This is a genomic window from Lysinibacillus sp. UGB7 (genome assembly GCF_049058285.1).
GTDB lineage: Bacteria > Bacillota > Bacilli > Bacillales_A > Planococcaceae > Lysinibacillus > Lysinibacillus sphaericus_B.
In genome coordinates, this window is sequence record NZ_JBMGUV010000004.1 from 1 (window position 1) to 57,671 (window position 57,671).

Annotated in this window: 55 protein-coding genes and 5 pseudogenes (1 of these 60 running past the window's edge); 17 read left to right on the plus strand and 43 right to left on the minus strand. The window is 36.3% G+C overall.

Annotated features, from left to right (window positions below; all coding sequences use genetic code 11):
* Positions 1-236: 236 nt before the first annotated feature.
* From deoC to mtaB, 4 genes are all read right to left on the minus strand, one after another.
* Positions 237-908, minus strand: a complete 672-nt coding sequence (gene deoC, locus ACOMCU_RS05275; protein ID WP_421049598.1) for a deoxyribose-phosphate aldolase — start codon at positions 906-908, stop codon at positions 237-239.
* A gap of 556 nt (positions 909-1,464) precedes the next feature.
* A complete protein-coding gene (locus ACOMCU_RS05280; RefSeq protein ID WP_421049599.1) occupies positions 1,465-1,902 on the minus strand; it encodes a transposase in 438 nt (145 codons plus the stop codon).
* Positions 1,881-2,816, minus strand: a complete 936-nt coding sequence (locus ACOMCU_RS05285; protein WP_421049600.1) for an IS4 family transposase — start codon at positions 2,814-2,816, stop codon at positions 1,881-1,883. The genes ACOMCU_RS05280 and ACOMCU_RS05285 overlap by 22 nt, the downstream gene beginning before the upstream one ends.
* Positions 2,817-3,201: 385 nt before the next feature.
* The gene (gene mtaB, locus ACOMCU_RS05290) at positions 3,202-4,551 is read right to left on the minus strand and encodes a tRNA (N(6)-L-threonylcarbamoyladenosine(37)-C(2))-methylthiotransferase MtaB (RefSeq protein WP_421049601.1); all 1,350 of its coding nucleotides are present in this window, start codon (positions 4,549-4,551) and stop codon (positions 3,202-3,204) included.
* A gap of 618 nt (positions 4,552-5,169) precedes the next feature.
* Here mtaB and ACOMCU_RS05295 point away from each other — a divergent pair.
* The gene (locus tag ACOMCU_RS05295) at positions 5,170-5,442 is read left to right on the plus strand and encodes a hypothetical protein (protein WP_421049602.1); all 273 of its coding nucleotides are present in this window, start codon (positions 5,170-5,172) and stop codon (positions 5,440-5,442) included.
* A gap of 156 nt (positions 5,443-5,598) precedes the next feature.
* On the opposite strand, the gene ACOMCU_RS05300 is transcribed toward ACOMCU_RS05295, so the two are convergent.
* The 3 genes and pseudogenes from ACOMCU_RS05300 to ACOMCU_RS05310 form a co-directional block, all read right to left on the minus strand.
* Positions 5,599-6,105: a GrpB family protein gene (locus tag ACOMCU_RS05300; RefSeq protein WP_421049603.1), complete on the minus strand. Its 507-nt coding sequence runs from the start codon at positions 6,103-6,105 to the stop codon at positions 5,599-5,601.
* Between the two features lie 122 nt (positions 6,106-6,227).
* A pseudogene (locus ACOMCU_RS05305) lies at positions 6,228-6,302 on the minus strand (DUF6262 family protein); the annotation flags it as partial.
* Positions 6,303-6,454: 152 nt separating this feature from the next.
* The gene (locus tag ACOMCU_RS05310; protein WP_421049604.1) at positions 6,455-6,748 is read right to left on the minus strand and encodes a hypothetical protein; all 294 of its coding nucleotides are present in this window, start codon (positions 6,746-6,748) and stop codon (positions 6,455-6,457) included.
* Between the two features lie 496 nt (positions 6,749-7,244).
* Here ACOMCU_RS05310 and ACOMCU_RS05315 point away from each other — a divergent pair, with 496 nt between their 5' ends.
* The gene (locus ACOMCU_RS05315) at positions 7,245-7,904 is read left to right on the plus strand and encodes a hypothetical protein (protein ID WP_421049605.1); all 660 of its coding nucleotides are present in this window, start codon (positions 7,245-7,247) and stop codon (positions 7,902-7,904) included.
* A 170-nt stretch (positions 7,905-8,074) separates the two neighbouring features.
* On the opposite strand, the pseudogene ACOMCU_RS05320 reads toward ACOMCU_RS05315, so the two are convergent.
* From ACOMCU_RS05320 to ACOMCU_RS05345, 6 genes and pseudogenes are all read right to left on the minus strand, one after another.
* Positions 8,075-8,248, minus strand: a pseudogene (locus ACOMCU_RS05320) (ASCH domain-containing protein); the annotation flags it as partial.
* Positions 8,249-8,287: 39 nt separating this feature from the next.
* A complete protein-coding gene (locus ACOMCU_RS05325) occupies positions 8,288-8,509 on the minus strand; it encodes a hypothetical protein (RefSeq protein WP_421049606.1) in 222 nt (73 codons plus the stop codon).
* A 482-nt stretch (positions 8,510-8,991) separates the two neighbouring features.
* The gene (locus tag ACOMCU_RS05330) at positions 8,992-9,792 is read right to left on the minus strand and encodes a CsxC family protein (RefSeq protein ID WP_421049607.1); all 801 of its coding nucleotides are present in this window, start codon (positions 9,790-9,792) and stop codon (positions 8,992-8,994) included.
* A gap of 147 nt (positions 9,793-9,939) precedes the next feature.
* Positions 9,940-11,142, minus strand: coding sequence for a BC_2427 family protein (locus tag ACOMCU_RS05335; protein ID WP_421049608.1), 1,203 nt, complete (start codon positions 11,140-11,142; stop codon positions 9,940-9,942).
* Between the two features lie 657 nt (positions 11,143-11,799).
* On the minus strand, positions 11,800-12,591 hold the full coding sequence (locus ACOMCU_RS05340) for a CsxC family protein (protein WP_421049609.1): 792 nt from the start codon (positions 12,589-12,591) through the stop codon (positions 11,800-11,802).
* Between the two features lie 282 nt (positions 12,592-12,873).
* A complete protein-coding gene (locus ACOMCU_RS05345) occupies positions 12,874-13,170 on the minus strand; it encodes a hypothetical protein (protein WP_010861210.1) in 297 nt (98 codons plus the stop codon).
* 63 nt (positions 13,171-13,233) lie between these two features.
* Here ACOMCU_RS05345 and ACOMCU_RS05350 point away from each other — a divergent pair, with 63 nt between their 5' ends.
* Positions 13,234-13,530: a hydrolase gene (locus ACOMCU_RS05350; protein ID WP_421049610.1), complete on the plus strand. Its 297-nt coding sequence runs from the start codon at positions 13,234-13,236 to the stop codon at positions 13,528-13,530.
* A 463-nt stretch (positions 13,531-13,993) separates the two neighbouring features.
* Positions 13,994-14,335, plus strand: a complete 342-nt coding sequence (locus ACOMCU_RS05355; protein WP_010861211.1) for a hypothetical protein — start codon at positions 13,994-13,996, stop codon at positions 14,333-14,335.
* Between the two features lie 824 nt (positions 14,336-15,159).
* On the opposite strand, the gene ACOMCU_RS05360 is transcribed toward ACOMCU_RS05355, so the two are convergent.
* From ACOMCU_RS05360 to ACOMCU_RS05400, 9 genes are all read right to left on the minus strand, one after another.
* The gene (locus ACOMCU_RS05360) at positions 15,160-15,897 is read right to left on the minus strand and encodes a 16S rRNA (uracil(1498)-N(3))-methyltransferase (RefSeq protein ID WP_421049611.1); all 738 of its coding nucleotides are present in this window, start codon (positions 15,895-15,897) and stop codon (positions 15,160-15,162) included.
* A 76-nt stretch (positions 15,898-15,973) separates the two neighbouring features.
* Positions 15,974-16,915: a 50S ribosomal protein L11 methyltransferase gene (prmA, locus tag ACOMCU_RS05365; RefSeq protein ID WP_010861213.1), complete on the minus strand. Its 942-nt coding sequence runs from the start codon at positions 16,913-16,915 to the stop codon at positions 15,974-15,976.
* Between the two features lie 21 nt (positions 16,916-16,936).
* The gene (gene dnaJ / locus ACOMCU_RS05370; protein ID WP_010861214.1) at positions 16,937-18,049 is read right to left on the minus strand and encodes a molecular chaperone DnaJ; all 1,113 of its coding nucleotides are present in this window, start codon (positions 18,047-18,049) and stop codon (positions 16,937-16,939) included.
* A gap of 251 nt (positions 18,050-18,300) precedes the next feature.
* Positions 18,301-20,142, minus strand: a complete 1,842-nt coding sequence (gene dnaK / locus ACOMCU_RS05375) for a molecular chaperone DnaK (RefSeq protein ID WP_010861215.1) — start codon at positions 20,140-20,142, stop codon at positions 18,301-18,303.
* 76 nt (positions 20,143-20,218) lie between these two features.
* Positions 20,219-20,788, minus strand: a complete 570-nt coding sequence (grpE, locus tag ACOMCU_RS05380) for a nucleotide exchange factor GrpE (protein ID WP_421049612.1) — start codon at positions 20,786-20,788, stop codon at positions 20,219-20,221.
* Between the two features lie 11 nt (positions 20,789-20,799).
* Complete coding sequence (gene hrcA / locus ACOMCU_RS05385) at positions 20,800-21,831, minus strand: heat-inducible transcriptional repressor HrcA (RefSeq protein WP_010861217.1); 1,032 nt, start codon at positions 21,829-21,831, stop codon at positions 20,800-20,802.
* Between the two features lie 89 nt (positions 21,832-21,920).
* Positions 21,921-23,066 carry a radical SAM family heme chaperone HemW gene (hemW, locus tag ACOMCU_RS05390; protein ID WP_421049613.1) on the minus strand — a complete coding sequence of 382 codons (1,146 nt, stop codon included), beginning with the start codon at positions 23,064-23,066 and terminating at the stop codon, positions 21,921-21,923.
* A gap of 288 nt (positions 23,067-23,354) precedes the next feature.
* Complete coding sequence (gene chrA / locus ACOMCU_RS05395; protein WP_421049614.1) at positions 23,355-24,515, minus strand: chromate efflux transporter; 1,161 nt, start codon at positions 24,513-24,515, stop codon at positions 23,355-23,357.
* Positions 24,516-24,641: 126 nt separating this feature from the next.
* Positions 24,642-25,508 (minus strand): DUF4179 domain-containing protein, encoded by an 867-nt coding sequence (locus ACOMCU_RS05400; RefSeq protein ID WP_421049615.1) that lies wholly within the window; start codon positions 25,506-25,508, stop codon positions 24,642-24,644.
* 387 nt (positions 25,509-25,895) lie between these two features.
* Here ACOMCU_RS05400 and ACOMCU_RS05405 point away from each other — a divergent pair, with 387 nt between their 5' ends.
* The 3 genes from ACOMCU_RS05405 (at position 25,896) to ACOMCU_RS05415 (ending at position 30,338) form a co-directional block, all read left to right on the plus strand.
* Positions 25,896-26,609, plus strand: coding sequence for a polysaccharide deacetylase family protein (locus ACOMCU_RS05405; protein WP_421049616.1), 714 nt, complete (start codon positions 25,896-25,898; stop codon positions 26,607-26,609).
* A 404-nt stretch (positions 26,610-27,013) separates the two neighbouring features.
* Complete coding sequence (locus ACOMCU_RS05410; RefSeq protein ID WP_010861222.1) at positions 27,014-28,657, plus strand: pyridoxal phosphate-dependent decarboxylase family protein; 1,644 nt, start codon at positions 27,014-27,016, stop codon at positions 28,655-28,657.
* A complete protein-coding gene (locus tag ACOMCU_RS05415; RefSeq protein ID WP_010861223.1) occupies positions 28,641-30,338 on the plus strand; it encodes a methyl-accepting chemotaxis protein in 1,698 nt (565 codons plus the stop codon). The genes ACOMCU_RS05410 and ACOMCU_RS05415 overlap by 17 nt, the downstream gene beginning before the upstream one ends.
* Positions 30,339-30,413: 75 nt before the next feature.
* On the opposite strand, the gene ACOMCU_RS05420 is transcribed toward ACOMCU_RS05415, so the two are convergent.
* The 8 genes from ACOMCU_RS05420 to ACOMCU_RS05455 all read right to left on the minus strand — a co-directional run bounded on the left by ACOMCU_RS05420 (position 30,414) and on the right by ACOMCU_RS05455 (position 36,878).
* Positions 30,414-31,367: an SDR family NAD(P)-dependent oxidoreductase gene (locus tag ACOMCU_RS05420; RefSeq protein ID WP_421049617.1), complete on the minus strand. Its 954-nt coding sequence runs from the start codon at positions 31,365-31,367 to the stop codon at positions 30,414-30,416.
* Positions 31,368-31,448: 81 nt separating this feature from the next.
* Entirely contained in the window at positions 31,449-32,021 is a 573-nt protein-coding gene (locus ACOMCU_RS05425; RefSeq protein ID WP_010861225.1) for a TetR/AcrR family transcriptional regulator, read from the minus strand.
* 211 nt (positions 32,022-32,232) lie between these two features.
* Positions 32,233-32,658, minus strand: coding sequence for a GatB/YqeY domain-containing protein (locus ACOMCU_RS05430; RefSeq protein ID WP_010861226.1), 426 nt, complete (start codon positions 32,656-32,658; stop codon positions 32,233-32,235).
* A 51-nt stretch (positions 32,659-32,709) separates the two neighbouring features.
* Positions 32,710-34,164, minus strand: a complete 1,455-nt coding sequence (locus tag ACOMCU_RS05435) for an Msr family ABC-F type ribosomal protection protein (protein WP_421049618.1) — start codon at positions 34,162-34,164, stop codon at positions 32,710-32,712.
* 237 nt (positions 34,165-34,401) lie between these two features.
* The gene (locus tag ACOMCU_RS05440; protein ID WP_421049619.1) at positions 34,402-34,749 is read right to left on the minus strand and encodes a hypothetical protein; all 348 of its coding nucleotides are present in this window, start codon (positions 34,747-34,749) and stop codon (positions 34,402-34,404) included.
* Between the two features lie 174 nt (positions 34,750-34,923).
* Positions 34,924-35,934, minus strand: a complete 1,011-nt coding sequence (locus ACOMCU_RS05445) for a DUF1835 domain-containing protein (RefSeq protein ID WP_421049691.1) — start codon at positions 35,932-35,934, stop codon at positions 34,924-34,926.
* A 163-nt stretch (positions 35,935-36,097) separates the two neighbouring features.
* The gene (locus tag ACOMCU_RS05450; protein ID WP_421049620.1) at positions 36,098-36,448 is read right to left on the minus strand and encodes a formate/nitrite transporter family protein; all 351 of its coding nucleotides are present in this window, start codon (positions 36,446-36,448) and stop codon (positions 36,098-36,100) included.
* Positions 36,387-36,878: a formate/nitrite transporter family protein gene (locus ACOMCU_RS05455; RefSeq protein WP_421049621.1), complete on the minus strand. Its 492-nt coding sequence runs from the start codon at positions 36,876-36,878 to the stop codon at positions 36,387-36,389. Before ACOMCU_RS05455 ends, ACOMCU_RS05450 begins: the two co-directional genes overlap by 62 nt.
* A 338-nt stretch (positions 36,879-37,216) precedes the next feature.
* Here ACOMCU_RS05455 and ACOMCU_RS05460 point away from each other — a divergent pair, with 338 nt between their 5' ends.
* On the plus strand, positions 37,217-38,212 hold the full coding sequence (locus tag ACOMCU_RS05460) for a PLP-dependent cysteine synthase family protein (RefSeq protein WP_010861231.1): 996 nt from the start codon (positions 37,217-37,219) through the stop codon (positions 38,210-38,212).
* A 48-nt stretch (positions 38,213-38,260) separates the two neighbouring features.
* Here ACOMCU_RS05460 and ACOMCU_RS05465 read toward each other — a convergent pair whose 3' ends face one another.
* From ACOMCU_RS05465 to ACOMCU_RS05475, 3 genes and pseudogenes are all read right to left on the minus strand, one after another.
* Positions 38,261-38,437 carry a hypothetical protein gene (locus ACOMCU_RS05465; protein ID WP_010861232.1) on the minus strand — a complete coding sequence of 59 codons (177 nt, stop codon included), beginning with the start codon at positions 38,435-38,437 and terminating at the stop codon, positions 38,261-38,263.
* A gap of 253 nt (positions 38,438-38,690) precedes the next feature.
* On the minus strand, positions 38,691-39,374 hold the full coding sequence (locus ACOMCU_RS05470; protein WP_010861233.1) for a hypothetical protein: 684 nt from the start codon (positions 39,372-39,374) through the stop codon (positions 38,691-38,693).
* Between the two features lie 122 nt (positions 39,375-39,496).
* Positions 39,497-39,619, minus strand: a pseudogene (locus ACOMCU_RS05475) (cupin domain-containing protein); the annotation flags it as partial.
* A gap of 168 nt (positions 39,620-39,787) precedes the next feature.
* On the opposite strand from ACOMCU_RS05475, the gene ACOMCU_RS05480 reads away from it, so the two are divergent.
* From ACOMCU_RS05480 to ACOMCU_RS05495, 4 genes are all read left to right on the plus strand, one after another.
* Positions 39,788-39,955: a hypothetical protein gene (locus ACOMCU_RS05480; protein WP_421049622.1), complete on the plus strand. Its 168-nt coding sequence runs from the start codon at positions 39,788-39,790 to the stop codon at positions 39,953-39,955.
* A 207-nt stretch (positions 39,956-40,162) separates the two neighbouring features.
* The gene (locus tag ACOMCU_RS05485; protein WP_010861235.1) at positions 40,163-40,336 is read left to right on the plus strand and encodes a hypothetical protein; all 174 of its coding nucleotides are present in this window, start codon (positions 40,163-40,165) and stop codon (positions 40,334-40,336) included.
* A gap of 154 nt (positions 40,337-40,490) precedes the next feature.
* Positions 40,491-40,757 (plus strand): hypothetical protein, encoded by a 267-nt coding sequence (locus ACOMCU_RS05490; RefSeq protein ID WP_010861236.1) that lies wholly within the window; start codon positions 40,491-40,493, stop codon positions 40,755-40,757.
* A gap of 590 nt (positions 40,758-41,347) precedes the next feature.
* Positions 41,348-42,214 (plus strand): cation diffusion facilitator family transporter, encoded by an 867-nt coding sequence (locus ACOMCU_RS05495; protein ID WP_421049623.1) that lies wholly within the window; start codon positions 41,348-41,350, stop codon positions 42,212-42,214.
* Between the two features lie 134 nt (positions 42,215-42,348).
* Here ACOMCU_RS05495 and ACOMCU_RS05500 read toward each other — a convergent pair whose 3' ends face one another.
* Positions 42,349-43,206, minus strand: a complete 858-nt coding sequence (locus tag ACOMCU_RS05500; protein WP_421049624.1) for an SMI1/KNR4 family protein — start codon at positions 43,204-43,206, stop codon at positions 42,349-42,351.
* Between the two features lie 433 nt (positions 43,207-43,639).
* Here ACOMCU_RS05500 and ACOMCU_RS05505 point away from each other — a divergent pair, with 433 nt between their 5' ends.
* Together ACOMCU_RS05505 and ACOMCU_RS05510 are read left to right on the plus strand one after the other, a co-directional pair.
* Entirely contained in the window at positions 43,640-44,755 is a 1,116-nt protein-coding gene (locus ACOMCU_RS05505; protein WP_010861239.1) for a hypothetical protein, read from the plus strand.
* A 598-nt stretch (positions 44,756-45,353) separates the two neighbouring features.
* Positions 45,354-45,680 carry a hypothetical protein gene (locus ACOMCU_RS05510; RefSeq protein ID WP_010861240.1) on the plus strand — a complete coding sequence of 109 codons (327 nt, stop codon included), beginning with the start codon at positions 45,354-45,356 and terminating at the stop codon, positions 45,678-45,680.
* A 134-nt stretch (positions 45,681-45,814) separates the two neighbouring features.
* Here the strand turns inward: ACOMCU_RS05510 and ACOMCU_RS05515 are convergent.
* Positions 45,815-46,213 (minus strand): annotated as a pseudogene (locus ACOMCU_RS05515) (DDE-type integrase/transposase/recombinase); the annotation flags it as partial.
* 222 nt (positions 46,214-46,435) lie between these two features.
* Between ACOMCU_RS05515 and ACOMCU_RS05520 the strand changes: the two are divergent.
* Complete coding sequence (locus ACOMCU_RS05520) at positions 46,436-47,593, plus strand: Ger(x)C family spore germination protein (protein ID WP_421049625.1); 1,158 nt, start codon at positions 46,436-46,438, stop codon at positions 47,591-47,593.
* 264 nt (positions 47,594-47,857) lie between these two features.
* Here ACOMCU_RS05520 and ACOMCU_RS05525 read toward each other — a convergent pair whose 3' ends face one another.
* The 4 genes from ACOMCU_RS05525 to ACOMCU_RS05540 form a co-directional block, all read right to left on the minus strand.
* Positions 47,858-48,712, minus strand: coding sequence for a hypothetical protein (locus ACOMCU_RS05525; RefSeq protein WP_421049626.1), 855 nt, complete (start codon positions 48,710-48,712; stop codon positions 47,858-47,860).
* A gap of 214 nt (positions 48,713-48,926) precedes the next feature.
* Entirely contained in the window at positions 48,927-49,364 is a 438-nt protein-coding gene (locus tag ACOMCU_RS05530; protein WP_421049627.1) for a GNAT family N-acetyltransferase, read from the minus strand.
* 212 nt (positions 49,365-49,576) lie between these two features.
* Positions 49,577-49,927, minus strand: coding sequence for a M15 family metallopeptidase (locus ACOMCU_RS05535; protein WP_421049692.1), 351 nt, complete (start codon positions 49,925-49,927; stop codon positions 49,577-49,579).
* Between the two features lie 210 nt (positions 49,928-50,137).
* A complete protein-coding gene (locus ACOMCU_RS05540; protein WP_421049628.1) occupies positions 50,138-50,473 on the minus strand; it encodes a phage holin family protein in 336 nt (111 codons plus the stop codon).
* A gap of 204 nt (positions 50,474-50,677) precedes the next feature.
* On the opposite strand from ACOMCU_RS05540, the pseudogene ACOMCU_RS05545 reads away from it, so the two are divergent.
* Positions 50,678-50,845 (plus strand): annotated as a pseudogene (locus ACOMCU_RS05545) (tyrosine-type recombinase/integrase); the annotation flags it as partial.
* Positions 50,846-50,949: 104 nt separating this feature from the next.
* Here the strand turns inward: ACOMCU_RS05545 and lepA are convergent.
* The 4 genes from lepA to gpr all read right to left on the minus strand — a co-directional run bounded on the left by lepA (position 50,950) and on the right by gpr (position 57,470).
* A complete protein-coding gene (gene lepA, locus ACOMCU_RS05550; protein ID WP_219362488.1) occupies positions 50,950-52,776 on the minus strand; it encodes a translation elongation factor 4 in 1,827 nt (608 codons plus the stop codon).
* A gap of 184 nt (positions 52,777-52,960) precedes the next feature.
* On the minus strand, positions 52,961-54,880 hold the full coding sequence (locus ACOMCU_RS05555; RefSeq protein ID WP_421049629.1) for an acyltransferase family protein: 1,920 nt from the start codon (positions 54,878-54,880) through the stop codon (positions 52,961-52,963).
* Positions 54,881-55,571: 691 nt separating this feature from the next.
* The gene (gene spoIIP / locus ACOMCU_RS05560) at positions 55,572-56,402 is read right to left on the minus strand and encodes a stage II sporulation protein P (protein WP_230491855.1); all 831 of its coding nucleotides are present in this window, start codon (positions 56,400-56,402) and stop codon (positions 55,572-55,574) included.
* A gap of 51 nt (positions 56,403-56,453) precedes the next feature.
* A complete protein-coding gene (gene gpr, locus ACOMCU_RS05565) occupies positions 56,454-57,470 on the minus strand; it encodes a GPR endopeptidase (RefSeq protein WP_010859940.1) in 1,017 nt (338 codons plus the stop codon).
* A 163-nt stretch (positions 57,471-57,633) separates the two neighbouring features.
* On the opposite strand from gpr, the gene rpsT reads away from it, so the two are divergent.
* Positions 57,634-57,671, plus strand: the 5' portion of a protein-coding gene (gene rpsT, locus ACOMCU_RS05570) for a 30S ribosomal protein S20 (RefSeq protein WP_010859941.1). It continues 211 nt past the right edge of the window; only the first 38 of its 249 coding nucleotides appear in the window; it begins with the start codon at positions 57,634-57,636; the stop codon falls past the right edge of the window.

Consider the following 57,671-nt stretch of genomic DNA (forward strand, 5'->3'; position numbering starts at 1 on the left):
TGCAAACTCATCCAATCATACCTAGCCTTATATGAGATTCGTGTTCCTCGGACCGGTGTTTTGCCTCCAGCTTCCTTCAGATTCCGCGTCGCCACGGACACCCTTGCTCTTGGCTAACCTCTACTTCTGTCTTCGGGGTTCGGGACTTGCACCCTATAGTTCATACGCATGCCGGGCGCACATCTAAAAGGGGTAGTTCATGATGAACTACCCCTTTCTTCCATATGCAAATCATCTTAATAATTTGAATCAGCAATTAATCCATTCATAATTTCTACACCTGAACTTGCACCGATTCGTGTTGCCCCTGCATCAATCATATTTTGCATATCTTCTAAGCTACGTACACCACCTGATGCCTTAACACCTAGTTCTGGACCAACTGTTTTACGCATTAATGCAATATCCTCTGCTGTTGCTCCACCTGTAGAAAAACCTGTTGACGTTTTTACGTAATCAGCCCCAGCCGCAACTGCAAGCTCACATGCTTTTACTTTTTCCTCTTCCGTAAGTAGACATGCTTCGATAATAACTTTAACGATCGCACTGCCTTTCGCAGCTTCTACTACTGCAGCAATATCCGCTTGTACAAAGTCAAAATTTTTATCCTTTAACGCGCCAACATTGATGACCGTGTCCACTTCTTTTGCACCATTTGCAATCGCATCTTTTGCCTCAAAAGCTTTTACAGCAGGTGTATTAGCGCCTAGAGGGAAGCCAATTACTGTACAAACTAAGACATTTGAGTTTTGTAAAAGCTCACTGCTGTATTTAACCCATGTTGGATTTACACAAACAGATGCAAAGCCGAATTGTTTCGCTTCCACACAAAGTTTTTCAATTTGCTCTTTCGTTGCCTCAGCCTTTAATAACGTGTGATCAATCATACTCGCATAATTCGTTTTCATAGTAAAACACTCCTTCTTTTCAAGTTGTACGTACCTCTCTGAAATGATACCATTTATTTACGTTGCCGTCTAATTTCTTACTATTGAGTAATTGCCCTCTATTATTTAGAAATCTGCATATGTTGCGCAAAAAAACGGATTATTATCTAATTCATCAAAAAATCATAAAAATGGGTAATCGTTTTAGACTGTAGACAAACTCAAAAAATTAAGTTTTTTTATAGGCTTTTTTCTTTTAAACATAGAAGTATCTATAGGAACCCGTTGATTTCCGGCGGACGCTTTTCGCGGGCATGGCTTCAGTCTCCTCGTTTCTACGCTCCTGCGGGGTCTTTTCGCTCATGCTTTCCCGCAGAGGTCACCGCCTCATAGCCGTGTACTTAAGAAGGATAGTAAGGTTCAAATTTTATATTCTTAATATTTTTTACGAATATTTAGTATTGCAAATGAGTGTTTTGTGGTTAGAATAAGATATGTTCAAAAAAAGAGCATAACAAATAAACCCAAAATAAAGTAGCTCTTAGCTACCCTTAATTTGGATTTTTTATAAGTTTATTCAAACAAATAAAGTGTGCCGTTCTGGCTTTGTGGATTTTAAGTTGAATTTTTCTGTGGTAGGAATAAGACTCTTAAAGAACAAACTCCAGCTTCGTGCACTTTTTTTGCTTTCTAAAACGAGTCGGTTTATCATTCTAGAAATCATACGGATTGTTAAATCTTCACTAATAAATTTATTTAATGTTTTCCAAACAACTTTTCGAAGATAACCTGTGGTTATCATGCTTAACAGCATGACAATACATTGGCAATATACGTGGCATAACCAACGTTCAATTTTCATGTCTTTTATCTGATGAATTTTCAAATGGGATTTCCACGTTTTGAAACGAAGTTCAATCTGCCATCGAACGCGATATAACTGAGTTATTTTTTCAACTGAAATAGTACGTGGTAAATTAGTTATGTAAATAGTTAGTCCCGAAAGTGAAGCCACATTTTCTTTTGGAATAGAGCGGCATTTTTTCTGATAACTTCTAATTCTTTTTTTTGTATTTTTTTCTTCTTGTTCTTCATCATGACGATAAATAATGCAACGTGTGAGCATTTTTTTATGTCTTCCCATATAAATCTTATTCCACTCTGTCCCCTAGGTAATGTTTTCAATTCTTCTTCCATGTATAAACGCTGATAGCGTTGTTTTTCAATGAAGGAACCATCTGGATGACGAGGTGGATTATCAACCTCTATAAAGAACTGCGAATCCATTCTAGCTCTTGAAAGATAAAAGGCTTCAGATAGATGAATTTGTTCAAATAAATCCAAATGATAGTAGCCTAAATCCTGCAAGAATAAATCCCCTTTTTCTAAATTAGCTAGTCGTTTGAATCCAGCGGGAGTGTCTGCAGATTTCCCTTCATCTAAATTAAACCAAAGTAATTTTTCACTTAAGTAATCAAATTCAAATTGTATTTTAGCACCAGCATCTCTCGTTCCTTTATAATTATTTTCATATGATTTTGGGAGTTTAAAGCTTGTACTATCTATAATTCGAATCCGTTTATATGGGGATTTTTTTTCTAACTTCATTTCCGCCAATGGCGCCTGAAATTGATATTGAAATAGACGATCAAATAGAGCCTTAAAAAAATCGACTGCTTCAGTAGTGAATCTTTTATTTAAACCTGATTTGGTGATATTTATATTATGGTTCTCTAAATCGTGGCATAAATTATCTAATGTGGGCTGAACAAGATTAGCATTTTGTCGAAATACAAGTGATAAAAAGTCGGAAGCGGAAAATTGACGCTCCCGTTTAATAAATCCAGTTTCCTTCGCTAGCTGTTCAAGATTTTCAGGTAGAAAAATTTGAAAACATTCTTTCAAATATAAATTATGTTGATTGTACATAAAATGCCTCCTCTAAGTTGTCGTTTTAATACTAACTTAAAAGAGGCACTTTTTATTAAAAATCATTGAATTAGCTTAAGTACACGGCTATGGTCACCGCCTACGTATGCGTTGGACAACCTTACGAGGGATTAAAAAATTGTCCATGCCGGCGATGCATACTTTTGCTGCCATGCAATTGAAGAAGCTAGCTAATGGGACATGACAAGGTCCAAAAAAAGAAAATAGTTGCTCGTCGCGTACTACTGTCGTTAATAGGGGCCATTTGTCACTACTATTTCTGATGAAATTTCAAAAGGTATCCAGAATGTGATCATTCCGAATACCTTTTGTCGTTAATCTGAAAGGATTGTCCTATCATAAAAATAGGCAATCCTTTTTGTTTTTATTTTGCAGTTTCTAATACACGTACAAACTGCCCTTTAGAATGAGGGTAGCCCGCTTGTGTAATTTTCACCTTCACTAGCTGACCAATCAGGTTTTCTGGACCTTCAAAGACTATTTTTAAATAATTATCTGTATAACCAGTTAATAGACCTTCTTCGTCGCTTCCATCGTGAACATATTCTTCTGGAATCACTTCTAACACTTCATTCTCAAAGCGCAAAGCATATTCTTTTGCGAGTTGATTGTTTAATGCGATTAAGCGGTGAACTCGCTCATTTTTAATGTCCTCGTCAATTTGGTCTTCCATACGTGCAGCTGGAGTACCTGTTCGTGGAGAGAATGGGAAAACGTGTAGTTCTGAGAATTTATGGTCACGAATAAAGTTATACGTTTCCATAAATTCTTCCTCTGTCTCACCCGGGAAACCAACAATCACGTCTGAAGTGACTGCTAAATCTGGTAGAGCTTCATGTAATTTTGTTAAGCGTTCACCGAAAAATTCCATTGTATATTTACGACGCATTCTTTTCAAAACAGTATCTGAGCCAGATTGAATCGGAATGTGTAAATGATTGACAACGATATTTGATTCTCGTAATACTTCGATCACTTCATCTGTTAACTGACTTGCTTCAATCGAAGAAATACGTAGACGTTTTAACCCTTTAACGTTTGTCTCTAAGTCACGTAGCAATTGTGCGAGGTTGTAGTCTTTTAAATCTTGACCATAGCCACCTGTATGAATGCCTGTCAGAACGATTTCAAGATAACCAGCATCTACCAGTTGCTGTGCTTGGTGAAGTACCTCTTGAGGATCTCGAGATCGCATTAAGCCACGTGCCCATGGAATGATACAAAAAGTACAGAAGTTATTACAGCCTTCTTGGATTTTCAGTGATGCACGTGTCCGATCTGTAAAAGCAGGTACATCTAATTCTTCGTATACACGATTTTTCATGATGTTGCGTACTGCATTAATCGGTTGGCGCTCGTTGCGATACTGCTCAATATAGCCAAGCATTTTCGTACGATCCTGTGTTCCTACAACAATATCAACGCCAGGAATCGCCATAATTTCCGCCGGAGACGTTTGGGCATAGCAACCTGTAACACAAATAACAGCATCAGGATTTTGACGGACTGCCCGACGAATTACTTGACGTGACTTTTTATCACCCGTATTTGTTACCGTACATGTATTAATAACATAAACATCCGCTTGATTTTCAAAATCAGTTCGATCATAACCATCTTCTTTAAATAGCTGCCAAATTGCCTCAGTTTCATAGTGATTTACTTTACAACCTAACGTATTCAGAGCTACGGTTTTCGTACGCCCTTTGCTCATAGTTAATTCATCCTTTCAACTTCACATTACACTGTGTTTCTTGTTTTTTATTTATTATTTTGATGTACTTATTATAGATACGTGATTTATGATAACACAAACCTTTTAAAATCAATACTCGTAATGACTAGGTTCTCGCTCTTTTAGCGTAACCTAGTTTTTTTCCTTATTAAATAGCAAATAGCTTCTCCTACAGTTTTCAGAATATCTAAGAATAAAGGTGACATCTGATTTATACATAACCTAATCCAGCATTCATAATCATCGACCATGCTCTTTCACTATTACCCAACATGAAGAAAAAACAAGCACCGACCATAATCACGCTTGCAATCGGGAACGAGATTGCGACTAATACTTGGACGACAGGATCAAGAATTGTTGCAACATTTCCAATGACTTATCAGCAATAATTCCTACAGGTTGCGCTATTGCATTAGTGGGCACTACAGAAGGTATTTGGGCCATCACTGGCTCAATAACTGGCTGTTGAACTGGAACGTTAATAAGCGTTCTTAAAATTGTTATACATAAATATCCCCGTACCAACAGTTGTCTATTTTTGTATGTACTTTTAACTCCTAGTTTCCTAAAATGGAAATATAAAGGGAGGAATAAATGATGACTATATTTATTTTCGGGATAAGTCTTTTGGGTATGATGGCTGGCGTGGCGTCGCTAATACTGGGTCTTATAATAAGGAAAAAATTAAAAGGTGGAATTGTATTAGGTGTATCAGTTGTTTTATTCTTTGTATCTCTAATGATGCCTACGCCAGAAGGTAGCAAAGAAAAAATAGATGTAGTAAGTAATACTCAGAGAGAATTAATCCAGATAATGGCCCGATTCTGGAATAAGAAAAGATCCTGCATATCAACACAGGATCTTTAATCAATCTTTATTTTAAATAATCGAACTTTTAAAATTTATCAAGACCTAAATTTAAAAAAGATAGATAAATAAAAGGACATAACATATTAGTCATATAAAATATGATATGTCCTTTTTTCTTCAATTTACTCTCCTGTTAACTTAATAAAAAACCTATTAAATTTTTTCTAAAATTGTTCTAATGAAAGTAGTTTTCTCTTCTGTATATTTATGTTTATTATTTTTATTTAACTTTGCTAAATTAAGTTTGAGCTGTTCATATTCAATTCTTGCTTCATCATTATCTCTCAAGTAATCTCTGAACTTTAGCTGTTCAAGTAAATATTTATTTCCACATTGATACATGTGGATTTGATAGATTCTTGGTTCACCCTTACTAAAATAGTGTCTATCAGGCAAAATATTTGTTCCTCTATACGAATATCCCAACTCCTCTAAAGGTGAGGAAGTATTCGCACCATCTTTAAAACCTTTGATTTCTATGGCTATGTCAATAATTGGTTTTGCACTTAAATGTTTTACTGATGTACTTCCTATGTGGTGAATATTCATTATATATTCACCTATTTTATCTTGTATTTTTTCTTTCTCTGAAAAAAATTTTTTATTCCATTCCTCTGTCCAAGGAACTAAGAATACTTCTCCTTTTGGCAAGCCTAACATCTTATTCCCCCTTTTAACGTTAATACCGTTTTTTTAACCATTGGAATATTATACCACACTAAAAGACTCTTTTAATACTCTGCCCTGTTAGTTGAAGAAGAAATTGAGAACGTTGTTCTACCTCATAACTTTTTGTAAACATCTGCGTAAGCTACTTTTAGTTGCTCTCTGAGTTGCTTGTTTTCCTCCTTCAATTGTATGAAAAAAGAGGATATATGCTCATATATTGAACATAATATCCTCTTTTTAGTTTAGTCTACTTAAGTTATAAAAATGCATCAATGTGTCGTGCTTACGAATCGCTTCTCTCCCTTGGCGTGTACAATCATCTTTATAAAAATCTAGCATTTTATCTAATAAAATTCAACATGTTCAATGTTCTTGCACTACTACGAGTAAGTGATTCAATTGAAAGATATTCGCTTCCAATTTCAATAAATGGATCTTCTTCTGTTTCCACTTTATTCATTTCTTTTAATTCTTCGCAACGCGCTTGGAAGATATGATAATTTCTTAGCAATAATCGAGTATTGAATAACCGTCTATCCGCTTTTTTCGTTTGTTCCTCTTGCCGCAGCTCATTAAATTTTGTAATTGCTACTTTCGCTATAGCAGCTATTTGTTCTTGTTCGACATTATACATCGTTACACCCCACTTCAATCTTCCATATTAATATTCACTTCAGCACTAAATCCTTCTTGATAATCCCTTAGTAACTTTGTAATGTTTGCAACAGCAACATCATCAACGTCCAAGTTATTCACATAAAAATGAGCATCTTGCATGAAATATTACCTATTTGAATAGTTTACTTTTTAATGGTTTTTTTTTCAAATAAACTCAAAATAAAAAATATAATAATTGTATTTATAAACAAGAGTGAAAAATCATAGAACAAATTATTCAAACCAAATTCGAAAATATTTAAAATAGAAATCCCGGTCTCTTCACCTTTAAAAAAGATCCATTTAAACGGGAATCCTAACACTAAAGATATTACTATACTAATTCCAATTTTCCGTTTAACCATTTGAAATAACCTCCATTTTTTAAAAAACATTTTACAAATTTAAGAAATAGTGTAAACTATAATATAGTATACTAATAATATACTGAAAAAACAAAAGGTGGTATAGAAATGAAAAAAGCAATTGTTACATTCCTATTCTTGTTAACGTTCGGAGCATTATCTTCAGAAAACGCATTCGCATCTACAAACTTTGATAATGAACTGAACAGATTAAGTGAAGAGTACAATATTGAGTTAGTAAATTTAGAAACTACACCTACTATAAACTCAACGTTTCTTGAATTCGAGGACTTAAAAGAATTTGAAAACTATTTAAAAGAAAATGAAACAAACGACACTACCATTTTACATGACGAAATTTTGATAGACAAACCTGACACTATGTCTTTAGAAAGAAACATTTCTAGTAGAAAAACATTCTCAAGTAGTTTCTCTGATCAGTGGTACTCTCCAATTAATGGATTTGTTACGGGTCTACTTTCTTGGAAAAACATGTCTTACGATTATACTTATAAAGAAGGTGCTAACAGCCCGCAATTTGTAAGTGTTTCCAATATCGATTCATGGCAAACTGGTTACCATGATGTTAAGTGGACTCAAAATAAATATGGAGGCTCTTATAAAATAATAAAAGCTGTTTATACTGATGATAGTGTAGAAGTAACTGCTAAGGGTCTTTATACTCTAGGTGTTGTTATCGCTAGCCAACCTATTGGTTATTCATGGAATGGTGAATGGGTTAGAACAATGCAATTAAAATATAAATAAATAAGACAACAACTTATAGATTTATATAACAACTTTTAAAGTGCTCTTTGGGAATGGCCGTGGCTATTCCCTCTTCTTTAACATTTTAGTAGCACCCATTAAAAAAGGGATTCTATCACCACTATATACCCATACTGGACACCAACTCAACTGTCGATTAATCCTCGACCTCTTTTTAAAACTCCCTTAATCCAAGTGCCTTCACATGCTTCTTTATCAACAGTTTTTCCTGCATGGATTGCTAAAGGGCCTCTATGCTTTGTCTGCCATGATCGTGTTTCAAATTTCTTTTCGCCTAAAGCTATTAATGTAGCCCAAGGTTGCTTTATCGTGATGGCTTTCAACATTTATCTTCCTTTCCATTTACGTCATTTAAATAACTCTTAATAACGTCTGATATGCACTTTTGTAATTGGGACACTGGCGAATGTTAATATGGCCATTAATACGCCAGTCATAATAAATGCAATTACTATAATTGATTTTGGTGGTGTATAAAGTAAGCCCGTAATCAAATAACGCATATAATCATTCAAGCACCTCCGGTACGATAGACGTATTGCTGTATTACCTTGTTTGCTTAAATGACTAGCAATCTCGAACATTTTATTTCTCCAATATTGAGTAACTGTCAGTGGAAGGCTTTTTAATTGGTTGCTCCAATATATTCAAAATGAGAGTATTCCCCTATTAAGAGTTATTTATTTACTAAATTAAATGCTTTGAGTAAAGACAAGGTATTGAACATATTTTGATGAATAAAACTTTTTCTATCAGCCCTCTCATTCATAGCAATTATTCATTCTCATCAATCCTAACTATGTAAATGAAAAATATTCTTTAAAAAGAGAATACTTCGATTTACTAAATATACATATAAAAGAAAAAAAGCCCAAACTCGAAATTAATTTCGTTATTATTGCCAAAAGGCAGTTGAAAGTTCGTTTCAACCGAACTTTCAACTGCCAACTCAAATTTCGGATTTTTTCAGTGCCCCTTAAATATTCCAGGGCTGTTTATTTTCCGATTTACATTTTTTGCATAGCACTGCCCGTTTATTTATTCTGCACCTCTAAAAAACTAGAGATTACCAATGATTAGTAGGAGGTTCATTAGCAGGACTAACTGGAGGCGTAAGTCCTGAAAGAACAGGCGTTACTACACTACCTGCCGCAAGGCGGATTTGTTGAACTTGTAGCACTTTTACAGTAAGTTCCAGTACAATTTTTTCGCGCAGTTTGCTGAAAGTACCTTCAGGTCTTGCCATAGTTGGTGAAAAATCAAGTTCAAAGAAGTTTGCAGCTACTAACTCGCCAAAGGGTTGTTCATTGTATTTTACGAGATTTTGGAAGAAAAACTTATCCAATCGGGCATCCAGTTGAGTATGTTCATTAAGGAAGTTCACTTCGGCAAACTCGGAAATTCCTAAGATCGGAGTAGGACCTCCAGCTTCTTGTGGGAAAGTGAGGTCTGCAAAACCAGAAAACGGAACATCCGCAATTCTATCTCGAAGTGCCCCATTACAAGCTGATGAAGCATATTCTATATTTTTACGAATATGTCCTGCTACAAATAATTTAGCCCGTGTTACCCTAAAAAAGTCAGTGCCGGCAATACGTGTAAATTTAACGGGTACCAGTTTAACTTGATTCAGGAATACATTTTTTTTCACTCTTTTGATTTCAGTTGCTGCAGGAGTAAGCGTAATATCCGACTCCACAACTATTTGAAGTGTTGGTTCGGAAAGTACAACCGGTATTTTAATAATAGGAGTCGAAAGCGGTGTAGCGACTACTGGGGTATTCGCACTGGATAATGGGGTTTGTTCAGTTGATGATACAGGACAAGGTAGACAAGGTTGGATCTGATTATCTAATTGATCACTCAAAAAAAATTCCCTCTTTTCATTTTATAGTAATAGAGAGCTCTCTCTATATAGCTAGAATATGTAGCAATAAAATCTATGCATAGACGTTTTACTAGTTCTTTTACTCATTTTAATAAAGGGATTTTTGAGCTGAGGAAAAAGTTTCAATTATCCTCTAGATCCTTGGCTATCATAACTGATTAGAATCGGCTGTACTTGTAGTATATGAATGATTAATTCTAAAACTACATTTTGGCACAATTGATTTGAATGAATTAATGACTCATTTTGTGCAGGTACTGCATTCCTAGTGTGAAATGCAGTATACTCAATATTCTGATGTATATATCCTTCAATAAATAAATTTCCCTTTAATGCTGTACATGTCCCATTACCTAATGATTGAGAAAACTGATTAGCTACGAACTTACAATTGGTTAGTACTACCTCATTCGAGATATCTTTAACTTCCACAATTCCTTTTTCAAATACAATATTTTCTTCCAAGCATATTTCGATTTTATATTCCCCTACTACAACTGGAACTCTAATATGCATAAAATCATCATAAGGGTAAGAGTGATTATTTATTTCTTCTTTTTTAATTGATTGTGTGTTATGTAAGGGAACTACAACTGATTGAGACGGATTATTCTTCTGACTATTTTTATCATAAGTATCAGTTCTCATTAAAAAAATAATTTCATTAATTTTTGAACGAACCAAACGACAATCAGGATGTTCAGGATAAACCTTTGTAGTGTTAAATAGTTTGGTTTCAAATTGAGGAATAAGGTGATTGTTTAGGTCAAGAAATTCAAATGTATTTTGAACAATCTCACCACAGATAGGAGCATGAAGAAAATCATCAATTTCTACATGAGTAGAAATTGGACTTTTTTTGGTTATAGAACAAACTGACCCATGACATGCATTAACACGACCTGCAGAATTGTTTTTCTCCATCTCATCTGTATCAATAAGACGCATCACGTTATTCTCAACATCGGATTCAGAAGGACTGACAAATTTACGATTAGAGCTTAATTGGGCTGCAAAACCCAGTTCTTCCACAGGGTTTGTTTCATCTGCCTCTTCCGTATCAATGTGATGAACGATTTCTTCCTCAATATTAGTTTCTGAAGGAATAAGTACTTCGCGATTGGAATCTAGATGGGCTGCAAAATCAGGTTCCTCTGTAAAGCTGGTTTCATCTTCTTTTTTGGAATTTAATATTTCACGAGTAGAACCTAGTTGTGATGCGTGATCTTTTTTATTTGTAAGTTCAGTTTGATACGTCCATTCGGTGTAATGAATTTGCTTGAAACTTACTTCCTTCATTTTTTCATAGTTAATCCATGGAGTTTTCATTATTTCACTCCCAAATAATTTTTTGTCAAATTAAGTGCAACATTTGCCGAAAAAAACCCCTGCACTTTTTTCCGGCCAAGACATCTTCTTGGTCGATTTATTTTTTAATGTTAGGACTTTAGGAGATTTTCTGGGGAGACATAATCAAAATTCGTTTTCTTCAGAGAAAACTCACTAAGTAACCCGTTTTCATTCTTATTACTGCCCCGTTGCCATTATGGAAATGGATCTGTAAAAAAACACAGCGATTTTCATTTCTTTTTCTAACGTCTGATTACTGCTAAACTCTTCTCTTTTATATTTGCTCGAAGATATGAAAGATGTGTATAGCTCATAATGATTTCCTCTGTTTCGAATGTTATCAGGTACATTTTAAACGACATCATTATGAACTACTTTTATTTTGATCTAAGTGTTGCACTTATAATTACAATCCATTTTATGCTTTATTTTTACTTTTGCCACTGAGCGCCTTTCAAATCTTAGTAGCAGTTGAGTCAACAAATAACCTATTAATGCATTTACAGTCGTTATTTTATAGCAAAATGGCAGTGGAAAGTTCGATTCAATCGAACTTTCCACTGCCAACTCAATTATTGTTTTTTCAGTGTCCTCGAAATGCCCTTTTTTATCTATTTTCTCCTCTAAAACAAGAGATTAACAAGGATCAGTAGGAGAATTAGTAGCAGGACTAACTGGAGGCGTAAGTCCTGAAAGAATAGGTGTTACTACACTACCTGCCGCAAGGCGGATTTGTTGAACTTGTAGTACTTTCACAGTAAGATCTAGTACGATTTTTTCACGCAATGTGCTGAATGTACCTTCAGGTCTTGCCATAGTTGGTGAAAAATCAAGTTCAAAGAAGTTTGCAGCTACTAACTCGCCAAATGGTTGTTCATTGTATTTCACGAGATTTTGGAAGAAAAACTTATCCAATCGAGCATCCAGTTGAGTATGTTCATTAAGGAAGTTCACTTCGGCAAACTCGGAAATTCCTAAGATTGGAGTAGGGCCTCCAGCTTCTTGTGGGAAAGTGAGATCTGCAAAACCAGAAAACGGAACATCCGCAATTCTATCTCGAAGTGCCCCATTACATTCTGCTGAAGCATATTCTATATTTTTACGAATATGTCCTGCTACAAATAATTTAGCCCGTGTTACCCTAAAAAAGTCAGTGCCAGCAATACGTGTAAATCTAACTGGTACCAGTTTAACTTGATTCAGGAATACATTTTTTTTCACTCTTTTGATTTCAGTTGCAGCAGGACTAAGCGTAATATCCGACTCCACAACTATTTGAAGTGTTGGTTCTGAAAGTACAACCGGTATTTTAATAATTGGAGTGGAAAGCGGTGTAGCGACTACTGGAGTATTCGCACTGGATAATGGTGTTTGTTCAGTTGATGATACAGGACAAGGTTGATTCTGATTACCTAATTGATCACTCAAAAAAATTCCCTCTTTTCATTTTATAGTATTAGAGAGCTCTCTATATGGCTAGAATATGCAGCAATCAAATCTATACATGGACGTTCTACTAGTTCTTTTATCCATTTTAATAAAAGGGATTTTTTGAGCTGAGAGATAGGTTTTTAATTATCCTCTAGTCCCTTAGCTATCATAACTGGCTCGAATTTGCTGTACTGGTAGTAATACAATAAGTCACTAAAAAATAAAGATACTATTCTTCAAAAAAAATCTGTTAAAAAGAATGGATTAATCCCAACTTCTCTAAATAGTTATTTCATCGAATGGTTTACCTTCTATATATCGCCCGTACAATATTTTGTGTTCAATTAGAGCAAACCTCCCTACCATCCGTTTGATGTCAATCAAATCATTCATTTTTTGAGCAAGTTCATACTCTAATGTAAAAATACGTTCTTCAAGTATTGCGCTATCAGATTCAGTAGCAAGTTTTACACCCATTAAATCTCCATCTGTCCAACGTCCTGACTCTCGTTTAGAAGGAGTAATGACCGTTTCTAACCTCATGATTTCGTTTTCGATATTTCGATAATCCTTCAACTATTCCGTACATAATGTAGCACCTACCATTACTTTAATAAACTTAGGAAGGAGGTCTTGAAAATGCATAATTCGAACAATATAAACAATACAAGAAATAATTGTAAACACTGTGGACAACAGGAAACAAAACCCATCAACCGTTGTAAAGGTTGTGTTTGTAATCAATTAAGACGTTTGCAAACTCAGACTGAAGTTGATCTCTTCTTACGCGGAGGTCAGATTATAGAAGATGTTGTTTTTATAAACTTCGACCCAAAAGATTGTTGTGCATTCTTTAATGATCCAACTACAGAACCAGGCTCAACTATCATTGTAGACTGTCAAGATATTCAAGCTATTCGAATAGAAGCAGACTAATATATAGGGGACTCTTCATTTAAATAAAGGGCTCCTTTACAATATCAGTTGTCACATCATATTTTAATAATATAGTATTACTAATTTAGCCTTACACACACTTGTTTTGACATTGAGGGTCACTTTCGTCCGAGTGACCCGTTTTTTATGGTCATCAAAATACGTAACATGGTTAGTCGCTCCCGGCCTGGTGACCCTTTTATTAATTCTTTCCTCATATTTTCAGTTACCTGATATAGCTCTCGCCGTATTAGGTGTTTCTATTACGGTATTATGTCTTGGTATATAGCTTTACCTTTGTTTACAGATTTTCTTTTGATACATTTTCTACTAAACAATCCACACATTTCTTTAATTTATAGAAACATAATTAATAAGTCTAGAGAATGTAACAGAGTACTGCATACTATAAAAATATAATCTGCAGATTATTAATCTTTTGTTTTGAGGAGGTGAATATTACATGCCTTTAACTACTGGTCCAATTGAAAATACAGGAAATCTACCAGCTAATGCCTCTAGCGTTCGTATCAAAGTTCTCAATCTCACTGGCGGTGTACTTTCCGGAGTAGTCCGAGTTTTTAGACTTAACGGTACAAGACAATTACTATCAACAACTGCTTTTTCCGCAAATGCTAATGCTTCTACTTTTGTAACTGCAAGTGTAGGAGGTGCGTTTCAATATGAAGTTGAAATTGCTCCAAATCAAACTGGCGGATTATATAGCGTTTACGGGCGAACAGCATCAGGTGTTATCATTGATGCCCAACGGTTGGTGAACTCAGAATTAACACAGATTCTTTAGTTTTAAAAACAGATTTTAACGGTTAAAATCGTAAAAGCCTTATACTCAGTTATAAGGCTTTTCATATTCAGTCATTTACCTCCAACTTGTCCCCCCTACTGGACGATGTCTCTCTATTACACATTCCTAACAGCAATTCTTCATCTTGTGCATAATCAATGCTTAAGTTTTTTAATGTTTTCTCAGCTTCTTTGGTACAGCCGTAATATAGATCGTTTCCTGAAAACCGTTTATCCTTTGCGATTGCCTGATTACAACCCTCGTGCAAATAAAATGTTATATGAAACTATGAAGGTTTTGGAGTTGCACGACGAGCGAATATCCACACATGTTTTTTCTAAAATGCCCTATTGCGGAAAATGCGGTATGCTACTCACTTCTGGATTAGATCCTGCAAAAAAAGACGGTTATCGCCATTCTCGTTACACTTGCTCAACAAACTCACAGAGAACACGAATAACTGCAATAACTTTGTGAGTGATATTACAATAATTCCTTATGTTTTAAACTATGTATCGAATCTTATCAGACTCCAAGAGCTCTGCAAATCGAGCTGAGATTGAGAATTTAACCAACATGAAAAGAAGTAGTACACTATCCCTCTTACATGAGTTGATGGAAAAAAACATGATTGTGAAACGTGGCAATTCTGTTGCTATAAGATATTATTCAAGTGAAAAAACCACTTAAAAACGTTCATTTTAAGTGGTTTTTGTCCAAGTCTTCAAGCCTTGTCGCTATTGAGTTTGTATCCAATCATCATGTCATGTATTCATGCACAGCCAAGTGTGTGAAAAGCCACTTTCGACAAGGCTAAACATCTCTCATTCAAATTCATAAGATATCGCAGACAGTGCATAAAGTGGCGCTGTTTCTGCTCGTAAAATCCTTGGCCCAAGAGACATTGTTTGAGCGCCTGCTTCGAGCAGTGCATTTGCTTCTTTACGTGCAATGCCACCCTCTGGACCGAAGATAATAAGGATTGATTTCGACTTCTTATCATAAACGTTTTTCAGCTTCTCGGCAAACCTTGTGCGCTTTTCAACCTTTGCATCCTCTTCATCTGCAATAAAAATAGCGTCAAATTTGCCTAATTGCGCAACTAGTTGCTTAAAACTTATTGGCTCGAAAATGACAGGTATATGTGTTCGATGGGACTGCTCTGCAGCCTCTTTTGCAATTTTTTGCAGACGCTCCTGCTTTTTCGCTCCCTTTTTGGTGTCCCATTTTACAATGGAACGCTCGGCTTCAAAAGGTAGTAGTGCATACATGCCAAGCTCTGTTGCTTTTTGTGTAATAAGTTCTAGCTTATCTCCCTTCGGTAGGCCGCACGCCACTGTTACATGGACAGGCAACTCTGGTGAAGAGATTGTACGGCCGGTTGATTGAACAAGCACTTCATCATCTTCGAATGCAGAAATTGTACAAATATACGCTTTCTTTTCAGCAACAACGGCGATTTCCTCGCCTTCCTTCATACGCATCACGCGTGCAATATGGCGTGCATCTTCTCCAGTAATGCGCGCATCTTCAATACTAGTGTCAATGAAATAACGTTGCATATTACGCCCTCCTTCACATGAAGAAAACGCCAAAGCGCAAGCACTCGGCTCACGATTTGGCGCTTCCTCAGTCAATTTATTGTGGACGACGGGCGATAATGGCTACCCAATCTTCCATTAGTAATACTTCTTCAATCACAAAGCCAGAGGCTTCGAGTGCCGCTTTCACATCATCACGTTTTGCACCAATGATACCTGAAGTAACATATAATCCACCCGGTTTGACTATTGTGAATGCATCGTCTGTAAAGGACATAATAATTTCCGCTAAAATATTAGCCACGACGACATCTGCGGGTTCTTTCACCGTATCAAGTAAGTTACCATGGAAGACAGTCACTTTATCGTCTACCTTGTTTAAAGCGACATTTTCTTTTGCTGACCGTACAGCTACCTCGTCTAAATCAAGCGCATGAACGCTTTTAGCACCAAGCATTGCTGCACCAATTGACAGGACGCCAGAACCTGTACCGATATCGACAACCTTATCACCCTCTTTTACGACCTTTTCAAGTCCTTGTAAACACATGACTGTCGTTGGGTGTGTGCCTGTACCAAATGCCATACCAGGGTCTAATTCAATGATTAGTTCATCCGTTGAAACAGGTGTATAGTCTTCCCATGTTGGTACAATTGTAAAGCGTTCAGAAATTTTCACAGGGTGATAATATTGTTTCCACGCAGTCGCCCAATCTTCCTCGTTCACTTCGACAATGGATACAACATTTTGACCAATATCGATATTGAAATTTGTTAAATTTGTAATAGCCGCTTTAATTTCTTCGACTGTTTCATTTAAAAAACTAGACTCTGATAAGTAAGCTTTAATGATGACACCATCTTTTGGAAAATCATCCTCGTTTAGCGCATAAATTTCACCAAACTGATCTTCGCGTGGCTTCGCATATTCAGCAGAATCCTCAATTACAACACCACTAGCCCCTGCTTCATGCAAAATATTTGAAATTGCTTCCACTGCATCATTTTTCGTATGAATGGATAATTCTGACCACTTCACGTAGCTCTTCAGCTCCTCTAATTATTCACCTTGGAATTTTTTCTTGATTTTATCAAACAGCGAGCTTCCTTGTTCTTCTGGAATGTCACCACTAATTTCAGCAAATTCACGTAGTAATTGCTTTTGTTTTTCCGTTAATTTTTCTGGCGTTACAACTTTGACTGTAACGAATTGGTTTCCTGTACCATAGCCATGTACATTTTTCACGCCTTTGTCTTTTAGACGGAATTGTGCACCTGATTGTGTCCCTGCTGGAATACGTAATTTCACTTTACCGTGTACAGTTGGTACCTCAATTTCATCTCCAAGCGCTGCTTGTGGGAATGTTAATTTTAAATCGTAATAAATATCATCGCCATCACGTTCAAATTCATTGTGCCCTTGTACGCGGAACATAATGTACAAGTCACCTGCTGGACCACCGTTGACACCCGGTTCACCTTGACCAGAAACACGAATTTGTTGCCCATCATCAACACCTGCGGGGATGGAAACTTTAATTTTTTTACGTTTTTGGACTTTACCTTCCCCACGACAAGTTGAACATTTTTCTTTAATGATTTTACCCGTACCATGACATGTCGAACAAGCACGACGATTCATCATACGACCAAAAGGCGTGTCTACAGCTTGATTCACTTGACCTGCTCCATTACATGTTGAACATGTGTCAGGTGTTGTACCAGGTTTTGCTCCAGAGCCGTGACACGTATCGCAAGTTTCATCTTTTGGGATTTCAATTTCTGTTTCCTTACCAAAAATTGCTTCCTCAAATTTAATATTCATACGATATTGCAGGTCATCGCCCTTGCGTGGTGCATTTGGATCTTGACGACGGCCACCACCGCCGAAGAATGAGCTGAAAATATCCTCGAAGCCGCCAAAGCCGCCGCCGCCTCCAAAACCACCTGCATTTGGATCTTCGTGGCCAAATTGGTCATAGCGTGCTTTCTTTTGTTCATCACTTAGGACTTCATAAGCTTCAGCGATTTCTTTGAATTTTTCATCTGCACCTGGTTCTTTGTTAAGATCAGGATGGTATTGCTTTGATAGTTTACGGTATGCTTTTTTAATGTCATCTTTAGAAGCCGATTTTGTTAAACCAAGCACCTCGTAATAATCGCGTTTCTCCATGATTCACACTCCGCTCTTTTTGCATAAAATCTATTGTAACATGCAGTTGAAAAAACTGCTTCTATTTTTTCATCATATGAAAAGCTTATTGGCGCCGCTCCGCACTCTTCAAATATATAAGTGACTGCAGCAACCGAAACGAGTGACTTGATTGCCTTGGCACTCATTTTAAATTTTTTCTTACCTTGTAAAGAGAAAAGCCAAAGCCGCAAGCGGTCTTTGGCTTTTTCACTTTACAGTATTACTTGAAATTATTTATCGTCTTTTACTTCTTCAAAGTCAGCATCTACGATATCTTCGTCTTTTTTATCTGCGCCAGCATCTGGACCTGCTTCGCCACCTTGAGAAGCTTGTGCAGCTGCAGCAGCTTGTTCGTATACTTTCATTACTAATGGTTGTAATACGCCTTCTAATTTTTCTTTAGACGTTTTAATACCTTCTAATTCACCAGCCTCAAGCGCCTTTTTCAATTCATCACGAGCATCTTCGACAGATTTTTTCTCGTCTTCTGTGATTTGTTCACCTAAGTCTGCGATTGTTTTATCTACTTGGAACACTAATTGATCTGCTTCGTTACGAAGGTCAGCTTCTTCTTTACGCTTTGTATCTGCCTCAGCATTTGCTTCAGCATCTTTTACCATGCGTTCAATTTCGTCCTCTGATAAACCTGAATCAGATTGGATGACAATTGTTTGCTCTTTGTTTGTACCAAGATCTTTCGCTTTAACAGAAACGATACCGTTTTTGTCAATATCGAATGTTACTTCAATTTGTGGAATGCCACGTGGTGCTGGTGGAATATCCGCTAATTGGAAGCGACCTAATGTTTTGTTATCCGCTGCCATTGAGCGTTCACCTTGTAATACGTGAATATCTACAGCTGGTTGATTATCAGCCGCTGTTGAGAACACTTGTGATTTAGACGTTGGAATCGTTGTGTTACGGTCGATTAATTTTGTGAACACGCCGCCCATTGTTTCAATTCCAAGTGACAGTGGTGTAACGTCTAAAAGTACTACATCTTTTACATCACCAGTTAATACGCCACCTTGTACCGCAGCACCCATTGCTACTACTTCATCAGGGTTTACACCACGGTGAGGCTCTTTACCAGTTTCTTTACGTACAGCTTCTTGTACTGCAGGAATACGAGTAGAACCACCAACAAGGATTACTTGATCAAGTTCTGAAGCAGAAAGACCAGCATCAGATAAAGCTTGACGTACTGGACCAACTGTACGGTTTACTAAGCTTAAAGTAATTTCATCGAATTTTGCACGTGTTAGAGATACTTCTAAGTGCAGTGGACCTTCAGCACCAGCAGTGATGAATGGTAATGAAATTTGTGTAGAAGTTACACCAGATAAATCTTTTTTCGCTTTTTCAGCTGCATCTTTCAGACGTTGCATTGCCATTTTGTCTTTAGACAGGTCAATACCGTTATCTTTTTTGAATTCAGCTACTAAGTACTCGATAACTGCGTCATCGAAATCGTCCCCACCAAGTTTGTTATCACCAGCAGTTGCTAGTACTTCAAAGACACCATCACCTAATTCAAGGATTGATACGTCAAATGTACCGCCACCAAGGTCAAATACTAATACTTTTTGGTCTTGGTCTTGTTTATCTAAACCATATGCCAGTGCAGCAGCTGTTGGTTCGTTGATAATACGTTCTACTTCAAGACCTGCGATTTTACCAGCGTCTTTTGTTGCTTGACGTTGTGCATCGTTAAAGTATGCAGGAACAGTAATAACCGCTTTTGTAACTTTTTCACCTAAGTAATCTTCAGCATAGCCTTTTAAGTATTGAAGAATCATTGCCGATACTTCTTGTGGTGTATACTCTGTATCTTCCACTTTTACTTTTTCAGCAGTACCCATTTTAGATTTAATAGAAATAATTGTGTTAGGGTTTGTTACTGATTGACGTTTTGCTACTTCACCAACTTGGCGTTCTCCATTTTTAAATGCAACGACAGATGGTGTTGTACGGTTACCTTCTGGATTTGGAATTACTTTTGGTTCTCCACCTTCAAGTACAGATACACAAGAGTTCGTTGTTCCTAAGTCAATACCGATAATTTTGCTCATAGTAAAATTTCCTCCTAATATTTAAACGCATTGGTGCGTTTGTTAACTAAATTTAATTTATTAAATAGTGCTATGACTATTCGTTAACAGATACCATTGTTGGGCGTAATACACGATCTTTCAAGATATAGCCTTTTTGCAGTTCACGTACGACAACACCCGTCTCTTTTTTACTATCTTGTTCTTGCATAACTGCTTGGTGAATGTTCGGGTCAAACTGCTCACCCTCTGCTTTAATGACCTGTAAGCCTTCTTTTTCAGTTGCCTCGATCAGCGAACGGTACACCATGTCAATGCCTTTCACTATTGAAGCAGCCTCATCAGAAGTAGCTTCAATTTGTAGAGCACGCTCAAAATTATCTAATACCGGCAATAACTCTGTTAATAAATTTTGTGCACGGTACTTTTCAGCTGCCTCACGTTCAACTTGCTGACGACGACGTATATTGTCGAAGTCTGCACGTAAGCGTAAATGACGATTTTCTTCATCATCTAGCTTTGCTTGCAATTCTGCTAGCTTCGCTTCATATTGCTCTTCAATCGTTAGTTCTACCTGCTCTTCTACTACTGCTTGAGTTTCTGTTGATTCGTTTTCAATTTGTACATCTTCCTGTACAAGATCTTTGTTTTCAGTTTTTTCAGTCACTTGAATCCTCCTTAATAATCACTACGATTCTTCGTAAAGGCCTGTGATAAATCCATGCGCATTACGTCTAGTAAAGCAACAACACGCTTATAATCCATACGCGTCGGACCTATAATAGCGATGGCGCCCTGCTGTTCTTCGCCAATTGAATAAGTGGTCGTAATGACACTACAGTTCTCCATCTCTAACTGCTTATTTTCTGAGCCTATACGTATATGAATACCTGATTCATTTGGATGGAAGAGCGACTGCACTTGGCTAGTCGTTTCCATTAAGTCCAGAATCATCCGGACTTTATTTAAATCGTGGAATTCCGGTTGGTTGAACATATTTGTTTTACCACCATAAAAAATTTTACTTTCTGAATTATGCATCGTCGCTGATACAAGAGAATGAATAAAATCATCTGCTGATTGTGTATGTTGCTGTAGTACAGCAAATACTTCAACTTCAAGTTTTTTATGGATTTTATCTAATGACACGCCAACTAAGCGCTCATTTAAGATGTTAACCATCTTCTCAAGTTCAGAGGCGGTTACATTAGGCGGTAAACTAAACATGCGGTTTTCAACATGCCCGTTATTCGTGACGATAATCGCTACTGCTGTATCACTAGAAAGTGGTACAATGGAAAAGCGTTTCACTCGGTGCCTTTGAACATCAGGTCCTAATAGGATCGACGTATACGATGTCAGCTCGGATAATATATTGGCAGACTTTCGGATAATATGCTCGACTTCTACTAGACGCTCATTGAAAATTGATTCAATTTGTTGAATGTCCTTCGAGTTTATACCTTGAGGATTCAACAAATGATCTACATAAAATCTATACCCCTTTTCCGAAGGCACTCGACCAGAAGAAGTGTGAGTTTTTTCTAAAAAACCTAATTCCTCTAAATCCGCCATTTCGTTTCGAATTGTGGCAGGACTAAATGTAATCTCATGTTTTTTCGAGATTTGGCGAGAACCTACCGGCTGTGCAGACGTAATAAAGTCGTCTACGATGACTTGTAATATCTGTAATTGCCGATTTGTAAGCATGATTATCACCTCTGTTAGCACTCGACTAAGAGGAGTGCTAATACTATTATTAAGTTAACAAATCCCACATTTTCTGTCAATGAAATCGCTCAATCTTCTAGTAAAAATTGTTGAAAAACTTCATTTCCAACAAAACGACCTTTACGCGTAAGACGAATTCCGACATTATCATGTTCCACTAGACCATCTACAACTAATTTGTCAATGATATTTCCATACTGTATTTGCATAGATTCTTTAAATTTCTCTTCATATATACTGTGAGAAATACCCTCAGTTTTTCGTAACCCTAAAAACATTTGTTCTTCACGTTTTTCAGCCTTCGTTACTGCATGCTCGTGTACAATTGGTAATTCTTCAGCATCTACCGCTTCTATATATTTTTTCAACGGTCCGTGATTTGAATAACGATTTCCACCTAAATATCCATGCGCCCCAGCACCGAAACCAGCATATTCATCGTTTTCCCAATAAATTTTATTATGTGTAGACGCAAATCCAGGCTTCGCAAAATTACTAATTTCATATTGCCGAAGACCATGTGCGTCCATCTCTTGCATCAGCACGTCGTACATATCCGCTTCTAAATCTTCTGTCGGTAAGCTCAACTTACCTTTTGCATACTGGTTATAAAAAATTGTTTTGGGTTCCACTATCAGTGAATATGCTGAAAAATGAGGTAAGTCAAGCGCAAATGCTTTTTCTAATGAGTCCGTCCATTGCGCCATCGTTTGGCCAGGCAAACCATACATTAAATCGATGCTAATGTTTTGAAAGCCAACCTCTTTAGCTAATGCAATCGTTTCATATACGTGTAAATTACTATGTGTACGGCCAATTTTCTTGAGCAAGCCTTGATCAAATGATTGCACACCCATACTCAATCGATTAACACCGCCATCAAACAGTGCTCGCATTTTTGCCTCAGACAGTTCATCGGGATTGGCCTCTGATGTAAATTCTGTCACACTGTGCATCGGAATATACGTGCGAATGAGTTCGAGTAATCTCTCCAACTGTTCGGGTGACAATGCAGTAGGTGTTCCACCGCCAAGAAATATTGTTTCAATTTGTTTGAAGCTATTAGGATGCTTTGCACTCGCTAGTGCCATCTCCTTACCAAGTGCTTCTATATATTCATCTACCGGTTGATTTTTAAAGTAAAATTTATTGAAATCGCAATAATTGCAGATTTGATGACAGAAAGGAATATGAATGTAAACACCCCGTGCCATAGCTATCCCTTCTTTCTTGTTGAGTCTTTTTCCATTTCCTCATTATAAACAATCGGTAGGAAGAACGCTATGAATCCATCTAGATAGAATAACGAGCAATACATCTCAAATTACAACATCTTCATTATATTTTAATATTGCTTGCTTTGTACGCAAAAAAATCAAAGCCATTTGAAATGTAATGGCTTTGATTTTTTTAAAAAGATATCTAATGTAATCTCCCCCTACCCCCGTGGGTTTTCTTCATCCCCACGGATTGGACTGACCGTTGATACGGGATAAAAATCCTTAATAAAAAATAACGCCTACGCCGAACCCTAATAGTACAAGTAAATACGGCGGAATTTTCCATTGAATCAAGAGCACTAAAAATACGAATGCAATAAGTACATCCAAGCCACCTTGAATGGTTTGCGTTACGATTGGATGAATAAAAGCAGCTGCTAAAATGCCAACTACCGCCGCATTGGCACCAGCCATGAAACCTTTCAACCCTGTAGTACGACTAATGGTAAACCAAAACGGTAGAACGCCAATTATAAGTAAAAATGCCGGAAGAAAAATGGCAATTGTAGCGACAATGGCGCCAGGAACTCCATTAATAACCATGCCTATATAAGAGGCAAATGTAAATAACGGTCCGGGTACAGCCTGTGCAACCCCATAGCCTGTTATAAAATCAGATGTACTTAATAAGCCACTTTGAACAAATTGTGTCTCCAGTAGTGGTAATACTACATGACCCCCACCAAAAACTAATGCTCCCGAGACATAAAATTTTTCTATTAGCATGAGCCATTCAAGTTGAAAAAGTGAACTGGCTACAGGTAATCCGATGAGTAAAATACTAAATAGCAATAATAAAATTACCCCTGTGGTTTTCGAAATAGGCAGTATAATACCCTCAGTGTCTCGTTCTGTAGTGCTTTCTTTAAAAAATGTAAAGCCCACTAAAGCTGCAACAATAATCACAACCATCTGAGCAAATGGATGAATCCACAACAGCAATACTATAAGAGCTGATAAAGCGATTAAAAAATGTCGTAAGCTGGGGATTAGCTTTTTTGACATATCCCAAATTGCTTGCGCAACAATTGCCACAGCCACTAATTTTAAGCCATGGATCCAGTCCATCTCCATGTTTGTATGTCCATAAAAATATGCAAATCCCATTAATAGCAGTACAGAAGGCAATGTAAAACCAATAAATGCAGCAACGCTTCCTAACAATCCACCCCGTAGTAGACCTATTCCCATCCCTACCTGACTCGATGCAGGTCCAGGTAGAAATTGACTCAACGCAACTAAATTACTATATTCTTTATCCGTTAACCATTGTCGAATTTGAACATATTCATTTTGAAAATAACCCAAATGGGCAGTAGGACCACCAAAGGAAGTACAACCTAATTTAAAGGAAACGAGAAAAATCTCCAATATTTTTCGCATGCGCTTCAACTACTTTCCATGTCATATATAGTAATATTACATGGAATAGCCATTATTTCGGATTAAGATATTGTTAAAATTCTATCCTGTAGATCACGACTACAGTTAAACGGAAATCCTCATAGTTCATTTCCTCCAGACTTGAATGGCTGGACCAAGTTCTCTATCGCCTGCATCAATAGGAATCAACTCAAACTTATTATCCTTTAAATACAGCGCATCGAAGCGAATGCCCCACATTGTATGCTCCTCATTTAAAGAATAAGAAGAATCAAAACGCCAAGTTTTTCCGGACTTATTTTTAATTTTAAATGCAATAGAATCATTTAAATTTTGTGTTGACTGAAAGTATATCGTGGTAGAAATCGGTGTAGAAACCACGTTTTCCACCTTGATTTCTTGCCCATCATTAAGCGTAATTGCTTTATCTACAGAGAAATTTTTTTTATCTTCTAGTAGTTGCTTTTGCGAAGCCTCTATCTTAAATCCCCACGGTTTATCAATCGATTTTTCCCAGTTCCAATCGTTATAACGAATATCAAGCTTTAGCTTTTCATTTTGTGGTAGGTCACTCATCTTCACGCTGTTATAGATCGTATAGGTTGATGCTGTTTGTGCAATGGTCTGACCGCCGTTTCTAACGGTATAATCTTGACCATTCACTAATACTTGAGGAAAGAAAAAAATTTGATAGTCAAAATCTAAGTCCTCTACTGGCTCGAAGGTTGCATTAAGTAAAATTTGATTATCATCCACCATGACTTCATTTAAAGTCAAACGCCCGAAGTTATTTTCAATCGTCTGACCAACAATCGTTTTGTATGTACTAAATTCAGTCTCCTTAGATTTGTCTAAAATAGATGCTGTGAAAGGCAAATTAGCAATTATTACACAGCCCACTGCCAGCAGACACAAAGCTACAATAAACCATTTTTTACGGACTCGACTTTTTTTGGGTTGTTCTTCAGACATGCATTGTTCATCGGACAACATAAACACCCCCATTGTTCACAAATTACAATATATTCTTATGATTCATTGTAGTATCGAATGAGGCATTATATAACCAATCATCCGCAGCAACTAAATAAACATGCATTAAAAAAAGAAAAAGCCTGCAAAATGCCGATTTCTACACCATTGCACAATCCTACATTCCAAATAGAGAGGAAAAAACTGCGACATACCTGTGGAAGAACGGGCCAGCTTGCCCCACACGAAGCGGCGAAGGAGACGACTAGATGGTTCGTCCACTGAAAACGAGTAGCTTTTTGCAGACCTCGTGTAAATGAACAAATCCTGTAGGCAAATAGTCTATCGTAATAAAACATGTTGTACTCTACATAAGAAATAACAATACCGTCAGAAAGGTTGATGCTAATGAAAAGAAAATTCTTCTATACCAGTATTGGATTGCTATTGACTGTCATTTTAACATTTGGCACATACAAGCTAATGAATGCCAGAACGTATCAACTGTTTGGTGAAATAACTACGCATGTGGAGACAAATGAAAAAGTTGTCGCTTTAACATTTGATGATGGCCCTACCAAAAACGTCAATGAACTTCTGCCCCTATTAGACCAATATCATGTCAAGGCAACATTCTTTCTTATCGGTAGAGAGATAGAGGAAAATCCAGAAGAGGCTCAGAAAATTGTCAAGGCAGGTCATCAAATCGGCAATCACACTTACTCACATCAGCCGATGGTGTTCAAAAGCCAGTCCTTTATCAAAGAAGAAATTGAAAAAACTGATCAATTTATTCAAAGCATCGGCTATACAGATGCGATTACTGTTCGACCACCCTATAGTAAAAAATTACTTGGATTTCCTTATTACTTACATAAAAACAAGCGGGACACCATCACGTGGAATTTGGAGCCAGATACGTACTACTCGACAGCTAAAGACAAAATCAACTATGTAATGGATAATATCCAACCAGGCTCTATTATTTTAATGCATCCCATGTATGATGACACTGGTAATGAGCTACAAGCCATTAAGGGTATTTTGCAAGAACTGACTAATGATGGCTATAGATTTGTTATAGTGAATGAGTTAAAGAATGATGAAAACATAGCAGATTAATACGTCCCATCGCATTATTTTTTTTGTAATATTTCAAAGGCGGCCCTATAATAATTTGACACTGAGACTGCCTTTTTCTTACCTTCAATCCGTTGCCCATAGGTTAATAATTAGATAATAAAATTCTCCTCAAAAATTATTGTAAATAACGAATCAGAATAAAGGTGTCTCACGTAATAGCGAGACACCTTCTTCCCTTTTCTCTTATGATAAAAAGCGAAAACACCTTCATATAACGCCTAATTTTTCCACTTGAATTAGTAAGAGTATTATGAAATGTCAAAAATTAATACCGCAGGCAAATTTTAATATATTTTCTATAATAGTATGTTATTATTATTTTAGCAAAATGTCCTATTATCCAAGACACAATAGCGAAATATGAACTACAAAGGATGATGAAAATGAAGCAAATTCAACAACTTTTCCAAAGTGAAGATGGAAATATTGAACAAAGAGAGAATTTTCTTTTACTATTAGAGAAAATTGTATCCTCATTAGATAAGTTAAAGAATCCTCAAAAAACAACTCTTGGACCGATGAAAGAGCGTTCTGCTAATTTTTACCAAGAGCTGATGCAAGATAACCAAGTACCAACATCAGGTGTAGGTCTTGATCAGGTAGTCGATGATTTGACACAACTGATGCAAGGTCATCCATACCATACACGTAACTTTGTAACGAATGTTTTACCAATGGCCAGCATTCCCGGCGTATTGGGTCAATTTACAAATGCCCTACTTAACGGCAACAATCTGTGGGATGTATACGGACCAGCTGCCGCAGAATGTGAGGTAAAGGTTGTAGCGATGATGTCTAAGTTAGTAGGCTATGACTTCACACAAAGCTTTGGCTACACAACTTGGGGCGGTCAAGGTGCCGTATTCAGCGGGTTACGACTTGCTATTGCCAAACAATTCCCTCATGCAAAAGAAGAGGGTGTGCCTAATAATTTATATTGCTTTGCTTCAGAAAATGCTCACTATAGCTTATTAAAATCAATTGAAGCAGTTGGTATTGGGAGCAAGCATTTAGTTCGTGTAAAGGCTGGGAAAGATCATTCCATGGATGTGCAAGATCTGCAAGCTCGCATGACAGAGGTTATCGAAAACGGTGGCATCCCTGTTTATGTAGTAGCTACAACCGGTGCTACTGACCAATTTGGCATTGATGATGTACAAGCAATCAAAGAAGTTACGACAAGTCTTGAGAAAAAGTACGACTTAAAATCAATCCATATTCATGCTGATTCAGCTTTAGGTGGTTTTTATGCCTTTTTCAATGATTACGATTTCAAAGAAAACCCTTCACATTTTGAAGAGGATGTCTTACAAGGTTTACTACATATTCATGAGCGTATGCAGCATTTAGCGATTGCAGATAGCCTGTGCTTTGACTTCCAAAAGCTCGGTCAAACGCCTTATTTAACAAGCTTATTCTTAATAAAAGAAGGTAAACATTTACAATTACTAGACATCGATGACTTTGACACACCTTATGTAGGGAATCGTGGCTATGGTTCATATCATACGGGTTATACATTAGAGTGTTCTCGAATGGGAAGTTCGATTGCAATCTACGCTGCTTTGCAAGCATTCGGAAAAGAAGGCTACCAACAAATATTAGCCAATTATGTACGTGTAAATTTAGCGTTCCGTACGCAATTAGCTGAAAAAGTTCCTATGCTACAGGTAGTCAATGAGGCAAATATCGGGCCAGTAACAGCCTATCGTTTGTACCCTAAAGACTTTAATTGGGCTTCTGAACAAGCCGGTAGTTATACACAAGATCAGATTGAATATATAAATGCTATTAACGCTTCTTTCTTTGAAATTTTAGGAGAAGGTCGCGATGAAGTATTTTTCGGTGATACAACGCGTGTTTGCACAGTTAGCGCTAGTGATACAAAACAACAAATTCCGGTTGCTGCGGCAAAATTCTTTTCTATTTCTCCTTATACTGAGACGGAACACATTAATGATATTGTTCTTTTCTTACATAAAAAGGTAAAAGTATTGGAGGCTTCACAAATTGAGTATAGTCACTAAATTAAAGAGTTCTTTACTCTACAAATATATTGCAAGTTTTACCATTCCAATCGCTATAATATCCGTAATATTTAGCGTAGTATTATTTGCAGTTTCCTATAGAATAATTGATGATTTTGTTATTACGCAATTTGAGTCATCCTTAGAGGTTGTATCTGGCACGATTTTTGATGATATAGAAAAAACTGATGTAATGGCTGCGGATAACGGCAGTCAAGAAAAATATCAAAAAGTATTAGATAACTTAAATAGAACAATTAAAAAGTATGATATTGAAAATGCCTATGTGCTTTCCCGTGCAGATGGCAAGGAACATATTGTAGCTTTAAGTAATGAAGATAGTTACAAAGCAGATTATGTTTTCGATGATAAAATGAATGATGCTTTAGACAATGGGAACATTCAAATTAGTGATATTTATGAAGATGAATTTGGTATCCATAAATCGATCTTTATTCCATTTAAAGATACTAATATTCTTTTTGGTTTAGATATGGATGCCTCATTCATTTCTAAACTTCAAACTCAGACTCTTTGGATATGTATTATTATGACTGTTATTTTTGTGATATTTGGTATAATTGTGGCTTATTTCATTAGTATTGGCATCACAAAACCAATCAAAAAAATGACTGGTTATGTTGGTAAAGTGGCACAAGGAGACCTATCTGTGCAGCCTCTGCAAATCAGTGGTGCAAATGAAATTGCACAGCTTTCAAATGGTATTCAAAATATGACAGAGGATCTACGTTCTCTTATCCATCAGATTGCTGAAAATGCAGAGCAGGTAGCGGCAATGTCAGAAGAATTAACTGCTAGCTCGGAGCAAACAAGCGCGTCAATTCAACAAATTACATCTTCTATGCAAGAGGTCGCTTCTGGCTCAGAAAAGCAAACTACTTCTATTGAAGAAGTTGAAAATCATATTACAGCCATCTCTACAAAGATGTCAGAGGTTGTATCCAGCGTCAATGATGTAACGACTAAGGCATTTAGTGCATCCTCTATTGCAGAAAAAGGCAATACAACGATTCAAAGTGCGACACAGAAGATGGACGTTACATCTGATGCAATTCATGCCACTTCAGATGTTGTAGAGCGTTTAAGCTCATACACAAATGAGATTGGTGATATCGTTTCATTAATTACTCAAATTACAGACCAAACGAATTTACTTGCATTGAATGCATCGATTGAGGCAGCACGTGCTGGTGAACACGGTAAGGGATTTGCTGTTGTCGCTGAAGAAGTACGTAAACTAGCTGACCAATCTCTAGAAGCTGCTAATAGTATTCGCTCACGCATTGATACCATTAAAGAGGAGTCTGCTCAAGCGGTAAAATCGATGGCAATAAGTAGTAGTAACCTTGAAGAAAGTTCTACTGCCTTTAATGCTTCTGGGGAAGCCTTTGGAGAAATCTTTTCTCATATTACAGCGCTTACCCAAGATATGGATCATGTTAACAACATCATCTCCAATATAAATAACGGGGTTAGCAGCATTGCTGGTTCTGTAGAGCAGGTTGGTGTTGTAGCCGTTCAAGCATCTGGAAATATTCAAAATGTTGCTGCCGCTTCAGAGGAGCAGTCAGCTAGCATCGAGGAGATTACTGCCTCTTCGAATAATTTAGCTGAGATGGCACAAGATTTACGCAATATTATACAAAAATTTAAGCTATAACAAATAAAAATGACTTTGAGCGCAACTGCCAAAGTCATTTTTATTTTGTTTTCATTTCTTTATAGCTTGCAATTTCTAAGCCATTGCGTGTTGTTGTTCCCTCTTCTTCAACCACAACAATGTCTCTTGCAGACCTTCCTTATACGAAGTCTGAGGTAACGGCCCAATGGCTTTTTCATATTTTTCTCCACTCAATATTACGGGTTCTTCTGTTAAATACATCATTTCCTTCATTTCCTTCATAAACGGAGAAAAGATTGCTAACATACTAATCATTGCTTTCGAGACTGTACGAACATCCCTTTTATAGCCTGTAATATCTCGTAAAATCGTCACTAGTTGTGCTCCAGTAATCGTGTGAACAGCTGACACATGCCAATGTTGATGATATGTGTCAGAACGTAGAGCAAGCTCAACCATAGCTTTCGCTCCATCAAATGTATAAAGGAATTCCCTCGCCACTTGCATATTCCCAACATAGTTTGCCTTTTTATCTCTTATCACGCTTTTTAATGTTTCATGTAGAATTGTATTTTCAGCATTTGGGCCATATAAATCAGGCATATGAACAATTAATGAGGGTATACTGCTCTCCTTTAACATGTTTTCCATGGCTAAGCGAATTTTTCCTTTTTTCGTATGTGGGTTCTTCCTAGCATTCTCTGTTACAATGTTGGTCGATTGCCTTCCATAGGCATATATATTGTCTACAAGTGCAATTTTCGCCTGTTGCGCCTGCGCTGCCCTAATGATGATAGTTAAACAGCGTATATGCTTAGCTTCCCATTCTTGATATGGAAAGCTAATGGCATGAAAGATAACATCTACTCCGTGTGAAGCCTTGCGTAACTGTTCTTCATTAAATACATCGCCTGTATAAATTGTCACATTCGGTTGATGTTGAAATAGAGCTACTAACTTTTCTTTAGTCCTAGCAAAAGCTACAACCTGTATATCTCTCGCAGCTAACTCATTAACAAGTGCATAGCCCATTCCACCAGAAGCCCCTACTACTAATGCCTTCTTCACAGTACATTCCCCCCTTTAATTAACCACTGGTCAAACAATGCTAAAAGCAAACTCCAGATTCATAATCTAGAGCTCTATTACTTATGATAGTGCTTTAACGAGAAATTTAGCATGTAGATTTACTGCTTCTCTCGCTTCCTCATAGTTCTTCACATAATGACGATAATGTGAAACAAAACCGTGTAAAGCAATAAATGCACAATGAATATCTGAAGCCAGTAATTGATTTGTAGATAATGTTTGAACTGACAGCGCAAATTTTTCATAACTAAGGTTAGCAGCTTCTTGTGATAAGCCATCGATTTCGTCGTCTCTCACCATAAACATCAATTCATATTGGCTTTGATGGTTTAAACCAAACTCCATAAAGCCTACAAATACATGATAAAGTTTTGTCTGTGGTTCCTCAGTTCCATTATTTACAGTTTCATCTAAGATTGTATTTAATTCCGCAAAATACCCACCTATAATGACATAAAATAATTCTGCTTTATTTTTAAAATGATAGTAAATAGCCCCATGACTACAACCAAGTTCTTTTGCGATACTACGCATAGACACCTGATGAAAATCCTTGTCGATAAACTGTTTATGTGCCTCGTCTACAATCATCTCTTGCGTCAATTCATGTGCTGATGGCTTTCGTGGTGACATGATTTCCTCCTTTAACTGACCAGTGGTTAATTAATAGTTTATTATTTCCTCATTTATTTGGCAATTACAAACTTATAAATTAAATGTATCATAACTAATAATTAGCAATGCAATGAATCGAAGAAGGGATAGCCCGCTAGTGTAGCGTTGGCTATCCCTTGTGTTTTAATGTAAAACTTTATCTTTTCCTGAAGGTGAAGCTATATCGTTGTTAGATTAAACTTTTTACAACTTTTGAAATAACAGCACCTTCTGCTTGACCAGTTAACAGTGGTTTAGCTATTTTCATCGCTTCTCCCATATTCATGCCCGCGATAACTCCAGCTGCTGTTAGTTTTTCGGCAATTTCTGCTTCAGTTAATTGTTTTGGCAGAAATGATTTTAATAATACGAGTTTCGCTTGCTCTTTTTCAATTAAGTCTGCTCGACCAGCATTTTGAGCGCCTTCCAAAGCCTGATTTGTTTGCTTCACTTCACGATTGATGATGGCAATTTCCTCATCATGTGTCAAAGGTTCGCCCTTTTCCTTCTCAGCTAAATCCAGTGCAGATTTTACAAGTGTAAGGACACCTTTTGCCAATACATCCTTTTCTTTCATCGCCTTTTTAAGCTGTTCGAAAACTTCAGTTTTTAACATCATTCTCACTCCTCTTTCCCGTGGACTCACTTTTTATTGTAACACTAATGGTTACACTCGTTGTAGCTTTTGAGCGGTTAGCTGAAACTGCATATCCACAACATTTTTAATGAAAGCTTGATCATGCGATGCAATAATAATCGTACCCTCATACGACATGATGAATTGTTCCAAAGCTTCGATGGCATGAATATCAAGAAAATTTGTAGGTTCATCTAATAATAATAAATTATAATTGCCCAAAAACAACTGACAAAGTTGCAAACGAATCGCTTCTCCACCACTTAATGCATGAACACTTTTTTGTACATCGGATCCTACAAATTGCATTGAGTGAAGAACACTACGGAGCATCCCTTCATCATAGTCTGAACGTTTCTTCAAAAATTGCAGGACTGTTTCTTGTTGTTCTAATCGATAACTCATTTGATGAAAAATTCCGATTTTAACCTTCGGTGAAATAATTAGACCCTCTCCATGATTCGCAATATGTTCAAGTAATGTACTTTTCCCACTGCCGTTAGGACCCGAGATGGCAATTGTTTGACCAAGAGGTAATTGGAAGTTGACATCGTATAGCAACATCTTGTTCGCTACTTGCAGTGTTAAGTGCTGTGCCATAATTGGAAACTTGTTGTGTAATTCTAGAGCAGGTACTTGTCTAAAAACAATTTTCTTCGGCTCTTTGACAGTTTCAACCTTTTGTAACTTGTCTACGCGCTTTTCAATAGCCTTTGCTGCTTTATAGCCGGCCTTCTGACTTGTACTTTTCGATTTTGTTTCAAACATACGATTGGCCTTCGCCTTCGATTCCTTATTCGACAACTTACCAGCCTGCGCTATTTTCTCAGCCTTTTTCATTTTCTCTTGAGCCGCTTTTTCTAGTCGAGTCTTTTCCTTGATAAATTGCTCATGTGCCTGTTTTTGTTGCTCACGTTCCAGTTGTTTTTGTCGTTTATACTCACTATAGTTGCCCTTGTAAACCCGCACTTTTCCTGATTCAACTTCCCAAATCGTTGTCACGATCTTATCTAGAAATGTTCGATTATGGCTAATACATACCAGTGCCCCGTAATAATAGCTAAGTTCGTCTAGTAAAAAGGCAATACCTTCTTGTTCTAGATGTGTAGTTGGCTCATCTAATAGCAATGCCTCATAGTAATGTGTGAATAGCTGTGCTAATTTTAGCCTTGTTTGCTCTCCACCACTTAATTGGTTAGTTTGTGTTGGAACAGCTAATTTGCTAAGCAACGTCCCATCCACCTCTGTAATTGTAGGTACTTCGATTTGTTCGAAATACCCTGAGTCGGCATATTGTCTTACTTGTCCACGAGTGGGTTGAAGCTTCCCTGCTAGTAGTTTCATTAAGGTACTTTTCCCGACCCCATTATCGCCCACAATACCGATGCGATCAAATTGATGTACTGCTAAACGATCTATTCCTAAGATTTCTTTCTCGAAAAATGTCACTTCAATATTTTCTAATTCCAAGCATAGTTGTTCCATATTCGCTACCTCCGAAATGTAGTATTTCGTATCGATAGCTAGGATCGATACGAGCTTATCCTGCTAAGCTCGTATTAATAAAACAAAAGCATCATCATAAGTTACCACTCCTTATCTTTATTATCTCTATAAAAAAAGTACACAGTTCGTCTGTGTACAAAATTTACTATATTTCTAAGTATGCTCTCTGGAAAGTCAATGTACACTACATCCGAAAATTGTACCCAACGACACTGTTTATTTTACTTGCTTCAGCATTAATACATCAGCCTTTGTTTCTAGTAATTCATGTGAAAGTACTCGAACTTTGGCATCTACACCATCAATTTTCGCACCGAGATGTTTTTCAACTGATTCGATTTTTTCTTCAAGCCTTTTTTCGACCGATTCGATTTTTTCTTCGAGTCTTTTTTCGACTGCTTCTATTTTTACCTCTAGTCTTTTTTCAACTAATTCGAGTTTTCCCTCAAGCTTATTTTCGACTGTTTCGAGTTGTTGTTGAATTTCTGTTTTCATGCCCTGTACTTGTTTAGAAAGCTCCAAAATTGCTTGAAGTATAGCATTCTGATTGACTTCTTGTGTCATAGTCGACCATCCTTTCTTTGAAAATTTATCAGATACTCTATTTATACTGTCTTTAAATTCATTGATTGATTGTTCCTTCTTTGCAAACTTTCTTGAGTCATTAAATAAGAGACTCTACTCCCCCATTCTAACTATGATTTTTAGGGAAGTCAAAACTTTAAAAAAATGAATCTGTCAAGTAGCATCCTGTAATTTTACTTCATAGTATCGCATGGCCTTTATATCCCCCTTATACATAAAAACACCTTGCTCGATTAAACAGCGTAATCGATATTCAATCCACTCGTCCCCTCTATATTGTTCCATATGACCGATTACCTCCCCAATTAAACGGGCCGATTTTCGAAATTTCTTGTTGCCATCTTCCTTATCCAATCGTTTGGCACATGCAATAATAAAGGCATCATCACGATCCTCATTTATGTTTTGCCATAGCTCATGATGCTCCCATGACCGAATTAAATAGTCATCATCCGCAAGCATTCGCAAGCCTTCCGTACATAATATCTGTCGTTTCTCCTGCTGTAATGGCCGTAATTCATACTGCTCGTAAAAGCATAGCAAATTCTCTGAAGAAACTTCACCAGATGATCTTGGATAGTTATCTTCCACTAAATGTGGCAACGTATAGATTTCATGAAATGCTAAAAACGTATCAATAACAAATACGCGATTTAGCTTATTTTCCAACATAGCCAAAACTAGCCGTAAACCCGTTTGCTCATGGGCATTTTGACAAGTCCATATAATGATATCTTGATGCGGCGGAATATCTTTTATTTTTTCCACAGCTTCGAACATTGAATTTTTATAAAGTTGTAGGCAGTCATCTTCAGGGTTATAGCGCTCTTGAAACCATTCAAAACGGGCCTCAATACCCGATACTTTATGTAAATCCTTCAGTGGACCAATCGAAAAGTTAGTTGGCAACATAATAATATCTTCCGTTTTGTCATAGTCTGAATCACGAAAAGCAGCTTTTAGACTCCCAGCTGGCGATTCACCAAATACGAAGTGCATCGTTTGCACATTCTTCGTTTTAGGCTTATCCCCTAACTTTAAAATAGATTGTCTCATATCTTGTAACTTTTCTTCATTCAAACTACTATTTACCAACAATAAAAAGAGCATCGATTTTGCATCCGCTTCATTCAATTCTTTTATAGCTTGTTTTAACTGATTCATTTTTTCCAAATCATTCACTCCCTCTCTAAAATACATACAATTCTTAGGTTGAATTTAATAGGCTTGGATTTATCTTTGCTTATAATTTACAACTAAGAACATGAGACTTTTTACAAGTTTACCTCTGTACATATTGTGTAAGCAGTTTCATACCCCCTCCCCATTAGCTATTCAACGATTTTTCCCTTGTGTTTAGCCAATACACAAGGCCAATAATGGCACCACCAAAGATATTGCCAATCGTTACCGGGATTAAATTAGCTACGGCGCCACATATAGATACATGGTCACCATGTGGCATCATAAGCGCAAGGCCAAAGAGTGTCATGTTGGTGACGCTGTGTTCAAATCCCGACGTAATAAAGGGGAAAATACAGCTAAAAATCATTGCTAATTTTGCGATTTCTGTTTTTAATTTATAGTTGCACCATACTGCCAAACATACAAGCAGATTACATAAAATACCGCGGCATAAAAGCGCCACAAATCCTGCAGTCATCTTGGCTGTTGCCATCTTCTCGATATAAGCAGCCGTATCTCCAATGGCAAATCCTGCATAAAAGAACAAAGCAGCGGCGAGCGGCGAACAGCGAACCGAAAAAATTACCTAGATAACTAAAAATCCAAATACTTATCATTTCTAACGGCGTTGACTTTTTTTCTAACGTACTAATCGTCAATACTAAATTGTCACCCGTAAACAAATTTGCACCAGCCATCATGACCATACTAAGTGCCACACCAAATGCGAGCCCCTGCACAACTTTCATGCTTGGCACACCCAATGGATCGAATATGCCTCCGATTGTTACGATAAGTAAAATACCAAAGCCGATAATGTGCCCACCGAACATGGCTTGCATTAAATAATTGATGGGTCTTTGCTTCATCATTTTAATTTTGGCATCTGCTATGGTAGTTATTGCAGCAATTGTCTCCTTCATTTGTTTCATCCTCCACAAACACTTCAACTACTCCCATCATAACTCATCTGTAGGCTTTCATAAAATTACCAGAGTAAAGATAATTATGATGAATTGACTAATTATTTTTGTGTTTGACTAATACTCATTCTCTCCGTCCTCTAGTGCACAAAGCATAACAAAAACTTTACAACTGGTGACAGTCAAAAGTGCTCATTGTTATCGATAATTTTTTTCTATCAGGCTTATCATTCTTTCTATCATGGATTCCCTTGCTCAGACAAATTTGTAATGATAAGATACCTTTAAATCTTACTATGTAGGTATGATAAGTGGGTTAATTGAAAGGGGATGGTTGGATGAGTCAAATTGTTGCCAATAAAATTAAGCAATCCATTACAGAATTAGTGGGACATACGCCACTATTAGCGCTTAATCAATACAATAAAGAACAACAGCTAGAGGCAGAAATCATCGTAAAACTGGAGTACTTTAATCCTGCAAATAGTGTGAAGGATCGTATTGCAAAAGCGATGATTGAGGATGCAGAAGCACGTGGTCTGTTAACGAAAGACACAACAATTATTGAGACGACAAGTGGCAATACAGGAATTGGGTTAGCAGCATTTGCAGCTGCAAAGGGCTATAAATTGCGCATTTATATGCAGGATGGTGTAAGCGAAGAACGCACTAAAGTTGTAAAAGCATATGGTACGGAGGTTGTACCATTTTCGGACGTACCAGAAATGGTAGCAGCATTTGAAGAAACTGAAGGTGATTTTGTTGAAACCATTAAAGTATTTAGGGAAACCGTTGTGGAGCAGGAAGAAAATGTTGTTTTTCTCAATCAACTGGACAATGATGTCAATCCAAACATTCACAAACTAACAACTGGACCAGAAATTTGGGAAGATACAGCTGGGCAAATTGATATTTTTGTTGCTTCTATCGGTACAGGCGGCACGATTAGTGGTGCAGGTGCTTTCTTAAAATCCAAAAATCCAGCCATTCAAATTATTGGTGTAGAGCCGGCTGTTAATTCTATCGCTACAGTTGATAATCCTGATATCGCGGAAATCACAGGTGTCCATCGCTTTTCTGATGCTGATGCAGCACGCGTTCCTTCAAATGTTCATCTGGAAATTATCGATGAAGTGCTTGAAATAGAAACTGCACAAGCTTACGAGGCAGCAAGATTTGTTGCGAAAACAGATGGTATTTTAGTTGGCACGTCCTCTGGTGCTGCTTTATATGCTGCTACATTACTTGCTAAACGCCCTGAAAACAAAGGGAAACGTATTGTTGCTATCCTCCCCGATACAGGACTACGCTATTTATCGACCGATTTATTTTAAATTTAAAAGTGAGGGGAGATTGTTACTCCCTTCGTTTTTCTACAGTACTTAATAGCTCGTCAAAAATATTTTTCCCTTGGTTGTTTTAGCAGATTCAAGTACACCTATAGCCTTTTGAATGTTTAGTAAATCATATTGAGCATCCATCTTCAGCATCCTTAATTTCTGTTCTTTTACAAGTGTTATAAGCTGTTGAAAAGTTTCTTGCCATTTTACTGCCTTCAAAACGCTTTAACCCCTTTTTTATAAACTATCTATATTTAAGTCATGTTTGTATTTTAATCATAAAAACCATCCTCCCTAGTGCATCTGGATCACGCTTTGCCAAACCAAGCTGTTGATAAAATGGTTGTTTGCCTTTCGCACAAAATAAGTGGACCCCTTTTATGTTCCCTTGCTTGCAATGCGCCAATACCGATTATAGGGAAATTTGCTGAAATAACTAAGACTAGACGATGAAAGAGACGACATTGTTTAATTATAATTTTACTATCATAAATTCCCCATCTTTTTTCATGTTTAGTTGCAATGTGTGATTCAATTCAATAGAAATTGGACTGACGATTGCATCTTTATTTGAAAAATACCAATTCCGTTTACTGGGACCTAACAAAATATTGGTGCCATCCTCATAATTCCCCATAAAGGTAAGTGCATCTATATGAACTTCTTCTCCATAGCAAGGTAGGATGCCATGTTCTATTAAATAAGTTGCAACTTCATGTATAGAATCCGTTGTTAAATTTATTTCACCTATATTGAGTAAATGTGCTGGCAAAAATGCATCTGTATCAGAATGAGGGTTTACTTCACTTCTTGCAATAAGCTCTACCACATTTTCCTCTGGATCATAAAAATAAAAGGAATGTGCTTTTATTCTTTCAAAGTATACTTCATCCTGTTGATCTAATTGCAATATGTCAACTCGTCCCTTTACCCAATTCTTTGCTTGCACAAATAAATTGCTAGGAATATTAAATGCAAAATGATATTGCTTGTTGACGGAAGTAGATATCCTTTCAAAAGTAATCATGCTTTCGCCGACTGCTATTTCAAAAAAACTATCATTGCTCGTTAGCAATGCCAAACCTAATTTTTCACAATAAAATTCTTTTAGTTTGGGTAAATCATATGCGTATAACTTCACCTTGGTAATTTTCATCAACTAATCTCCTTTGCCGTATATATCTACTACTATACTGAGCAATTCCCATTAGTGCCTCATGCGAAAGAATGAAGAAAAAATTAATTTGTATGAACGTATAGGCGTGCGAATATTTCACTCTATAGTGGCACACAATCACCTTTACTATTGGGTTGAGAAATTACCAAAAATTCTACATCTTGATTTGAATCATTTCGCATTTGATGAGGCTGTAATGGTAGCACTTCTATACCTTCATTTGCATGTGAAATACGTTGCAGACGCATAAATTGCTTGTATTTTCCAATTCTTTTGAACTATACTATTATTCAAAAGTGTTGATTTCTATTGCATCAAAGCATTTTGCTAGGAACTCTCAAAATTGAACTGAACGCAAATTTAAAAGGATGCATAAAAAATGGAGTGACGAAATGGACATAAAAATATATTTATTGAGTTTTTCTTTAGGCTATGTGTTAACACTTCTTATTGTATACTTCCTGTTTGATTCTTTTTCATGGTCATTTGCTGCTGGCTCTTTACTGGGAATAGGTATATTTGGCTTGCTCGTTACGATGCTGAAAAGAAGAAATCCTTAAATTATGTACCCAGCTACACTTAAGATGTATTTTTATCAAACTACTCTCACTTTGCTTGTCATATTTAGAAATGTCTTATAAAGTTTTTTCAAGTTCCTATACGGTATGAATTTCACATTTTCACAGCATTGTATATTTTTTATTTGTCAGGCCAAATTAAGTTTGGTGATATTTCACCACATACTAAACTACGATGGAGGGATTTTTATGAATATTCGTGAAGGTTTAATCCCAACTGTACTAGGTTCAGCTGTTACTGCCACTGGGTATATTTTGAAACAGAAGCATGGTTCTAACAAAATGTTTGCCAACACCATTTTCGGATTTGGCTTGGCCCACATAGTATTAGGTGCAATTGATCTTGTGGAGCATCGTCGTTAGTATAAGAGAGCGCAAACTTTTGCGCTCTTTTTAATGCAGCATTAAAGCATCCCGTTCTTATTGATCAACGTTAAATAACGAATCTTTTTATTCTCCATTTCAACAGTAAACGCATATGATGCAATTAAGATCATTTATGCTGGAGGAGATGACCATGAATAACAATCGAAACAATGTAAACCAATCTACTGATTCACTAGAAATTTACGCTGCTAAACTCGCTTATATCGGAGCATCCATCTCAACACTAGGAGATGGTTTACAAGCAATTGCTGCAGGTCTTGCCTTAGAGGCGTTACAAAAAGCAAACAATCAGAACTCTGATGGCTCAGATAACCAAACTAAACAGTCAGAAAGCATGCAAAAGCAAATAGACTATTTAATATCTGAATTAAAACAAATAAAAAAAACGTTACGATGATTAATGCAAGGCACGCAAATCGCACTGCCTTTATAGGTCATTCTACTGTGAATTGTTTTAGACTTGCACCAATGTTACCTAAGGTAAACATTTTACATACAATTTAAAGCCCTTCTCAAGTTATGATGTGCAGGGTTAACTATGTTCGCATTAAATTTTTATGCATTATTGTAAATTAACTTCAAAATTAGTTTTTTGTAGTTTGAGGCACATGTTGTCCAATAAGTGGGCAATACAAATTTATGCAAAGTTCTACCCTTCCTACGTTATATGTCCATAGTTTTTTTCAGCAATTCTGCGTATGGCTCAATCCCTAATACCCAAAGAACTTCGGTTGTATAATTGGCTTTTTCATTCATTAATTCTCTCTCGCCTTTCTATCCAATCATTTCATTAGAATATCTAACTATAATACAAACAAATAATAGTAATCTAAGCTAGAAACCACTCTCCAAGTGGTTTTTATTTTTGCTTAGTGCAACTCTTTTTCTCGTCCCTAATTTACTAGCGAGCAGGCAAAAACGTTGCCATAGACCTACACGATATTGACCTGTTATCATAAGTTTAGATTTTTTAGGGAGTGAATTATTATGAATTCTTCAAAGGTTGCTTTTTTATCAGTTGTAAGCAATTCACTTGTAGTGATACTTAAAATTATTGTTGGACTTATTACAGGTTCGGTTGCTATTTTGTCTGAAGCTATTCATTCATTTTTGGATCTTATGGCCTCGTTAATCACATTTTTCTCCGTTCGAATTTCTAATAAACCGGCGGATAGAGAACACCCATATGGACATGGGAAAGTTGAAAATATTTCAGGAACAATCGAAACACTTTTAATTTTTGTGGCTGGCATTTGGATTATTTATGAATGCATTCATAAGATTATTGCCCCCTCTCCAATAAAACTCCCGCTCTTAGGAATTCTTGTCATGTTATTTGGTGCCATCGTAAATATTTTTGTTTCAAGAATTGTCTACAGAACTGCTAAAAGAACCAATTCAGTAGCCATGAAATCCAATGCGCTTCACTTACTAACAGATGTCTATACTTCGCTGGGAGTCGCTTTTAGTTTATTAATCGTTCATTTAACAGGATGGTATATCTTAGATCCAATCATCGGCATTGTTTTAGCATGTTTTATAATGGTTGAAGCTTTTAAATTAATGAAAGAAGCATTCCCCCCATTATTGGACGCAAGGTTGTCTGCTGATGAGGAGAAAAAAATCATACAAATTATTGAATTATATAAAGAAGAGTATATTGAATATCACGATTTTCGCACACGACGCTCAGGTGCTGAGGAGTATATTGATTTTCACTTAGTTGTAGCCTCAAATAAGGATATAAAGACTGTTCATGAACTCTGTGACCGTATAGAGAATAAGATTCAACATCATTTTAATAAATCCCATATTCTAATTCACATGGAACCAGAGAACGAAAAATTAAATTAGGTAGTTCTTAATGAGTTAAGGCAACATTAAAAGGCATGTCCTCGGTTCAATACCGGTTACATGCCCAACTGATTGCTAGATAAGTCACATCATTGGAGTAGCCTATCTACAGTGTATTATGCTAACTCCAATATTTATCCATTACTGAAATCGACCAATTTGGTTGTAGTACTTTTCCTTTCGGTAAGAGCTCCTTCATTACTGGTTTCTATGATAGGAGTTCCATCTATCAAAAATTCATCCATACCAATTTTAAGTATTTCATATTCTGCACTGATACATTTCAGTTGAGTCTCGATTTTCACAGCACCCAGGTCAATCCCCTTATACACTAGTAATGGCACCTTCTCCAAATAGGATTTTGCTTGCGAATAATCACAGGACAACGTTTTTTTGATGAACATGAGTGTTTTTATTTTATCGCGGCCTTCACCTGTAATAAATACTTTATAGTAATCGTACTGTACATCTTCGCCTACCTCCCAATCCTCGGCACCACATGGTAATAAAACACTCTGAAGAAACTCAACCAGATTGTCATAGGCAATGGAAAAATCCCAAGTGCCCATTCCGTGCTCCGCGGTATAAATGACCGTGTCCCCTCTGGTCAAATCAATGCAATAAGGGTCGCCTTCATCCGTAGCAATGACCAGATAGTTGTTCGGCCAATCCAAAATGTCTTCATTCGTAACCGGATTATAGTTGTATCCCCATTGACCTTGAGATACGTCTTTGGCACCATAAATGTTAAGATTAATATATTCATCCGTACTCCAAGTCACCGATTCAGGTACATAGTGCTTCAGAAAGTGCAAGTATTCACCAGGCAATCGCCATTTTTCAGAAACGTTACGTAAAGCTCGCTCTTCTGCATCGGTCATAAGATGCATCGGATACTTGGCGTAAAATTGTGGATCTTGTACCCGCATCTTCTCCACAGCCGCTTGCATCTTTTCTATAACAGCATCTATTTTTTGATGCGTATTCTTCAAGGTTTTCAACCACCCTTATAGTCTTTTAATTACCTAAAATTATACTTCTATTCTATCGTAGAAATCGATAATTGTAATATAAGTGGCTAAAAAATAAACGGTGTTTTAATCGAGGATTTAATTAAAAACCTTAGAAACAAACGCTTAATGAAGTGTACAAAAAAACTAAATATCTGTTAAGTTAGGCAACTCTGAAGGATTGAGTTCGGTATTGTACAGGGGTTTAATCCTTTTCATTTTGCCTGCATTTGTTTTTCAGATGTGATGGCAGTAAATACTTCAACTACAATCGAAGTTTCATTATAATTGGCCACCCATAACCCCCCTCACTCCTCTTTCATTTTCAAAAAAGTTTTTTCTAAATTCGTGAACTTTTATAAATGGAAGAACGTCTAATTATTGGTAACATTTTAAAACAAAAGGAGAAATAGATATGAAAAAACCGATTAAAAAAACTTGGATGATTGCTTCAGTACTAACATTAGGCATGGCTGTCTACACGCCACTTCAAGCTGGGGCGACATCAGCAGTAACAACAAATGATGTGACTATTCAAATTGAACAACAAATTAAAGGAACGATTAAATACATTGAAGGAGATTCAATAACAATCAAGGGAAATGACGGTAAAAATTATTATATCGGTTTCCATAAATTTTCAGACGAACAATTAGAAAAAATGAACTTTATTGAAGGACAGGAAATTACTGTAGAAGGTAGCGTAGTTGAAGATTATTCAGAATTCTTCACATTTGAAGTATATAAAAAAGACTTACCGAAAGAGATAACTAAAGAGGAACTAACAAAATTAGAAGCTCTGTTTAATGAGATGAAGAAGTTAGACAAAGAAGAGAAATACGACGAAGTAGAAAAAATCTATCTTGAAATGGAGAAAATTACAAAACCTTATGTATTAGCTAATTGGCAACCTGAATCCTTTGAAGTGTATTTAGAAGAGTTCGGATTTAGTGAAAATAATATAGTGATTAAAGAAAAAGATAAAGAACAGTTAAAAGTGATTTATGAAGAATGGGTAAAACTTGAAAAAGATGGGCAAGAAGAAAAAGCGCTAGAAAAACTTGATGCATTTTATGAAATCATTCAACCATATATGGATGAGCTCTACCCACCACAAACCTTTGAAGAATATATGACAGGTATGGAATTAGATATCACAAAAGAAGACTTAGCAAAACTAAAAACAATCTATGAAGAGGCTCAAAAAGCAGATAAAGATAGCAATGATGAGTTGTCTGAAAAACTATGGAATGATTTCCATGAAATGATTAGCTCATACTATGTACCCCTATCTTTTGAAGAATACATGTCTGACTTAGAATTCAAAATCAGTGAAGCAGATAGCAAACAGTTAAAACAGCTTTATGAAGAAGCTCTAGCCCTTGAGAAAAAAGGTGAAGATGAAAAAGCCGTAGAAAAATGGGAAGCATATTACAATATTTTAGATCCATATTTTGAAGCAAATAAAGAAATTCTCATCTCTGCTTCTAAACTAACAATAAACGGCCACGATTATCTTCCACAACATTAATTAGTAAAGAATTTTGGGGTTATCCTAACAGTCATTGAATAATGATTATGGGATTAGCCCCTTTCTTTTGCTTTTCTCCGTACAAGAGCACCCTTTCTACTTGTTGCATATGACGAAGAAAAAGCTAAAACAACGAAGGAAGCCCAGCTGGACAAATGATGAATTGCTGGAAATCGAACGATTTAAAGAGTTTGTTCGAATGAAGCGAAACAAGCAGGAGTGAATAGCTTGTAATCGAGGTTTATCGAAATAACATAGAGCTTTAAGAGAAGTGCATGAGTCAACGATTGAAAAGGTTATATTCTGACGCGGTAATAAAAATATCCATGTAAATAAGGTTAACCCTGGCATAAAAACATTTTCTGAAACAATAGAATTGCTCCAGCTTAATCCAATATTTTTCGATTGTCTGTATATCACTAGGCGATAACGTAGGCCTGTGCAGCACCTAACTTGTTTGTTAATTTCCATTTATTATTTTTCATAAAAATTGTTATTGTAACCATCACAAAATTATAAAATATACAAATTTATTCTTTGATGACAACAATAGGTATTATTGATATATTTATTATATACATAGAAAGGAGAATTTATATTGAAAGGTCTCTCAATTACATCACTCGTACTTAGTATTATTTTTTTCTGTATTGGCTTTTATAGATTGGTTTTCTACTCGAACCCTGAATCTTTTGACCGTGACTCTAGTAATGCATGGGTCGGTGGAGATGCTTATAATTACATAATAAATGGCACCCAAGCAACTGCTTATTTTGTATTATTTGCTGCTTTTTTCATAGCATTTGTACTACTTAAAATCGCATTAGAAATGCAAGAAACTATAGAGTCGTCACTTAGAGAATCTCTTAGAGAGAGTAACAGAAAATTAATAGCTGAATACAAATCTATTAACGATAAAGAATAATAAATACATCTAATAGACCAGGATCATATTATGATTTTCTCCCATTAGGTATACAGATTAAAAAACAAAAATCTGTTATCTAAGGGGAGTTTTTTTTATGGTTCGAAGTAAGCATCCAGTTGAGTTGAAATTAATGTTTCTAGGGCTTTTGAAAGGAGCTTATTATCAAACTCTTTTCCTCGGTCTGTATGAAACATTTGAATGTCGTTCAAGTTACCTCTAAAACTTACTAGCGCTTGATAAACCAGCTCTGCTGTCTTATTTGCACCAGCACTATGGCAAATAATTTCACGATTGAAAAGGTCGACAAATAAGCATACATTACGTAATTTTCGGAATATCAAGGACGACACACATTGTGACTGTCGCTTCGCTTTCGTCACAGAAAATATTTGCTGATACTGAATATTTGTGAGCGTTATTTCGAATCACATCTGTTATCGTCCCATGTTCAGCGCTGCTTGCTTTAAAATATCATTCTCCATCAGTAAACGTTGGTTTTCTTTGCGTAATCGAGCTAGTTCGTTATCTTCTTCGAGCGATTATATTTTAGTGTGAATGGAGAAATGAAGTAATTTTAGTCACTCACGAGTGGCTTTTTTCATGCATAAAAACGCTCCCTCTATATGCATAAGATTATTTACTTTTAATCTTCCCTATTTAAATAACTCTTTTCTTATAACCATCTCCTTTTTTGTCTAAACTAAAAGGAGTCTCAAGAGTAAACTCGAACTTCTAAAAGAAGGAGTAAAAAAATGAAGAAAAAAATTATCTTCTTAGCAAGTCTAACATTAATACTGTTACTTTCTGGATGTTGGGATGTCTCTGAACCCCAAAGAATGTATTATGTCCATGGAGTCGGTATAGATATTAAAGATAATCAGTACGAAGTATATTTGCAATTAATTAATTACGCTAATGTTGCAAAATCTGAAACAGCTAGTCCCCCAGGACCAAAAGCAGAAATTGGACATGCTAAAGGAAAGACCATGGAAGAAGCCATTTATAAATTATATGACTCCATTGATTTAGAAGTATTTTGGGGGCACATGTCTTACTTAATACTTTCAGAAGAAGCTTTGAAAAGTGAACATGTAATATCCATTTTCGATAGTTTTATACGTTTTAGAGAAACAAGATATCAGATCTATGTACAATGTACACAAGAACCGCTAGAAGAGATTCTTTTAGTAACTCCAATATTAGATAAATCAATAACGAGCTCAAAACTAAGTAGTCCATTAACCACCAGTTCGTTTGAAGCGTCTGTTGAACCTGTTAATTTTCGTAATTTAATTCTTGATTTAAATGAACCAAGTCATGAAGTTAAGTTACCTCTAATTTCAATAAACAAAAATTGGAGAGATTCAGAAGAAGAATCCTCACCGGAAACTCACTTAGAAGGTATTGGTATACTTTCAAAAGATGGATTTAAGGGAATAATAAAGGGTGATGCAACAAGAGGTACTCAATGGATGCAACAACAAACAAGTCGCGGAGATCTAACTATTACATTAGACAGTAGTGAAAAAGATTATTTAACCGTAGATCTAGAAAAACATAAACTTGAGGTTAAACCAATTGTTAAAGATAATGAAGTACAATTTGAAATAGATGTTATAGTTGACGCTACTATTAATGGTTTCAAAGGTAAAGTCACATCAGATGAAATAAGGAAAGGAATCATTAAGAAAGTTAAAGAAGAAATAAAAAAAACCTATGAAGAGGGGTTGAAAATAGATACTGATATTTACCGTTTATCTGAATACCTATATCGATACAATGTAAAAAAATGGAAAAAGTTAGAGAAGGATGGTAAAGTGCCTTTAACTAAAGATTCGATTAGTAACATAAATGTTCACGTAAATAAAATAAATCCAGGTCGAAAAACATTCCAAGAAACAATTAAATAATAAGCAAAAAGGCAAGTGAATCACCTTAGATAACAGATTTTTATTCTTTAATCTGTCTACCTAATAGGAAGGATATCAATATGATTTTGAGCCCTTTTTAGATGCTACTCATGAATGAAAAAAGCCCAAAATTGTCTTATTATATACATTCAATTTTAGGCTTTCATATGCTGTTTTAGATGAATAATTAAGTTGTTTAATTTTTATCGAGCAAAAACACACTATAATATAAGCAGAGCATTTCACTAAATAAAATGACAATCCTTAATCTAGAACTTCAAATAGATTCAATTTTTCAATTATCATTGACTTATATTTGGTGGTTTCATAATGTGAATTGTTGATTTTTACCTTTTTTATTTTTAACATATCATATATTTCTCTTTCAATTGCTCTTCTTGCTTCTAACACTTTAATTGTTCCTTCTACACCATTATACTCTTTCATTTTCCCATACCCTTGATTTGTATAATACTCAATAAATCCAGTAGACCATTCTTTTGACCTTTCTTTATATGCCCTTTTGAATGAGAATTCCAAATTGTCTTGTTCTATATAAAACAAAACTGGATTTAATTTTTCTATGATTTTCGCTAAAGTAATAACATAATTTATAACTTTCTCTTTTTGCTCACCATATTTAACCATTCCGATTGTTACTGGATTCTGTATGAAACAACATTCAAAAATATATATTTTATTTTCGTTAATAGCTTTTTCTGCGAATTCCGCCCATTTTTGGGTGATTAATTCAATGTTTTTATCTAGTGACAAATTATAAATATCTTTTTCGAAAATGGTATTTAATAAGTTGTCAGATAACTCTAATTCAGATTCATTTTTGATTAATTTTAGATATGGTAATAAGTAATTTTCACCTCTTTTCGTAACTCTATTGTTAATAACATCTTTAAAATCTCCACTATTTGCTAACAAACTTTCGAACTCATTTTTATTAAAACATGATACCCCTTCATAATCAGCAGGGTGATCTAAATCCCCTTCTAGAAATAATTCAACGTTTTTATTTTTTTCAATCAGTATATCATAGAGTAAATTTGCCGCAGTGGACTTTCCAAAACCCGGAAGACCTTCTACTATTAATAACTTTGTATTCAAAAATTGTGCCCCTTTCTAAGACAAAATTAAAAGTTTTTATTAAAAATTTTTATTAAAAAATAACAACTATTAAATATTATCAATCTTTATTATAAGTCGACAACTTTTGAATTTTAGCAAGTGAAAACTAATGGAAATAAAAAAAGCCCAGGCTCAAAATTAATTGAGTACCTGGTCATTTGTCACTTTTAGTTTTAAATAAGTAAAACTACTTTTATAACTGTAATTTCATAGTTACTGTTCTTAAACTAAATCCCATTTTTTCATAGAGCTTAATAGCGTTATTCCCTACGTAAGCACTAAGCCTAGCTTCAGAATACCCTTCCTGTCTCAATTGTTCAATGGCAACGTTCATTAATTTCTTCGAAATACCTTTACCTCTAAATTCCTCTTTTACAAATAGCTCATAAATAAACCCGTTTAATTGGTCCGTAAACTGGTCTTTATTTGCCCCAATCAGGATCCATCCTATTAACTCATTATTGTCTGTTGCTATCAAATAATAGCACCCTTTTTTTAGAAGAGGTTCTATAAGGTTTAGAACCTTTTCATTTGTTGCTCTTACTCCGCCCAGTGTACCATCAAATAAAGCTTGTGGTGAAAGAGCTATAATTTCTTCTAGTTCTGTGTTGTTCGGCTTTCTAATTTCCATTTATAATACCTCCTTTCTCGATTTCATATTTAACTTTACTAACAATTTACCAATCTATCATTATAATACCATTTTTAAGATGTCTTTATTTAAGCAAACCACTGCGATCAATCACGGTTGCTACTAAACCTAGCACATAATCTGTAGAAAGTTCTTTGTTTTGCAGTGCTGTTAAATGCTGTGCTTGTATATGTTTCTTATCAACACTCCATTTAATAATATTTCTCTACTCCTTCCTGTAATGCTGGCGAACCTAGATTCCATGTTTGAGTCACTTTAAATTCCTCCTTTTTGTCTCCCTCAATTAATTGAACTTTATATTTACTGTTGCTTGGTACAATTACTTGTCCTTCTAACTTATAACCCTTTGGTATAATCCAATTAGTTTTAACTTCAAAATGAGGTAGGTCAATACTGCCAACCCAAGCGCCGCCCCAAGTAATACCTGGCTTCCGTGCAATAGCCCCTAATGTAGTCACATCATATAAAGATTGTGGAGGTCCAACAGCAATATCCCATGCTAGACGTGACTTATGATTGCTATTTAATGTCCAAGTAACTATTTGCCCTGGTCGAGTGCGCCCCTGTGCATAAAGGTAATTTTACCTTGCTTGGCTACGGGTATGTTTCAGTAATAAAGATGTGCTTAATACCTGTTGTAGCGCTCTTGGATTAGCAATCGACAGGCTAATTGTGCAACTGGTAATAGTTCGATTAAGTCTCAGCATGTTGTTACGCTTGTCATTTAGCTTCTCCCTCCCCTGTTTTATCCTTTACAATTGATAAAATATTTTAATGAGGCTCGATGTAGGCAAGCCCATCTTTGTACCGTTTTCTGTGATAGAAATAAAATCGAGTACACAAAAAGCAATGGCTGCACCATCACCTGCGTACTCGATACCTGGAATCACTAATGCCAGTAAATACACTGAACCGACTAGCATTACGTAATAAATTTTACGAATGATACCGTTGAATCCGACACGACTGTTTAAGTTTCGATTCACGATACCGCCCATAATTCCTGTAAAGTAGTCAATCGCCATAAATCCGATTAAAACCGTTACGGCCATTCCTAAGCCGTCCACAGAATAAGACGATTGTGCCAATTAATTCACTTACTGCTGCAATCCATTTTTCCATTACAACACTTCCTTTTTTGCATAATAAAAGCCCTCCACAAGTTATCTGTGGAAGGCATTAAAAATAATTTAGTATTTTGACAGCTTATGCTCATTAATAATCCAGTCAAATATAATACTAGAAAAATTAGTGAAAAATTAAACATTCGTTTTAACTAGCATTCCTTACGTCACACACATGCAACAACATTAATAGAGAATGGTACACATATTAAAACAGTCCAAAAAAGATTAGGACACAGCAGATCAGCAATTACTGAAGACCGCTATGTCCATTTACCTCAGAAGATGGCAAGAGATGCTGCCGATATTTTTGATTCCATCGCGAAAGATTTATAAAATTGCTAGCACAATTTAAAAGCGGTGGCAAATCGGTGGCAATCTCCACCCAACTGATATAAAAACACTTATTTAAAACCCCTATAAACGTTGTTTTATCAACGTTACTTCGTATCATCCATTTTCAGAACAGCCATGAATGCTTCTTGTGGTACTTCGACCGAACCTACTTGTTTCATACGTTTCTTACCCGCTTTTTGTTTTTCAAGTAATTTACGTTTACGCGAAATGTCACCACCGTAACATTTTGCAAGTACGTTTTTACCCATTGATTTAATTGTTGAACGTGCTACAATTTTTTGACCAATTGCTGCTTGAATTGGTACTTCGAATTGTTGACGCGGGATTAATTCTTTTAGTTTTTCTACGATCACTTTACCACGCTCGTAAGCAAAGTCACGGTGAACGATGAAGCTAAGTGCATCGACTTGTTCACTATTAAGAAGGATATCCATTTTTACAAGTTTCGATGGTTTGTAACCAATTAACTCATAGTCAAACGATGCATAACCTTTTGTGTTCGATTTTAGGTAATCGAAGAAATCATAGACAATTTCTGATAGTGGCATTTCATAAATAATGCTAACACGTGTAGTATCAATATAATCCATTGTCATGAAATTACCACGTTTGATTTGGCAAAGCTCCATAACAGCCCCAACATAATCATTTGGCACCATAATCGTCGCTTTGACATATGGTTCTTCTACGCGGTCAATTTTTTGTGGATCTGGCATCATTGACGGGTTATCGACCTTCACTGACGAGCCATCTGTCATATGCACATCGTAAATTACAGATGGTGCCGTTGTAATTAGGTCAATATTGAATTCACGCTCGATACGTTCCTGAATAATTTCCATGTGTAGAAGTCCTAAGAATCCACAGCGGAAACCGAAGCCAAGTGCTTGTGATGTTTCAGGCTCATATTGAAGCGCAGAGTCATTTAACTCTAATTTTTCTAATGCATCACGTAAGTCATTATATTTCGCTGTGTCAATAGGATATAAACCGCAATATACCATTGGATTTAAGCGACGGTAACCAGCCAATGCTTCAGCCGCTGGACGATTTGCAAATGTTACGGTATCCCCGACACGAGTATCCCCTACATTTTTAATAGATGCTGTTAAATAACCTACGTCACCTACTGTTAATTCAGCTTGTGGTGAACTTTTCGGTGTATGTACGCCAACTTCAATGACTTCAAATTCAGCGCCAGTTGCCATCATGCGGATTTTATCGCCCGGTTTTACAGTACCGTGTACAACTCGAATAGAAATAATAACACCTTTATATGCATCGTAGACAGAGTCAAAAATTAGTGCTTGTAATGGTGCTTCAGGATCACCTGTTGGAGCAGGTACCTTCTCTACAATCTGTTCTAAAATGTCCTCAATCCCGATACCAGCTTTTGCTGACGCTAAAACTGCTTCAGAAGCATCTAGACCGATGACATCTTCTACTTCTTGACGAACGCGCTCTGGATCTGCTGCTGGTAAATCAATTTTATTGATGACTGGTAAAATTTCAAGGTCATTATCTAGTGCTAAGTAAACGTTTGCTAGCGTTTGCGCTTCGATGCCTTGCGCTGCATCGACAACCAAAATAGCGCCTTCACAAGCTGCTAAACTACGTGATACTTCATATGTGAAATCGACGTGTCCTGGTGTGTCGATTAAATGAAATGTATACACTTCGCCATTTTTTGCTTCATATTTTAATTGCACTGCGTTTAATTTAATCGTAATGCCTCGCTCACGCTCTAAATCCATTGAGTCGAGTAGCTGTGCTTTCATTTCACGGGAAGTCAGTGATTTCGTTTGCTCAAGAATACGGTCTGCAAGCGTTGATTTCCCGTGGTCAATATGTGCGATAATAGAGAAATTTCGAATATTCTCTTGTCTTTTTAAACGTGCTTCTCGGTTCATTTCTTCCACTCCTAATTAAACTATAATGAATTATACTATGAACTTCATACAAACCACAACATTAGAACGGCATAAATGCTGTTAAATCAATGATTACTCTAAATTTCGTGTCATTTCCTCTACAATAGCAAGCAATGTAAAATAGCCAGCCACACCCATCGCATGGTGTATGCTGGCTATTTTATTAGGAGTTTATTTCACTTGCATCATGAACTTTTATGGATTGCTGAATAAGATTTGTTAACGTGTCAATCCCTTTTTGCTCTAAATGGACACCGTCTGGTGCGAAAAACTCTGGATGATTACTAGCAGCAGCGTGCCAATCAATCAAAGTGATATTGTCATGCTCTTGTGCTTTTTGAAGTAAAGCATTATTCACTTTACCCTCCCATGAACGTGGTACACGCGTATTCACTAAATAAATATCGGCATTGGAGAAAGCCCCAAGAAGTGTCTCCATCTGATCATTTGAAAAGTAACCATTTGTGCCTAGTTGAATAATAACTGCATTATTTGGCTGATTGAAACTAGCATAATTCGGTGACAGCTTGACAGCTTGAGAAACTTGTCGACCTATTTTCCCATCGATTGTAATGTTTGGATAAACCTTATGTAAGCTTGTCGCAATATCGATCATTACAGAATCTCCAATCGCTAATATGCCATTATAAGATTCATTTTCAGGTTTAGCGCTTGTTTCATTTTCCTCTTGCTCAGGTGCTCTGTTCTGAACACCCCCTGTTTCTGTTTCTTCATCTGCAACATGTGAAGAGTCGTTTTCAGATGTTTGTTGTTGCTTCACATCTTCGTTAAGATTTGAAGATTGGTCTGCGCCCTTTATTTTAATGGAAGTTGGATAGGACTCTGATGAATCCTGTTGCCCCTCTCCAACTACACCCGTGATTCCAGTGAGAAATACGAGAAGGCATAGACGAATAAGCACTGTTGAAAATTTTCTAGCAAACGTAAAGCTACCCCATTGATTTTTATTAAATACGAGATATTTTTGAAAATAAGCTCGGAATCCTTCTTTACGGATAGGCATTTCGATAAAGCGATAGGATAGTTCCGCAATGGTAAATATAAGAACTAGCTGTAAAGCAACTCGCCCAAATGCTGGATTACCAATTTCATGGACGGGGGTACCCAACACCATGATTGGATAATGCCAAAGATAAATGCCATAAGATCTTGAGCCAATCCATCTAAGTGGCTTCAAAGACAGTAACTTCCCTAAAATGCTAACTGGATGACAAACACATGCTATTAAAACAGCTGCGTTCAAACAAAAAAGGAACATACCGCCTCTATATAAGAACGCTTGGTATTCATCTATAAAAATAATACTTAACATAAAAATACTAAAAGAAAGCAAACTTATACTATTTAGTTTAGTGACATGCTCCTTAGCTAGTTTTTGTGACGAGAGTCTTTTCATTGGCCAGACGAGAGCTAGCCAGCATCCTATTAATAACTCAAATGAGCGCGTATCTGTTCCATAATAGATACGACTCGGATCAGCGCCTGGCTGATACAGTATGCTCATTAATGCAGCTGAACATAGTGCGCCGAAAAACACGAAGATGGCCAATTTACTTCGTTTGTTAAAAACATAGAGTCCAAGCAGCAACAGAATCGGCCAAAGAAGATAAAATTGTTCTTCAATGGCTAAAGACCATAAATTTTTTAAAGGTGAAGGGGAACCAAAACTATCAAAATAAGAGAGTTTATGAAAAATGAACCACCAATTACTTGAATAAAAAATAGAGGATATGGCATCTCCTCGCAACGTATGGATTAGTTCCTTATGAAATAGCATCGCCCATACGAATGATGTAATAATCATCACATAGGCAGCTGGAACTAAACGTCGAAACCGACTAATCCAAAATTTCCCTAAACTTACTGTCAATCGATTCCCTTTTAAAGGTAAAATGGTAGAGGTTATTAAATAACCCGATAATACAAAAAAGATATCAACTCCTAGGAACCCACCACTGGCCCAATTAAAGTCAAAATGGTAAGCGATGACTGCTAGTACTGCTAATGCTCTAATCCCATCTAGTCCAGGGATATAACGATGATTAAATGTCTTGCCTAACATACTATTCCTTCCTTCAATAAACTATAAACTCTATTTCCACGTTATTTATAATGCAAAATATTTGTCTGAAGCCAAACATCGTCTCCTTTTCCCTATTTCTCATTAGTTCGTTCACTTATATTAAGGACGTTTGAGAGGAGGATAAAAGTTTAGAAAAAACATCCTAAAAAATTCTTTATAAAGAATTTCATCATCCCAAAATATAAATAAGTTTATCTTAAAAAGCACATTTTCATATGTATAGTTGTGATAGATCTAAAAAAAGCATCCCCATAAATGGTAGATGCTTCAAAAGCGTATTTCGCCCTATTGCATATGCCGTTAAAACGCTTCATTCATAAAACTCCGTGAGCCAACTCAAAAATTATAAGACAAGAAATGTACAAATTAAAGGCTAAAAAATGTTTTTGTAAAAAATTTTTCTGGTAAATTTACTAATAGTAGTTTATTCACCGTAATTTATATAAAACTCCTTATTTCACCATTTCGAATGCTCATTGATTGGGCGTTTGGGCAATCCTTGAAATATCAGCTTTATTAGAGTGTGAAAATACCAGATTAAAAAAATGTCAACAAAACCGTCTCTTGACGACTTTGTTGACACTTCGGGAGGCTTACTACTGTAGCCTCAACTTTTACCCTTTTAAAATTATAGTAATCTCTACTAGCTTTTAATAAGACTAGATGAGATTTAACCTTTTTTCTCAGTAATGAAGGTTTTTGAGATTGCTTTCCCTATTATGGCAATTGTACGATTTAATTCTTCTTCTGAATTATCAATTCCACCTAGTTCGATTATCATCATTTCCTTTGCTAAATCTTGATTGTAGCGACCATCTACATTATCACCACTTTTAGATATAACACCTCTAGAAACCTTTGGCACAATCTCATTCATCGCAGCAGACAAGCTTTCCGCATAAGCAGTATTCCAACGATAATTTTTATGTTCTGCACCAACGACAATGGCAATACGTGCATAGTTCTCATTGTTGTGTGTAATCGTTGTCGCATCTTTTTTAGCAGAATCTCGATGCAAATCAATGACTAAATCATAGGACTGTTCTTGTAATCGTTTCGCTAAATGTGGACGTACAGAGTTGTAAGCATCAGCAAAACCTTTCCCCTCAAGTTTCATTTCCTTCATGACATCCACATCTAAAATATCAGTTTGGATACCGTTCATGCTAAAGTGCTTGGAAACAACATCTTGTAAATTATAGATATTTGTTTTCTCGTCATAAACGGCTACTTTCCCGCTGACAGCCTTCACCATCGGTTGATAGGCTTCATGTGAATGCGTGAATAATAACAAGACTTTAAATGGATCAGGATCTTTCGTCTGCTCTAGCGCACTTTGTTCAGCTAAATTAGTAGCGGCAAACACGACTTGTTTATCCTCTGGTTGCTTTAACGGAGTCGATGCTTGCTTATTGAACGGAAGTTGCCCAGCAATGACAGGTAATACGAAGAAGAACAATAATAGACCAGTTGACCATTGTAGTTTTTTTAGCAAAGTCACACCCTCCTCCCCTTATCGTATGGAGGGGATGTGTCTTTTAGAACGATGAAATTATAGATCGCCTGCCCATTTCATTAGCATAGACGAAATGAGTGTTGCATACTTATCAATCCAATAATCAGCTTCCTTTGGCGTGACCATCAGCTGTGAATGGGAGGCCGCAAATGTTTCTTCAAACAACTGCTGCCGCTCCTCCTTTGACCATGTTGCCCATTCCCCAAAAATCGGTGTTATCAGTGACATATCTAACTCTTTATTAATATCTGGCTGCCAAGAAGACAATGATAATTTTGACGAAGGTTTACCACGTTCCGCTACACGTGCCGCTATCGAGCGTAGCATGAGCTCTACAGCATCTGCGATTAAAACGGGTGCATCAACCACTGTTGGGATACCAATTGCTGTCACAGGGACGCCAAGCATTTCAAATGAAATTTCCTTGCGCTGATTCCCTACACCAGAACCAGGATGGATGCCCGTATCTGTAAGCTGAATGGTTTTACATAAACGACTACTTGCTCTTGTTGCGAGTGCATCGACTACGATAATTAGTTTTGGTTTGATACGTTCTGCCAATGCCGCAACAAATTCACCTGTTTCATAGCCAGTCTGTCCAGTTACACCTGGAGCGTACATCACAAATTTGTCGTCAATTTGCTCAAGACTATGCAAATGATCTATCAAATAAGGTCCAATGGCATCAGGTGTAATTGTACGATTCCCTAAACCAATGATTAAAATTTTGTCTTCATCTTGCCAGGAAATAGACTCATGTAATTTTTTAAAATTCGTCAAGAGTGCTTCCTCAAGCTGTTGAAAACCATCCTTATCTTCTATCGTAAGGGTAGGTACGGACAGTGTGATATACTGCCCTTTCTTTTTACCAATTTGCTGTTCACCCTCAGGATTGACTTGGACATCTGTAATTTTCACTCGTCCAGCATTTCGATCTTCAACTTGAATACCACTCGACTGCTCTAACGTTTCTTTCTGTTCCCTCGTTTGATGTAAAACAACCTCATCAGATTCGTCAATTAAGTCCGTACGTTGCCAATTTAAATTTTGCATATAGTTCACCTCAATCGATAGTTTGTTCAAACTGTCAAGTAAATATTCTTTGCATTTATCTATTGCAATTTAGCCTAGCGTTTGTTAAAATGATTTTTGTTGTATTAACACAAGAAATCAATGAGAAGTTATCATCTCGTACCTAATTTAGGAGGTGAAAGATATGCCAAACATTAAATCTGCGATTAAACGCGTAAAAGT

Bases quoted from the DNA above. Each gene is read 5' to 3' on its own strand.
- deoC (WP_421049598.1), bottom strand. From the start codon at position 908: ATGAAAACGAATTATGCGAGTATGATTGATCACACGTTATTAAAGGCT.
- ACOMCU_RS05285 (WP_421049600.1), bottom strand. From the start codon at position 2,816: ATGTACAATCAACATAATTTATATTTGAAAGAATGTTTTCAAATTTTT.
- mtaB (WP_421049601.1), bottom strand. From the start codon at position 4,551: ATGAGCAAAGGGCGTACGAAAACCGTAGCTCTGAATACGTTAGGTTGT.
- ACOMCU_RS05295 (WP_421049602.1), top strand. From the start codon at position 5,170: ATGATGACTATATTTATTTTCGGGATAAGTCTTTTGGGTATGATGGCT.
- ACOMCU_RS05300 (WP_421049603.1), bottom strand. From the start codon at position 6,105: ATGTTAGGCTTGCCAAAAGGAGAAGTATTCTTAGTTCCTTGGACAGAG.
- ACOMCU_RS05310 (WP_421049604.1), bottom strand. From the start codon at position 6,748: ATGTATAATGTCGAACAAGAACAAATAGCTGCTATAGCGAAAGTAGCA.
- ACOMCU_RS05315 (WP_421049605.1), top strand. From the start codon at position 7,245: ATGAAAAAAGCAATTGTTACATTCCTATTCTTGTTAACGTTCGGAGCA.
- ACOMCU_RS05325 (WP_421049606.1), bottom strand. From the start codon at position 8,509: ATGTTCGAGATTGCTAGTCATTTAAGCAAACAAGGTAATACAGCAATA.
- ACOMCU_RS05335 (WP_421049608.1), bottom strand. From the start codon at position 11,142: ATGAAAACTCCATGGATTAACTATGAAAAAATGAAGGAAGTAAGTTTC.
- ACOMCU_RS05350 (WP_421049610.1), top strand. From the start codon at position 13,234: ATGCATAATTCGAACAATATAAACAATACAAGAAATAATTGTAAACAC.
- ACOMCU_RS05355 (WP_010861211.1), top strand. From the start codon at position 13,994: ATGCCTTTAACTACTGGTCCAATTGAAAATACAGGAAATCTACCAGCT.
- ACOMCU_RS05360 (WP_421049611.1), bottom strand. From the start codon at position 15,897: ATGCAACGTTATTTCATTGACACTAGTATTGAAGATGCGCGCATTACT.
- dnaJ (WP_010861214.1), bottom strand. From the start codon at position 18,049: ATGGAGAAACGCGATTATTACGAGGTGCTTGGTTTAACAAAATCGGCT.
- dnaK (WP_010861215.1), bottom strand. From the start codon at position 20,142: ATGAGCAAAATTATCGGTATTGACTTAGGAACAACGAACTCTTGTGTA.
- hrcA (WP_010861217.1), bottom strand. From the start codon at position 21,831: ATGCTTACAAATCGGCAATTACAGATATTACAAGTCATCGTAGACGAC.
- hemW (WP_421049613.1), bottom strand. From the start codon at position 23,066: ATGGCACGGGGTGTTTACATTCATATTCCTTTCTGTCATCAAATCTGC.
- chrA (WP_421049614.1), bottom strand. From the start codon at position 24,515: ATGCGAAAAATATTGGAGATTTTTCTCGTTTCCTTTAAATTAGGTTGT.
- ACOMCU_RS05400 (WP_421049615.1), bottom strand. From the start codon at position 25,508: ATGTTGTCCGATGAACAATGCATGTCTGAAGAACAACCCAAAAAAAGT.
- ACOMCU_RS05405 (WP_421049616.1), top strand. From the start codon at position 25,896: ATGAAAAGAAAATTCTTCTATACCAGTATTGGATTGCTATTGACTGTC.
- ACOMCU_RS05410 (WP_010861222.1), top strand. From the start codon at position 27,014: ATGAAGCAAATTCAACAACTTTTCCAAAGTGAAGATGGAAATATTGAA.
- ACOMCU_RS05425 (WP_010861225.1), bottom strand. From the start codon at position 32,021: ATGTCACCACGAAAGCCATCAGCACATGAATTGACGCAAGAGATGATT.
- ACOMCU_RS05430 (WP_010861226.1), bottom strand. From the start codon at position 32,658: ATGTTAAAAACTGAAGTTTTCGAACAGCTTAAAAAGGCGATGAAAGAA.
- ACOMCU_RS05435 (WP_421049618.1), bottom strand. From the start codon at position 34,164: ATGGAACAACTATGCTTGGAATTAGAAAATATTGAAGTGACATTTTTC.
- ACOMCU_RS05440 (WP_421049619.1), bottom strand. From the start codon at position 34,749: ATGACACAAGAAGTCAATCAGAATGCTATACTTCAAGCAATTTTGGAG.
- ACOMCU_RS05445 (WP_421049691.1), bottom strand. From the start codon at position 35,934: ATGAATCAGTTAAAACAAGCTATAAAAGAATTGAATGAAGCGGATGCA.
- ACOMCU_RS05450 (WP_421049620.1), bottom strand. From the start codon at position 36,448: ATGGCAACAGCCAAGATGACTGCAGGATTTGTGGCGCTTTTATGCCGC.
- ACOMCU_RS05455 (WP_421049621.1), bottom strand. From the start codon at position 36,878: ATGAAGGAGACAATTGCTGCAATAACTACCATAGCAGATGCCAAAATT.
- ACOMCU_RS05460 (WP_010861231.1), top strand. From the start codon at position 37,217: ATGAGTCAAATTGTTGCCAATAAAATTAAGCAATCCATTACAGAATTA.
- ACOMCU_RS05470 (WP_010861233.1), bottom strand. From the start codon at position 39,374: ATGAAAATTACCAAGGTGAAGTTATACGCATATGATTTACCCAAACTA.
- ACOMCU_RS05480 (WP_421049622.1), top strand. From the start codon at position 39,788: ATGGACATAAAAATATATTTATTGAGTTTTTCTTTAGGCTATGTGTTA.
- ACOMCU_RS05485 (WP_010861235.1), top strand. From the start codon at position 40,163: ATGAATATTCGTGAAGGTTTAATCCCAACTGTACTAGGTTCAGCTGTT.
- ACOMCU_RS05490 (WP_010861236.1), top strand. From the start codon at position 40,491: ATGAATAACAATCGAAACAATGTAAACCAATCTACTGATTCACTAGAA.
- ACOMCU_RS05495 (WP_421049623.1), top strand. From the start codon at position 41,348: ATGAATTCTTCAAAGGTTGCTTTTTTATCAGTTGTAAGCAATTCACTT.
- ACOMCU_RS05505 (WP_010861239.1), top strand. From the start codon at position 43,640: ATGAAAAAACCGATTAAAAAAACTTGGATGATTGCTTCAGTACTAACA.
- ACOMCU_RS05520 (WP_421049625.1), top strand. From the start codon at position 46,436: ATGAAGAAAAAAATTATCTTCTTAGCAAGTCTAACATTAATACTGTTA.
- ACOMCU_RS05530 (WP_421049627.1), bottom strand. From the start codon at position 49,364: ATGGAAATTAGAAAGCCGAACAACACAGAACTAGAAGAAATTATAGCT.
- lepA (WP_219362488.1), bottom strand. From the start codon at position 52,776: ATGAACCGAGAAGCACGTTTAAAAAGACAAGAGAATATTCGAAATTTC.
- ACOMCU_RS05555 (WP_421049629.1), bottom strand. From the start codon at position 54,880: ATGTTAGGCAAGACATTTAATCATCGTTATATCCCTGGACTAGATGGG.
- gpr (WP_010859940.1), bottom strand. From the start codon at position 57,470: ATGCAAAATTTAAATTGGCAACGTACGGACTTAATTGACGAATCTGAT.